Source organism: Nocardia sp. NPDC023852 (assembly GCF_040639505.1).
GTDB lineage: Bacteria > Actinomycetota > Actinomycetes > Mycobacteriales > Mycobacteriaceae > Nocardia.
In genome coordinates, this window is record NZ_JBFAAB010000004.1 from 1 (window position 1) to 56700 (window position 56700).

56 protein-coding genes and 1 pseudogene (1 of these 57 only partly in view) are annotated in these 56700 nt (G+C 64.2%); 31 read left to right on the plus strand and 26 right to left on the minus strand.

Going from position 1 to position 56700, the window contains the following annotated elements:
- The first annotated feature begins 152 nt into the window (after positions 1-152).
- Positions 153-308 (plus strand): hypothetical protein, encoded by a 156-nt coding sequence (locus tag AB0H00_RS09475; protein ID WP_357263497.1) that lies wholly within the window; start codon positions 153-155, stop codon positions 306-308.
- Between the two features lie 19 nt (positions 309-327).
- Here the strand turns inward: AB0H00_RS09475 and AB0H00_RS09480 are convergent, their stop codons facing one another.
- The 3 genes from AB0H00_RS09480 to AB0H00_RS09490 all read right to left on the minus strand — a co-directional run bounded on the left by AB0H00_RS09480 (position 328) and on the right by AB0H00_RS09490 (position 1978).
- Entirely contained in the window at positions 328-744 is a 417-nt protein-coding gene (locus AB0H00_RS09480) for a helicase associated domain-containing protein (RefSeq protein ID WP_357263500.1), read from the minus strand.
- A 31-nt stretch (positions 745-775) separates the two neighbouring features.
- The gene (locus AB0H00_RS09485) at positions 776-1216 is read right to left on the minus strand and encodes a helicase associated domain-containing protein (protein ID WP_357264348.1); all 441 of its coding nucleotides are present in this window, start codon (positions 1214-1216) and stop codon (positions 776-778) included.
- Positions 1217-1468: 252 nt separating this feature from the next.
- Complete coding sequence (locus AB0H00_RS09490) at positions 1469-1978, minus strand: hypothetical protein (RefSeq protein ID WP_357263503.1); 510 nt, start codon at positions 1976-1978, stop codon at positions 1469-1471.
- Positions 1979-2631: 653 nt separating this feature from the next.
- Between AB0H00_RS09490 and AB0H00_RS09495 the strand changes: the two genes are divergently transcribed.
- The 5 genes from AB0H00_RS09495 (at position 2632) to AB0H00_RS09515 (ending at position 10419) form a co-directional block, all read left to right on the plus strand.
- Positions 2632-4017 (plus strand): DUF4041 domain-containing protein, encoded by a 1386-nt coding sequence (locus AB0H00_RS09495; RefSeq protein WP_357263506.1) that lies wholly within the window; start codon positions 2632-2634, stop codon positions 4015-4017.
- 84 nt (positions 4018-4101) lie between these two features.
- Entirely contained in the window at positions 4102-4470 is a 369-nt protein-coding gene (locus tag AB0H00_RS09500; protein WP_357263509.1) for a hypothetical protein, read from the plus strand.
- 44 nt (positions 4471-4514) lie between these two features.
- Positions 4515-8474, plus strand: coding sequence for an AAA domain-containing protein (locus AB0H00_RS09505; RefSeq protein WP_357263512.1), 3960 nt, complete (start codon positions 4515-4517; stop codon positions 8472-8474).
- Positions 8475-8604: 130 nt separating this feature from the next.
- Positions 8605-8901 carry a hypothetical protein gene (locus AB0H00_RS09510; protein ID WP_357263514.1) on the plus strand — a complete coding sequence of 99 codons (297 nt, stop codon included), beginning with the start codon at positions 8605-8607 and terminating at the stop codon, positions 8899-8901.
- Between the two features lie 684 nt (positions 8902-9585).
- Positions 9586-10419: an NAD(P)H-binding protein gene (locus tag AB0H00_RS09515; protein WP_357263517.1), complete on the plus strand. Its 834-nt coding sequence runs from the start codon at positions 9586-9588 to the stop codon at positions 10417-10419.
- A 636-nt stretch (positions 10420-11055) separates the two neighbouring features.
- Here the strand turns inward: AB0H00_RS09515 and AB0H00_RS09520 are convergent.
- Positions 11056-11331 carry a hypothetical protein gene (locus tag AB0H00_RS09520; RefSeq protein WP_357263520.1) on the minus strand — a complete coding sequence of 92 codons (276 nt, stop codon included), beginning with the start codon at positions 11329-11331 and terminating at the stop codon, positions 11056-11058.
- Between the two features lie 218 nt (positions 11332-11549).
- On the opposite strand from AB0H00_RS09520, the gene AB0H00_RS09525 reads away from it, so the two are divergent.
- The 4 genes from AB0H00_RS09525 to AB0H00_RS09540 all read left to right on the plus strand — a co-directional run bounded on the left by AB0H00_RS09525 (position 11550) and on the right by AB0H00_RS09540 (position 14028).
- The gene (locus AB0H00_RS09525) at positions 11550-11897 is read left to right on the plus strand and encodes an NUDIX domain-containing protein (protein ID WP_357263523.1); all 348 of its coding nucleotides are present in this window, start codon (positions 11550-11552) and stop codon (positions 11895-11897) included.
- A 182-nt stretch (positions 11898-12079) separates the two neighbouring features.
- Entirely contained in the window at positions 12080-12382 is a 303-nt protein-coding gene (locus tag AB0H00_RS09530) for a WXG100 family type VII secretion target (RefSeq protein ID WP_357263526.1), read from the plus strand.
- 3 nt (positions 12383-12385) lie between these two features.
- Positions 12386-13690: a hypothetical protein gene (locus AB0H00_RS09535; protein WP_357263529.1), complete on the plus strand. Its 1305-nt coding sequence runs from the start codon at positions 12386-12388 to the stop codon at positions 13688-13690.
- Positions 13687-14028 carry a HEAT repeat domain-containing protein gene (locus tag AB0H00_RS09540; RefSeq protein ID WP_357263532.1) on the plus strand — a complete coding sequence of 114 codons (342 nt, stop codon included), beginning with the start codon at positions 13687-13689 and terminating at the stop codon, positions 14026-14028. The genes AB0H00_RS09535 and AB0H00_RS09540 overlap by 4 nt, the downstream gene beginning before the upstream one ends.
- Before the next feature lie 100 nt (positions 14029-14128).
- Here the strand turns inward: AB0H00_RS09540 and AB0H00_RS09545 are convergent, their stop codons facing one another.
- On the minus strand, positions 14129-14548 hold the full coding sequence (locus tag AB0H00_RS09545; protein WP_357263534.1) for a hypothetical protein: 420 nt from the start codon (positions 14546-14548) through the stop codon (positions 14129-14131).
- A gap of 335 nt (positions 14549-14883) precedes the next feature.
- On the opposite strand from AB0H00_RS09545, the gene AB0H00_RS09550 reads away from it, so the two are divergent.
- The 4 genes from AB0H00_RS09550 (at position 14884) to AB0H00_RS09565 (ending at position 17871) form a co-directional block, all read left to right on the plus strand.
- Positions 14884-15291, plus strand: coding sequence for a hypothetical protein (locus tag AB0H00_RS09550; protein ID WP_357263537.1), 408 nt, complete (start codon positions 14884-14886; stop codon positions 15289-15291).
- 314 nt (positions 15292-15605) lie between these two features.
- Positions 15606-16148: a helix-turn-helix domain-containing protein gene (locus AB0H00_RS09555; protein ID WP_357263540.1), complete on the plus strand. Its 543-nt coding sequence runs from the start codon at positions 15606-15608 to the stop codon at positions 16146-16148.
- 2 nt (positions 16149-16150) lie between these two features.
- Positions 16151-16495, plus strand: coding sequence for a hypothetical protein (locus AB0H00_RS09560; protein ID WP_357263543.1), 345 nt, complete (start codon positions 16151-16153; stop codon positions 16493-16495).
- Positions 16492-17871, plus strand: coding sequence for a DoxX family protein (locus AB0H00_RS09565; RefSeq protein ID WP_357263546.1), 1380 nt, complete (start codon positions 16492-16494; stop codon positions 17869-17871). Before AB0H00_RS09560 ends, AB0H00_RS09565 begins: the two co-directional genes overlap by 4 nt.
- A gap of 201 nt (positions 17872-18072) precedes the next feature.
- Here the strand turns inward: AB0H00_RS09565 and AB0H00_RS09570 are convergent, their stop codons facing one another.
- Entirely contained in the window at positions 18073-18231 is a 159-nt protein-coding gene (locus AB0H00_RS09570) for a hypothetical protein (RefSeq protein WP_357263548.1), read from the minus strand.
- 46 nt (positions 18232-18277) lie between these two features.
- On the opposite strand from AB0H00_RS09570, the gene AB0H00_RS09575 reads away from it, so the two are divergent.
- Genes AB0H00_RS09575 through AB0H00_RS09585 form a run of 3 tightly spaced genes read left to right on the plus strand, consistent with a single transcriptional unit; the run spans position 18278 to position 20228 of the window.
- Positions 18278-18655: a metalloregulator ArsR/SmtB family transcription factor gene (locus AB0H00_RS09575; protein WP_357263550.1), complete on the plus strand. Its 378-nt coding sequence runs from the start codon at positions 18278-18280 to the stop codon at positions 18653-18655.
- Positions 18656-18660: 5 nt separating this feature from the next.
- Complete coding sequence (gene arsB / locus AB0H00_RS09580; RefSeq protein WP_357264350.1) at positions 18661-19761, plus strand: ACR3 family arsenite efflux transporter; 1101 nt, start codon at positions 18661-18663, stop codon at positions 19759-19761.
- Positions 19762-19817: 56 nt separating this feature from the next.
- Entirely contained in the window at positions 19818-20228 is a 411-nt protein-coding gene (locus AB0H00_RS09585; protein WP_357263553.1) for an arsenate reductase ArsC, read from the plus strand.
- Between the two features lie 58 nt (positions 20229-20286).
- On the opposite strand, the gene AB0H00_RS09590 is transcribed toward AB0H00_RS09585, so the two are convergent.
- Positions 20287-20790 carry a hypothetical protein gene (locus tag AB0H00_RS09590; protein WP_357263556.1) on the minus strand — a complete coding sequence of 168 codons (504 nt, stop codon included), beginning with the start codon at positions 20788-20790 and terminating at the stop codon, positions 20287-20289.
- Between the two features lie 387 nt (positions 20791-21177).
- On the opposite strand from AB0H00_RS09590, the gene AB0H00_RS09595 reads away from it, so the two are divergent.
- Together AB0H00_RS09595 and AB0H00_RS09600 are read left to right on the plus strand one after the other, a co-directional pair.
- Complete coding sequence (locus AB0H00_RS09595) at positions 21178-21657, plus strand: nitroreductase family deazaflavin-dependent oxidoreductase (protein ID WP_357264353.1); 480 nt, start codon at positions 21178-21180, stop codon at positions 21655-21657.
- Between the two features lie 15 nt (positions 21658-21672).
- Positions 21673-22098: a DUF4345 domain-containing protein gene (locus AB0H00_RS09600; RefSeq protein WP_357263559.1), complete on the plus strand. Its 426-nt coding sequence runs from the start codon at positions 21673-21675 to the stop codon at positions 22096-22098.
- A 69-nt stretch (positions 22099-22167) separates the two neighbouring features.
- On the opposite strand, the gene AB0H00_RS09605 is transcribed toward AB0H00_RS09600, so the two are convergent.
- Positions 22168-23160 carry an NADP-dependent oxidoreductase gene (locus AB0H00_RS09605; RefSeq protein WP_357263562.1) on the minus strand — a complete coding sequence of 331 codons (993 nt, stop codon included), beginning with the start codon at positions 23158-23160 and terminating at the stop codon, positions 22168-22170.
- Positions 23161-23725: 565 nt separating this feature from the next.
- Between AB0H00_RS09605 and AB0H00_RS09610 the strand changes: the two genes are divergently transcribed.
- On the plus strand, positions 23726-24394 hold the full coding sequence (locus tag AB0H00_RS09610) for a helix-turn-helix domain-containing protein (RefSeq protein WP_357263565.1): 669 nt from the start codon (positions 23726-23728) through the stop codon (positions 24392-24394).
- A gap of 97 nt (positions 24395-24491) precedes the next feature.
- Here the strand turns inward: AB0H00_RS09610 and AB0H00_RS09615 are convergent, their stop codons facing one another.
- Positions 24492-25088, minus strand: a complete 597-nt coding sequence (locus tag AB0H00_RS09615; protein WP_357263568.1) for a helix-turn-helix domain-containing protein — start codon at positions 25086-25088, stop codon at positions 24492-24494.
- A 92-nt stretch (positions 25089-25180) separates the two neighbouring features.
- Between AB0H00_RS09615 and AB0H00_RS09620 the strand changes: the two genes are divergently transcribed.
- The 3 genes from AB0H00_RS09620 to AB0H00_RS09630 all read left to right on the plus strand — a co-directional run bounded on the left by AB0H00_RS09620 (position 25181) and on the right by AB0H00_RS09630 (position 28664).
- A complete protein-coding gene (locus AB0H00_RS09620) occupies positions 25181-26083 on the plus strand; it encodes an alpha/beta hydrolase (RefSeq protein WP_357263571.1) in 903 nt (300 codons plus the stop codon).
- A gap of 288 nt (positions 26084-26371) precedes the next feature.
- The gene (locus AB0H00_RS09625; protein ID WP_357264356.1) at positions 26372-27121 is read left to right on the plus strand and encodes an alpha/beta hydrolase; all 750 of its coding nucleotides are present in this window, start codon (positions 26372-26374) and stop codon (positions 27119-27121) included.
- 964 nt (positions 27122-28085) lie between these two features.
- The gene (locus AB0H00_RS09630) at positions 28086-28664 is read left to right on the plus strand and encodes a TetR/AcrR family transcriptional regulator (RefSeq protein WP_357263574.1); all 579 of its coding nucleotides are present in this window, start codon (positions 28086-28088) and stop codon (positions 28662-28664) included.
- Between the two features lie 35 nt (positions 28665-28699).
- Here the strand turns inward: AB0H00_RS09630 and AB0H00_RS09635 are convergent, their stop codons facing one another.
- The 3 genes from AB0H00_RS09635 to AB0H00_RS09645 are packed head-to-tail and all read right to left on the minus strand — an operon-like array spanning position 28700 to position 32171.
- A complete protein-coding gene (locus AB0H00_RS09635; RefSeq protein WP_357263577.1) occupies positions 28700-30235 on the minus strand; it encodes an AMP-binding protein in 1536 nt (511 codons plus the stop codon).
- Between the two features lie 11 nt (positions 30236-30246).
- On the minus strand, positions 30247-31194 hold the full coding sequence (locus tag AB0H00_RS09640; protein ID WP_357264359.1) for an alpha/beta fold hydrolase: 948 nt from the start codon (positions 31192-31194) through the stop codon (positions 30247-30249).
- 8 nt (positions 31195-31202) lie between these two features.
- Complete coding sequence (locus AB0H00_RS09645; protein ID WP_357263580.1) at positions 31203-32171, minus strand: enoyl-CoA hydratase/isomerase family protein; 969 nt, start codon at positions 32169-32171, stop codon at positions 31203-31205.
- Between the two features lie 166 nt (positions 32172-32337).
- On the opposite strand from AB0H00_RS09645, the gene AB0H00_RS09650 reads away from it, so the two are divergent.
- Complete coding sequence (locus AB0H00_RS09650) at positions 32338-33042, plus strand: WHG domain-containing protein (RefSeq protein WP_357263583.1); 705 nt, start codon at positions 32338-32340, stop codon at positions 33040-33042.
- A 226-nt stretch (positions 33043-33268) separates the two neighbouring features.
- Here the strand turns inward: AB0H00_RS09650 and AB0H00_RS09655 are convergent, their stop codons facing one another.
- Positions 33269-34006 (minus strand): short-chain dehydrogenase/reductase, encoded by a 738-nt coding sequence (locus AB0H00_RS09655; protein WP_357263585.1) that lies wholly within the window; start codon positions 34004-34006, stop codon positions 33269-33271.
- Between the two features lie 420 nt (positions 34007-34426).
- Here AB0H00_RS09655 and AB0H00_RS09660 point away from each other — a divergent pair, with 420 nt between their 5' ends.
- The 3 genes from AB0H00_RS09660 to AB0H00_RS09670 all read left to right on the plus strand — a co-directional run bounded on the left by AB0H00_RS09660 (position 34427) and on the right by AB0H00_RS09670 (position 37671).
- On the plus strand, positions 34427-35515 hold the full coding sequence (locus tag AB0H00_RS09660; protein ID WP_357263588.1) for an alkene reductase: 1089 nt from the start codon (positions 34427-34429) through the stop codon (positions 35513-35515).
- Positions 35516-35586: 71 nt separating this feature from the next.
- Positions 35587-36438: an alpha/beta hydrolase gene (locus tag AB0H00_RS09665; protein ID WP_357263591.1), complete on the plus strand. Its 852-nt coding sequence runs from the start codon at positions 35587-35589 to the stop codon at positions 36436-36438.
- A gap of 366 nt (positions 36439-36804) precedes the next feature.
- Positions 36805-37671, plus strand: coding sequence for an alpha/beta hydrolase (locus AB0H00_RS09670; protein WP_357263594.1), 867 nt, complete (start codon positions 36805-36807; stop codon positions 37669-37671).
- Positions 37672-37773: 102 nt separating this feature from the next.
- Here AB0H00_RS09670 and AB0H00_RS09675 read toward each other — a convergent pair whose 3' ends face one another.
- A complete protein-coding gene (locus AB0H00_RS09675; protein ID WP_357263597.1) occupies positions 37774-38406 on the minus strand; it encodes a glyoxalase in 633 nt (210 codons plus the stop codon).
- Positions 38407-38521: 115 nt separating this feature from the next.
- Positions 38522-40054, minus strand: coding sequence for an FAD-dependent monooxygenase (locus AB0H00_RS09680; protein WP_357263600.1), 1533 nt, complete (start codon positions 40052-40054; stop codon positions 38522-38524).
- 159 nt (positions 40055-40213) lie between these two features.
- Between AB0H00_RS09680 and AB0H00_RS09685 the strand changes: the two are divergent.
- Positions 40214-40450 (plus strand): annotated as a pseudogene (locus AB0H00_RS09685) (IS5/IS1182 family transposase); the annotation flags it as partial.
- 222 nt (positions 40451-40672) lie between these two features.
- A complete protein-coding gene (locus AB0H00_RS09690; RefSeq protein WP_357263603.1) occupies positions 40673-42025 on the plus strand; it encodes a 2OG-Fe(II) oxygenase in 1353 nt (450 codons plus the stop codon).
- A 173-nt stretch (positions 42026-42198) separates the two neighbouring features.
- Here the strand turns inward: AB0H00_RS09690 and AB0H00_RS09695 are convergent, their stop codons facing one another.
- The gene (locus AB0H00_RS09695; RefSeq protein WP_357263606.1) at positions 42199-42384 is read right to left on the minus strand and encodes a hypothetical protein; all 186 of its coding nucleotides are present in this window, start codon (positions 42382-42384) and stop codon (positions 42199-42201) included.
- Between the two features lie 571 nt (positions 42385-42955).
- On the opposite strand from AB0H00_RS09695, the gene AB0H00_RS09700 reads away from it, so the two are divergent.
- Positions 42956-43546 carry a TetR/AcrR family transcriptional regulator gene (locus AB0H00_RS09700; protein ID WP_357263609.1) on the plus strand — a complete coding sequence of 197 codons (591 nt, stop codon included), beginning with the start codon at positions 42956-42958 and terminating at the stop codon, positions 43544-43546.
- A 404-nt stretch (positions 43547-43950) separates the two neighbouring features.
- Here the strand turns inward: AB0H00_RS09700 and AB0H00_RS09705 are convergent, their stop codons facing one another.
- From AB0H00_RS09705 to AB0H00_RS09750, 10 genes are all read right to left on the minus strand, one after another.
- Complete coding sequence (locus tag AB0H00_RS09705; protein WP_357263612.1) at positions 43951-46167, minus strand: hypothetical protein; 2217 nt, start codon at positions 46165-46167, stop codon at positions 43951-43953.
- A 1383-nt stretch (positions 46168-47550) separates the two neighbouring features.
- The gene (locus AB0H00_RS09710; RefSeq protein WP_357263615.1) at positions 47551-48237 is read right to left on the minus strand and encodes an alpha/beta hydrolase; all 687 of its coding nucleotides are present in this window, start codon (positions 48235-48237) and stop codon (positions 47551-47553) included.
- Between the two features lie 433 nt (positions 48238-48670).
- The gene (locus AB0H00_RS09715) at positions 48671-49414 is read right to left on the minus strand and encodes an SDR family oxidoreductase (protein WP_357263618.1); all 744 of its coding nucleotides are present in this window, start codon (positions 49412-49414) and stop codon (positions 48671-48673) included.
- Positions 49401-50759: an FAD-binding oxidoreductase gene (locus AB0H00_RS09720; protein ID WP_357263621.1), complete on the minus strand. Its 1359-nt coding sequence runs from the start codon at positions 50757-50759 to the stop codon at positions 49401-49403. The genes AB0H00_RS09715 and AB0H00_RS09720 overlap by 14 nt, the downstream gene beginning before the upstream one ends.
- Positions 50756-52195 carry a styrene monooxygenase/indole monooxygenase family protein gene (locus tag AB0H00_RS09725; protein ID WP_357263624.1) on the minus strand — a complete coding sequence of 480 codons (1440 nt, stop codon included), beginning with the start codon at positions 52193-52195 and terminating at the stop codon, positions 50756-50758. Before AB0H00_RS09725 ends, AB0H00_RS09720 begins: the two co-directional genes overlap by 4 nt.
- Before the next feature lie 107 nt (positions 52196-52302).
- Positions 52303-53208 (minus strand): aminotransferase class IV, encoded by a 906-nt coding sequence (locus AB0H00_RS09730; RefSeq protein WP_357263627.1) that lies wholly within the window; start codon positions 53206-53208, stop codon positions 52303-52305.
- Positions 53205-54257, minus strand: a complete 1053-nt coding sequence (locus AB0H00_RS09735) for a hypothetical protein (protein ID WP_357263630.1) — start codon at positions 54255-54257, stop codon at positions 53205-53207. The genes AB0H00_RS09730 and AB0H00_RS09735 overlap by 4 nt, the downstream gene beginning before the upstream one ends.
- 4 nt (positions 54258-54261) lie before the next feature.
- Positions 54262-54642, minus strand: coding sequence for a nuclear transport factor 2 family protein (locus AB0H00_RS09740; RefSeq protein ID WP_357263633.1), 381 nt, complete (start codon positions 54640-54642; stop codon positions 54262-54264).
- Complete coding sequence (locus AB0H00_RS09745) at positions 54635-55675, minus strand: cupin domain-containing protein (RefSeq protein WP_357263636.1); 1041 nt, start codon at positions 55673-55675, stop codon at positions 54635-54637. Before AB0H00_RS09745 ends, AB0H00_RS09740 begins: the two co-directional genes overlap by 8 nt.
- A 233-nt stretch (positions 55676-55908) precedes the next feature.
- A complete protein-coding gene (locus AB0H00_RS09750; RefSeq protein ID WP_357263639.1) occupies positions 55909-56055 on the minus strand; it encodes a hypothetical protein in 147 nt (48 codons plus the stop codon).
- Between the two features lie 310 nt (positions 56056-56365).
- On the opposite strand from AB0H00_RS09750, the gene AB0H00_RS09755 reads away from it, so the two are divergent.
- Positions 56366-56700, plus strand: partial view of a benzaldehyde dehydrogenase gene (locus AB0H00_RS09755; protein ID WP_357263642.1) — the 5' end (the start) only. 1144 nt of this gene lie beyond the right edge of the window; the window shows 335 of its 1479 coding nt (coding positions 1-335); it begins with the start codon at positions 56366-56368; its stop codon lies off the right edge, out of view.

The window sequence follows — 56700 nt, forward strand, 5'->3', positions numbered from 1 at the left end:
ACGAACTCAACGGGCGCCCTCGACAAACTCTCGGATTCCGCACACCATCAGAAGCACTCGAAGAGGTGTTGCGTTGACCGCCTGAGCCCGCACCGAATGCAGCGCGAAGTGTGGTGGCAGCCGTGCCTGCTGGCGCCACTGAGTCTGAACTTGTGGGCAACAAGTTCGGCGCGGATGCGATCGGAGTGGAGCTCTACATGAACCGCCACTTCGGCGATTTCTGCGCCGGGATCGCACTGGCCGGTTCATCGGTGGCGGAGACGCATGGCAGCAGAACCTGTGCTGCATGTCTAGCAGATTCCGTCTGACGTGTTCGAGGGTTTGCCTTCAGGCTCGTCTGGCCTTCCACGCCCAACCGGGAAGTTTGAGAAGTCTGTACTGGCGATCTACTTCCAGTTCGTCGCTGGCGTACCTCCTGCGTTGTTTCGTGACCCATCGGCCGAGTGCGTAGCCGTCGTCGGTGACGTGGGTGGAGGGGACGCGGGCGTTGCCATTCTTTTTGATGTAGTCACGGAGGTAGCGGAATCCCTCATCCCATTTGTCGGTCGACGGGTCCCACGTCCAGCCGGGCAGCGCTTCGAGTCGTTCTTTCCTGTCAAGGTCGAGTTTGCCGTCTCGAAATAATCTGCGTTGCCTTTCGACCCATGCCCCGACCTGATAACTATTGATGCGATAAGAGTTCGGGACGCAGGCATGTTGGTGAGTTCGACGAATTCGAGGAGGTGGTTGAATGCTGTTTCCCATTTGTCTACTCGGGCTTCCCATGTCCAGCCGATCACGGTTTCGAGCCGGTCTCGGCGGGGTGCTTTGATTGTTTTATTGGAGTATGTCCGGCCACTGGTCTGCTTTGAGGTGCCAGCTCCAGCCGGGGAGGTTTTGGAGCCTTTGTCGGTAGGGAGATGGCAGGATGCCTTGGGCATGGTTGCTGTGTTGCGCTGGCCCACCAGCCGAGTTGGAAGCCGTCAATGATGCATTGTTGCGGGATGCGGGCGTCGCCGTTGCGATCAACATAGGTGAGTGCAGAACGGAAGCCCTCCTCCCACTGGTCCGTGAACGGGTCGCAGGTCCAGCCGGGAAGGATGTCGAGTCGGCTTTCGCGCTCGGGGTCGAGTTCGCCCTTGCCCAGGGCCCTGCGTTGCGCGACAACCCATCGTCCGAGCTTGTAGTCGTCGATGGTGCATGATGGTGGGACGCGAGCGTGGCCATGTTGATCGATTTACTGCCTCAGCAGCCCGAACCAGAACTCCCACGCTGCTGTTTCCTGTTCGATCAGACGCACGTCGAATAGCGCGGGCGAAATCGCTGTCGACTTGCACGGGCAAGTCGATAATGATCTTGGTGGGGAGGCGCGGAGAGTTTCCGCTGTGGCCTATTTCCTGCCGCAGTGTGTCGAGTGTTTCCGCGAGTTCATCGTCGTGGGCCCGAAGGGCCCGGATGACGTTCCATACTACTTTGAACGCGGAGCTGTCTAGGGCGACGGTGGCGTCTTGGTCCGGGTCGACAAAGATTGGGATGGCAATTGTGCCGAAGGTTTTGTCGTCGGCCCGTCGGATCGCCCGCCGACTGCTTGCACGATATCGATCTCGGCTTGGTGTGGGTCGACGAAGGCGACGCTATCGAGCGCTGGGATGTCGACTCCCTCGGCGAGGCGTCGCGCGTTGGGGAGCAGCGCCCGTTCACGGCAATCGGGTGTGCCCAGGTGTTTCATCAGCGCGTAGCGGCGTCCGGTGGGCATTTCGCCCGATACGTGCCGGGGCCATAAGATGCCTATGAGTCGTTGGACTTTCGGCATCCATGCCACGACATCGGGTAATGAGCGGGCGAACTGTCGTGCACGACGTACTCGGGAGTGGAACGTAATGGTGCGGCGCAAGTTGTAGCGGTGCATGGCTTTGGCGATACCGATTTGTCCGGCCAGGCTGCGTGCATCGGTGATCTCGGTGCCGTCGATCGTGACGATGCGACCGGACCGGGCCATTCTGGGTAGGTGGTGTCGTTCACGCCGATGACGACGGCTCGGTAGTCGGTGAGTAGTTCGCGCTTGATCGCCTCGGCGAATCCGAGGCTGTGGAACACAGGGCCGAACATTGTCGCGTCGTCCATCGAGGCGATTTCGGGGGTGCAAGAGCGTTTAGGACGTGACTATCGCGCATCGGCCGACTTCGAACGCTATGACTTCGTGGTTGAAGCCTTCAGCACCCATGCGGCCTCCGTTACGCGACCGGCCCTACCGCCTCCGGCGGTGAATGCACCGCGCTCGCCCTGAGAAGCACACTCGTGCGGTGGTATTGGCATCTTCGCGTGCGCCGGTGGCGAGCTCGTAGCAGCGGGTGACGGCCAGGATCTGCCCGTCGGGGTCGAATTCGAGGTTGTGGTAACGCCCGCCGGCGATGGGGCTGTGGGGTTCGGCGAGCCAAGCGTGGACGAAGCCGGACTTCAGATCAACCAGCGCGAGGGCGTGGCCCTGGCTGGATTGGTAGGTGCCGGAGGAGATTTACTGAGGTGCTCGGGCCGGTCGCATGTTTGCTTCTGGTGATATCGCGGGCAACTCGGGACCGAGCGTTCTCGTTTAGCCTCCAGCACCCGGCGTGTCCTGGCATCCTCGAAGCAGCGGCTGTGACAAGGGGGATCATGAGTACTGTGCCACCGAACTGGTATCCCGACCCTCAGGACGAGGGTTTTCTGAGGTATTGGAACGGTATGGTCTGGACCGGCGACCGTGTGCCCGTCCCTGCCAGCAATCAGAATCAGCATGGTGTCGCACAGTCGGCGAGGGTCCCGCTGTTCGGAGCCCGTGCGCACGCGAGAAAGCAATCGCAGGACCTGGCCGAGGCGCTCGCTGACAACCAAAGGTTACGAGAACATTTGGAGCAGCTCGGAGGGCTTGAGGTCGCCGAGCTGCAGCACCTGCGTGACCAGCTCGCAGCACAGGTCACCGACCAGCAGGTACTTCTGGACAGCCTGCGCAACGAGGTGATCCACACTCGAGATGAGCAGGTGCTTCAAGAGATTGGCATCTATCAATACCGCCATCCTCTGTCGGATGCGGTTGCTTACCGTGACACGCTCAAACAGCTACAGGGTCTGATCAAGGAGGTGGCGCGCCGGGACGGCGGCGCGATCGAGGCGTCGACAACGTGGACGGTGAACGGGTCTGTCACAGAGGGCCGGAAGATGGTTCGCGAGTACTCGAAGCTGATGCTGCGCGCTTACAACGCGGAGGCCGACAATCTTGTCCGGGCTCTCAAGCCGTACAAGTTGCCCACCGCGCTGGAGCGCCTCAACAAGATCGCTTCCACTATCGAGCGGCTCGGCAAGACGATGCAGATCCGTGTGGCCCCGCCCTATCACGAGCTCCGCTGTCGCGAGTTGACGATGACCGCGGATCATCTCGAGGTGCTCGCCCGCCAGAAGGAATACGAACGCGAGCAGCGTGATCGGCTACGGGAGGAGCGTCGAGCCCATGAGGAGCTTGCTCGTGAACGAGCGAGACTCGAAAAGCAGCAAGAGCAATACCGTGGAGATCTCGCCGCGCTGGAGGCCGCCGGCAAGGACACCTCCGATGTAGCCGACTTGCGGGAGAAGTTGGAGGCGTTGGAGCGTGCCATCGCCAGCGTGGTGAATCGTGCGGACAACATTCGGGCCGGCTACGTGTACGTCATCTCCAATATTGGGGCGTTCGGCGAAGGCGTGGTCATGATCGGTTTGACTCGCCGGTTCGATCCGTGGGATCGGATCCGCGAATTGGGCAACACGTCGGTGCCGTTCAAGTACGACGTGCACGCCATGTTCTTCGACGACGACGCGGTCGGCATCGAGGATGAGATGCATCGGCGACTGGCGGACAAGCGGGTGAACAGGGTCAACAACCGCCGCGAGTTCTTCTACGCCACTCCCGCAGAGGTTCGCGAACACCTGCAGACCCTGACCGGCCGGCTCGTGCAGTTCGACGAGCTCGCTGAGGCCGTTGAGTATCGTCAGAGTCTCGCAGCCGCCCGCGAGGTTAACCCGAAATGATTGCGCGACAAAGACTTTTGTGACAACTTCGATCTCATCAGGTCGCCCCAGGGGTGGTGGACCGGTACGGGAGGAACGGGTGGCATGTTGGAATCTGACGGGCAGTTGACAATTCGCGTGGACGGCGACGCCGACGAGCTCTTCCAGCTTCTGGAGTGGTTCAACGACGATGACGAGCTGCGCGGCCGGGTGAGCCTGCCCTCGAACCAGATTCGCCCCGGGCAGATGGGCGATCTCTACGATGTGCTCGTTGTCGCTGTCGGTGCGGGCGGTATCGCGCCCGCGCTCGCCCGGTCGCTGACCTCCTGGTTCACGGTTCGACGTTCCGACATCAGCATCACGGTCAAGCGTGACGATCAGACCGAGATCACCCTCGACGCCAAACGCATCAAAACACCGGAAGTCACCCAGGCGCTGCAGACGATGCTGGGACAGGCGGACAACGCTCAGTGACCCTAGCGCCGGATCGCAGCGGTTGGCGCGCCGTGTTGATTGGGGTGAGCAGCTACACCCATCCCGATCTTCCTGACATTCCGGCCGCCGCCACCAACGTCGCGGACCTACTCCAACTCCTCCGGGCGCCTGCTGGCGCCGCGCTTGCTGTTGACCACTGCACGCCCCTCGTCAACCCCGGTGAGAGCACGCAGGTGGGAACCGCAGTCCATGGTGCCGCGCAGGACGCGCGCGATGTCATGCTGCTGTACTACACCGGACATGGCGTGCTCGACCGGAAGGGACGACTGCACCTGGCCCTACCCAACAGCGAGCCCAATCAAATAAATTGGAGTTCAATACCTTTCGATAGACTGCGCGAAGAACTCGCCGCCAGCCGCGCCCGTGCTCGGATCCTGATCCTAGACTGCTGCTTCTCGGGGCGGGCTTTCGAATCCATGAGCTCGGCATCCACGCTTGTCGACGGCCAAATCGACATTCACGGCACCTACACCATCACATCCTCCTCCAGGAACGAACCCTCGCTCGCGCCAGGAGGTCACCGCCACACCGCCTTCACCGCGGCACTACTCGAGGCTGCCGCCATACCGGGCCTGACCCTCGATGAGCTCTACCAGAACGTCGAGAGAATCCTGGTGAGTAAAGGCCATCCCGGCCCGCAGCGGCGAAGCGTCAATAGCGCCGGTGTTCTGCGCTTGTTCACCCCATTCGGCGTCCGGCCAGTCCCCAGCGACAATGCGTCGGTCGTGCCGATGGTCGACCCACACGCAACTCCCAACGCCGACACCGAGGCGCTATTCGAGGACGGCCTGCGTTTCGCCGACCAAGGCGATCTCGTCGCTGCGGAAGATTCGTGGCTCCGCGCCGCCATGCAAGGGCACGTCGGCGCGATGAACAACCTTGCCAACCTGCTCCATGAGCGAGGGAAACTCCGCGACGCGCACGGCTGGTACCGGCAGGCCGCCGAGCGAGGCAACGCCGACGCTATGGGCAACCTGGCGAATCTTCTCCACACTGCGCACGACGGCGACGCCCAACGCTGGTGGGTCCAAGCAGCGGAGGCAGGCAACACCGACGCCATGTACAACCTCGCCATCATGCTCGACAAAACCCGCTACTTCGACGCCGCCCTCGCTTGGTACCAGCGCGCTGCTAAAGCTGGCCACGCCGACGCGATGCACAACCTCGCCATCCGGCACCGCGCCCGTGGACAGATCGCCGAAGCCTCCTTCTGGTGGCAGCGAGCCGGACACCAAGGCTCCCAGCGAGCGAACGAGAAGCCCCGCGGCCCGGTCGTACGACGTCAATCGCGCTCCGCCGAGCTCGGGGTCCGTGCCCTCGATGTGCCGCCGACGGAGCTGCCGGGCATCGAAAACGGTGGCGCGCGTGGGCAAGTGCCACCTGCCGGGTGTGAGGACACGTGGAACTGGGTCAAGCAGAAGTCGTTGGCGGGTGTCGAGGCGTTGATCGAGCGTCAACAGCAGATTGTGCCGTTGAAGGCGGTGTCGAACTCGGCGCTGGAACTGCCGTCCAAACCATGGTTGGCCGTCGACACCGTGCCTCAGCCGAGGGCGGGCTGGTCAGAGCAGATGTTCTTCCTCGTGGATGCTGACACTGCGGGCGGTTCGGCCAGACGACGGCACCCGGTATTTCTGAAATACCCACCCAAGGCTCGCCGAGTGGTGGTCAAGGTGACCGCGCGGACACGCGCTGAGCTTGGTTCCGTTCGGCGTGTGCGTCTCCTGTACCTCGATACCCAGGACTTGGGGCTGCTGCGCCAGTTGCAGGCATGCCTAGGCAAAGCGACCCGGGCGCCTCGAGTGGCAGACATGTGGAGCCAACGCACACTAGGATACGTTCCCGCCGTCGACGGATTGAATCCAGAACAGGCACAGGCATTTTCCGCGATGACAGCCGGTGGGGGTTGGTTGGTTTGGGGGCCGCCGGGCACGGGCAAGACGACAGTCATCGTGAAGGCGGTGGAGGAGGCGCTTGCGATGGGCCGGTCGGTTCTGATCGCCTCCCATACCCACGTCGCGGTGGACAACGTTGTCAAAGACCTCACCGGAGTCGTAGACGAGGCGGGGGCTGTCGTACGGGTCGGCAACCACGAGAAGATCGATCCGGAAGTCGTTGCGCACCAGTGGTTGATGCTGGACAAGGCCGCAGCGGCCCTCACCGACCGTGAGGCGCGGCTGAAGGAGATTCTCGAGCAGCAGCAAGTGAACCGGAATCACCAGGCACGCCGTCAGCTGGATTCGGTGATCAACCGCCTCGCCGAGACCGACCTGGAGTTGATCAAAAGGGCCTACGCCGCTCGCGGCCAGGCCATTCAACACAAAGAACTCGAAGTTCAGTACCTGGCACAGAACGTCGAGCTGGTCGAGCGCCAGCAACAGATCCGGGATATCACCGCCATGGCTGCTGAGCATCAGAAGGGCGCAAACAAGTTGCCCGGCCTGCGGATTCAACAGGTCGAGTCCCGAGAAGGTGTCGGGCGGATCGACTCCCGAATCAATGACCAGGAAGCGAAGGTCAGCGAGCTGGTTGGTGTGCGGGATGCGCTCAGGAGCGATCTCGCGAGACTGTCGCGCCAGGTACAGGGATCGAGCGGGGAGCTGGACGAACAGTTCGACAGCACGCTCACCGCTGTGAGCAGGATGGGAAAGCGAATCGTCGACAGCGAAACAGAGCTCGACGAGATTCGCGCCCAACGAGCAGCCGCCCAAAAGGCGGTCGAGGAGTTCAATGAGCCCATCGCGGTCGCCTCTCGTGCCTTACACCAGGCCAATTCGCTGCGGCGACAGGTCGAGGAACTGACTGAACTGCAGAACCAGCTCGAGCAGGCCATGACGCGTCTGGGCGACGAGATGACGCAGGTCAAGGCGTCGGTCGACGCGGTCGGGAACTACGAGGAGGTCATCGCCGAGGCCGAACGGCAGGGCATCGCCGCCTTGGAAAGCGAACGTGACGAACTGAACGACCTGGTCGGGCGTCTCGATGACCAGCTAAAAGAGCTCGATAAGGACAAGAGGCGCCTCGATGACGAGTACGCCGGCACCAAACGTCAGCTACTGGAGTCCGCGCCTGTCATCGCCTGCACGTTGACCGCGCTTACCATCGGTGAGGAACTGGTCAACCGTCGATTCGACACTGTCATCATCGATGAGGCTGCCTCCGCGCAGATCGGGCAACTGATCTACGCCGGATCCAAGGCCGACCGCTGCCTGGCCTATGTCGGCGATTTCCTTCAGAACGCCCCGATTACCGACACCGACGACGCGATCACCGAAGAGCAGCAGCAACTGCTTCCGTGGCAGCGCGCCGACATTTTCGGCCTCCTCGGTATCAGCGACCGAGCCACCGCCGAATCCCACCCTCGATGTATCGCTTTGCGCACCCAGTTCCGGTACCCACCCGTGATCGCCGACATCGTCAACCAGTTCTGCTACGACGGGCTCCTCCTCACCAGCTGGACTGGAAGAGTCGACAATCCCGTCGTCACTTTCATCGACACCTCCGACCATCCCGACCAGGGACTGCGAAGCAACGGCGAATCGTCCTGGCTCCACCCACTCGGCCTCCGCCTGCTCGAGCCGGTCTACCAACGGCGCGGCACCAACACCATCGGGATGGTCTGCCCCTATCGGGCGCACGCCGAGCGCGCTACCGACCTCGCACGTGACCGCGGACTCGACATGTCGTGCGGCACCTCTCACCTCTTCCAAGGACGGCAATTCGACACCGTCATCGTCGACCTCATGCAAGATGCCCATCGTCCCCGCTGGGCAGCACTAGCCGATCTTGCCGGGGACGAACGCCAGGTCTCGGCAGCCAGACTTCTCAACGTCGCCATCACCCGAGCGAAACGCAGGCTGTATCTCATCGGGGACTGGAATTTCGTTCGCCGATCAACCAGCCCCGGCCTGAAGGCAATTGCCGGGCTTGTCGGCCGACCAGAGTTCAATGTGATCCATGCTAACGAAGTTTTGAGCGGAACGTGAAATAACCGCTCCCGACATAATTGGAAACGTGTCGAAAGAACTCGGTGGCGCCGCGACCAGCCGCTACAAGGTGGTAAGCGATCGATTCGGCGGCGTCATCACCATGTATCCGATCCCTTAAGGAGAATCAGTGGGAATTTCGGTATTTATTCAGAACCAAATCCATGAACAAGTTGCGGAAGTTGCCGGATATGCATCACAGACCCTCGATGAGGTGATCTCGCAGGCGTCGATAGGTTCACTGACGCGGGGTATAAACAAACACGCAGATACGATGTTCAACACTACCCAGCTCAATTTCTTTATCGACGAAATTGCGTCCTTGACGCCCGAGAACGACAGCGAGCGCGAACTGTTCACCGTCTTACGCGCCGCCGCCGAATCCGCGATCCGGCAACGCGGGTACCTTTGGTTCAGCGGAGACTGAGCCACGCGGTCCCGATTCCAAGGATCGCGCATCCTCCATGGTTTGTTCGCGCCATGGGGTTGCGGGTCGCGCCGAGTGAGTTCACCGGTCGTCCATGGGATTCCGACGGCCCGAGTGCGTCGAAGGCGCACGCAGGTGGTCGTGATCGAATGCGCGCTCCACGCCTGGGTTCGACCCGGCAGCAATGAAGCTGACATGGGCACAGCAGGTGCTGGAGTGTGTTCAGCCGTCCCGATTCGGGCAATTGCCGGTGTCCGGCCGTGGTCGAGGTCGTCGATGAGGCTAACCAGCTTTGGGGGCGGTCCCGAGCCGATGTAAGCGCGGGCTCCGCCCCCGCATGAAGATGTCGACCGGCCCACAGCGTCAACGGTGAACCCCCGCCGTTCGCACAGCCGCGTGTCCGGACTGGCCTGCAGTTAGTTGCTCCGAATACCGCGTGCAACCTTGCTGCCTCGCCGAAGCAGAAGTATGCGAAACCTGTTGCAGTCGAGCATTTTCAGCGTACAAGGATGGGCAGACCATGCCTGCGAAGTACGACGAAGCGGCCAAGGCCAAGGCTGTCCGGCTGGTCACCGACCACCGTGCCGATCGGTGAATATTCTCGCGAGCGCTCCAGCTCCGTCTCGACGCCGGGCGAACCCGCCACTTGACCTAAATAATGGTTTAGGTATCAAGATGGTGCTCATGATTCTGGTAACTGGTGCAACAGGAAAAGTCGGCGGACAGGTTGTCCGGCAGCTGGTCGATTCGGGAGGGGAAGTACGGGCGCTGGTGCGCGATCCGGAGCGGGCGGCACTGCCGGAGCAGGTCGAGGTGGTCCGCGGCGACCTCGCCGATCCAGGCAGTCTCGACCATGCCCTGACGGGTATCGATTCCGTGTTCCTGGTCTGGCCGACACTGTTCGCCGACGACGCCGCGCCCGCAGTGGTGCGACGACTGGCCACCCGAGCCGGGCATATCGTCTATCTGTCGGCCATGGGCGCCGACGAGTCCGCGGATTCGGTGCTCGGATCGCATGGGCTCCTCGAGCGCCTCATCGTGGAGTCGGGGGTCGATTACACGTTCTTGCGGGCCGGTGGATTCGCGGGCAACGATCTCGGCTGGGCCGAGAGCATCCGCGCGGACGGTGTGGTGCGGGAGCAGTACGAAGCCTGGGCCAGATCGGTGATCCATGAAGCCGATATCGCGGCTGTCGGGGTGCGGACGCTCACCGAGGCCGGGCATCGCGGTGCCTACTATGAGCTGACCGGACCCGAAGTGCTGACCGCGCCGGAACGCGTAGCGATTATCGCCGAGGTGCTCGGGCGGCCCGTGCGTTTCGAGAAGTTGCCGACGGAGCAGGCGCGCGCGCGGCTGCTCGGCTGGCTGCCGCCGGGCGAGGTGGACGCCATGATGGCGGGCATGGATGAGATCACCGCGCGGCCGGAGTCGGTCATCCCGACCGTCACCGCGCTCACGGGTGCGCCGGGCCGCACCTATCGGGACTGGGTGCGTGACCACGCGCCCGAATTCGCCTGACCAGGCGGGGTGACCAGCTCAGAACGCCCGGGTCGCGGAAATACAGGACGTTGGCGGGTGCCCCAGCTCACCACCAGCGCGCCCGTCGGAGGACGGCGGCTCAATACATTGGTGCCGCCGCCCAGCCTCGCCCTACGCCCGGCGATAAGCGATATCCCCAGCCCGGGCACCGGCGATCCGAGAACCGCGGCACCGACTCCGCCCTCTATTTGGTCCGCCGAAATACATGGGCCGAATGGCTGCCCGACAAGGGGGGGCGATTGTTGGTGTCGGTCCCGAACATTGATGCCTCGCCGGCCCGACTAGTCTCATGAACCTCTTTGTGGGGGTCAGGGGTTCGAGTCCCCTTAGCTCCACCAAAAGGGCTTTATCAAAACCCTGGCGTAAAGAAAAACCGCAAGTCAGGGCTTCAGCCAATTTCAGAGACTCGCCACCCTTACGGGTGGCGAGTTCTGTTTCCGGCATATGCCGCGTCAGTACACTTCGCGCGATCGGGGCGGCGACTTCTGGTTCCTCTCCACGCTGGACCGCTGCAACCTCGGCCTGGATCGCATGCAGCTCCGCTACGTGCCGGTTGCAACTCGTGTCCGGTGATTTCCTCATTGAACACGAGGATCCGTTCGAAGATTGCCTGGTTCAGCCGCCTGCGGACCTTGTCGCTCGCTCGTTGTACATCTCGTACGGACCGCGGAGCAGTTCCAGGCAGGCGTTGATGTACTCCGACCCTGCATCCAGACTGTCGATCACCTGACTCAGCTCTGCCTGTAGCTTGTTCCGTTCTCGCTGGATCTCTGTAATCCGAGTCCGGAGCCTCCCGGCTGGCAATGCGCCGTCCTCGGCTAGCTCGACCAGGTTCGTCTCCAGCTGCAGTGCGCCAGACTCAATGTGGATGTGCCGCAGGTCTTCCGTCATCTCCCGGTTCCTTCCCTTGGCGACCGGGCCGCTACGGGCGGTCCCACGGTCAAGCCTGGTCCGGGCTGCCGAACGGTTCTATGCCAGCGGTTGCCCTGCCGGGTATGCGTTCGGCGCATATTCGGCAAGCTGGCCGCGCATTAGGCTCGGGGCGCTTCACGAGCTTCAGCCGCCGTGCGCGGCATCTACGACAACAACTAAGCGAAAGGAAAGCACTTATGAGTAGTTCCGCAACTGAAACCATCCCGCAAGCAAAGCCACAGCGGCACACGGTGACTGGTGACGTCCACCTGGTGCTGCGGCGCGGCAACACCGTGCTCTTTGGGCAGCGCGATAACACCGGGTTCGAAGATGGCGCATGGCACTTGCCCGCCGGCCACCTGGAAGCTGGCGAATCCGTCGTCACCGCGCTCATCCGTGAGGCAGACGAAGAAGTCGGCGTGACGATCAAGACCGAGGACGTGCAGTTCAGCCATTTCATGCACAACTCGTCGTCCGGTGGCCGTATGGCCATCTTCTTCATCGAAGCCAGCTACCATCAACCGGTTCCAGTCGGAACCAGATAATTCGCTCTCCGGCTAAGCGGGGGAACCTCAGGAACGACATCCGCGACGGCGGCGTCCAGATCATCACCGCGCTGGCCGGGTTGGCCGAAAAGCTCGGGGTCACAGCCTCAACGTATGAAAAACCTCGACGGCAGCAACGCGGAAGTGCTCTACATCGCGAGTACGTCGAGCTTGGACCTGCCATGAGTTCAGAGGAGTTCGAGGTCGACCTGGACCACCTGGATGAGGTCGCGATCCGTCTGTCCGCCCTCGCCAGCGTTATCGCCGAACATCTCGATGCGATCGACGTCAAGGTCGCGACCTTGGCGGGAACGGGTTGCGACGGTATTGCCGCGCAGGCATATTCGGACGCTCATCGTGAATGGGCGGCCGGGGCAAGAGAATTCGCCGAAGGTGCCCGCGATATCAGCAAGGTGGCGCGCAAGGCACACACCGGCTACACGACCGCGGTCGAGGAAAACTTGGAGATGCCCCGAGGGGGATGAGCGGTGAAGGTCAACTGGCGGACCTACTATGAGGCCGCCAAACAATGCCACGACCTCGCCAGCGAGCTGCGGCACGCCGATAAACCCGTGCACGACGCGGTCAAAGGCGAGTGCGCAGGTATGGCCGGTGACGCTCCCGGCTGCAAACAGTGGGGCGAGGCGTACGACCGTTACGCCCGGGACACGATGCAGACCTGCACCGACCTGGCCGATGCGCTCACCAATCTCGGCAACATTCTCTACGCCAACGGGTACAAGTACGGGAACGCCGACAACGCCAACCCTGAAAGCCCGCCCCTGCAACAGGTATCCGAGTACAAGGTCACCATCCCGACCTCCGTTCATGACAACGGCGACGGCGTCAAACACAACGGTGGCGTCGAGGAATTCTTCAACGAACTCACCTCGAAGATCGTCGGCACCTTCGAGAAACTTCCCAACGGCGACGTCGACAAGCTGTCGAAGGCCGCCACCACGTGGAAGACCTTCTCCACCCACGCCACCATCACCGGCGCACCCGCGAAGATCGCCACGATCTCCGCGTTGTTCGACAACATGGACGCCACCGAGAACCGCACGATCATCCAGGAACACTTCGGCACGCTGAAATTCAGCGCCGACCTCCTGGTCTCCGCGTCCACCAACGTCGCCGCCCAGGTCGCGGACTATCACAGCTCGACAGTCGAAGTCGGTGACGGCATCAAGACGGCGATGACGACCTTCGCCTGGGCTGTCGGGCTCTTGGTCACCGGCGCCATCGTTGGTGCGATCTTCAGCTTCGGCGGGAGTATCGCTGCCGCCGGCGGTGGTGTCGCACTCGCGGTCGAGGACACGATCGCGACCCTGCGCGGCCTCTACGCGACGAAACGTCTCTTCCAGATCCTCGAGATCACGCTGGCCGCGAGCGTCGCCGTCGGCGTTATCGACGCCTTCGGCAAGGTCCCCGATTTCACCGAGTCCCTCGCCAAGCTCGCGGCGATCATCGCATTGAAGGTCGCAATTGATGGTGAAGAGAAGAAGCTGACCTTCGAGCCTTCTCCGAAACATGGTCCAGAGCAACGAGGTAACGCTGCGCCGGAGCCGACGCATCCGCAGGAGACACTGGACAAGTCTGTACAGATCAAGCCCACCTCCTCCCGCCGCGTAGGCTATGACTCCGAAACTGGGGAGTTCGACGTGTTCGATGAGACGTATCCGGAATCGGGGATCTTCCATGGCCACAAACGTGCATGGGACGAGCTGACACAGGAGATGCAGAACGCCCTGATCAAGGCGGGCGTGGTGAACAGGAAGGGCAAGCCGCTGTGAGTACGTACCAAAGCCTCGAACCGATCGGCCGGAACGAGGCGATCGCGATGCTCGATTCGGGCGACAACCTGGCGGTTTCGCAGGCCATACTGCGGTTGGCTCTTCACGACCCTGATGGCGGATGGGTCACCGACCGCGCGCTCGCCTTGCTCGAGAATCCGGACCCCAATGTTCGCTCCGGTGCGGTGACGGCCCTGGGACACATCGTGCGTATTCACAGGGCCATCGACACCGACCGCGTCGTTCCTGCGCTACGCGAACTCGTCAACGACCCGATCATCGGTGGTCGCGTTGAAGACGCATTGGACGACATCACCGTCTTCGGGGGACGGTCCTAAATCCCCAGCGCTGGCTGACAACAAGCAGGTGACCTGGCTGCCGGAGTGGGGACATAAGCGAGCCAGCGGATATCCGAATTTTGTTCTGCTACCGGCACGGTCACCGGGACCGGCCGTGGCTATCACGCCTTGGGATTCCGCGGCGTTCGAGTGCCGACCGAACGGTGGTGTGGGCGACGTTCAACCGGTCGCTGATGCGGTTCAGCGACTCGCCGTGCTGGTAGCTGGTGACGGCGTGGTCGATTTCGTCTTCGCTGAGTCGCCGTTGCTTCCGGATGTGGGTACCCGCGTCGCGCAGGATGGAGAGGATGCTGGCTTTGGCGAGTTGCCACTGGATGGCGAGCTGTTTGGTGGAGGCTCCGGCATCGTATGCGGCAGCGATCTCGGCGCGCTGGTTGGTGGTGAGGCGTCGTTGGAGTCGGTGGGGCCGGGCTGGACTAGGCCGTTTGGTCGGTGCAGGGGCCGGTCCGTCGGGGTCGGGCAGCGCCGCCAGCAACTGCTCCAGCGCTTCTACCTGCATGTTCGTGTTGTAGTAAGGTCCCCCAAGGTCCACGTAGAACCCTAGGTCAGGCCCGGTCTCGCACCGGGCCTGACCTGTTTCTTTTGACCCTTCCCCACCACTTTCCCCACGGCTTGGTGCCGAAACGGTGTCGACGGTGCTGCCGCCGTGGTGTTGTCGGCGGAATAGTAGGGGGCTGACCTGGGAGGGTGTCGAGGAGACGGGCCGTTGGGGATTCAGTGCCGGTTGGGTGGGTCGGCCGGTGTCTGTAGCACTCCTTCGTATCTACCAAGCGTGGAACGGGTGAGGCGGGATCTTGCCGCGGTCGGGAGGTGAGTATCGAACAGGGGCCAATCATGCATTACCGATATCACGCCCCCGCGACGGCAGGCTTCCACCACGCGCTGAGGGAGGCGAATGCGCTGCGTAGCGAGACGATGCCAGCGGATGCGAAATTCGCAGCGGCATACCGGGATGCGGTGCGCCGCCTCGCAGTCGCCTGGGCGACGGCCGAACGCTCCGCGAAACGGGAAGGCACGAGCTACCTGGATCCGGTGGACCGGCGCAAGCTCGAGCAGGCAGCCAAGCTGCTGCGGCATGCCGAGGGCGCCGCGTCACCAGCGGAACGCGCGGCATATTTACGGCAGGTCAAGTCGATCATGGAGGAGCTGGTCCACAATGGTGCTGTGCGCACCCCACCGAAGATCGTCGAGGCGATCGACACCGTCACGAGTCTGGCGATCGAGGCCGCAGAACAGCGATAACGACGCGCTACCGGTGGTCGGCCAGGCCACCTCGACCGCAGGAACGCGCCGGCGTAGCCGACCCTCGGGCATGGGTTGCGATATCCCGAATCCCAGATGAGTCGGATCGGTGACCAGTGCTCGAGGCATGTGGATGATCCCACGTCGGCGGGTCCGTGCGCCGCGAGGCCGTGTCGCGGTTCGCGGAGACCGTGGTGAGTGGGCGTGACTCAGGTGGCCGTGTACCGGGGTCATTGCCGTTTCGTCCGCGACTGATGGTGCGGTAAGCGAGAGTCGACCTACATTCTCGTTATCGATAATGATAATATAGCGGCATGGGTGCATCCTCGGAACGTTGGGCAGACCTCGCGCTGCATCCGGTGCGTATCCGAATCCTGACCGCTGTATCCGGTACCCGCCGAACGGCCTCCGACCTGGCCGACCTGTTGCCGGACGTGCCGCAGGCCACGCTCTACCGGCATATTTCGACTCTCGCCGGGGCGGGAATGCTGGAGGTGGTCGCCGAGCGCAAGGTCGGCGGCGCGACCGAGCGGGTGTATTCGGTGCCGGAAGGTGGCGTGACACCAACAGCGGAGGCCTTGGCCTCGGCTACTCCGCAGGAGCACGCACGATACTTCACAGCATTCGTCAGCAGTCTGCTGTCGGAGTTCACCCGCTACTTCGCCAGGGAATCCATCGACCTGGTGGCGGACGGTGTCGGCTACCAGCAGGTGGTGCTACACCTGGACGACGCTGAATTCGCGCGCTTTGCCCAGGGCTTCGCCCAGTTGGTGCAACCCATGCTCGCGAACGAACCAGGAGGGGGACGAACGCCGCGGCTGCTGGCGACCATCCTGCTTCCACTGACGGAAGGATGACCGTGGCAACAGTAGATCTCGCCGGTGGCGTGATAACCATCGAGCGCGATTCCTGGAAGTGGTTCTGGACCGGACGTGCCCGGCATTCCGTTCCGCCGCCGGCGATTCGGCGGGCGACTGTCGCTGACGAGCCGCTGCGGGCTCCGCGTGGTGCGCGCCGGGGGCCGACCGTGTCGGGTCGCCGCACGTTCGGCGTGGGGGTACTGCTCAGCGACCGGCAACTGGTCCCGGTCACACGCTCGCAGCTCCTGGATCGCTCCAGTCCCGATGGCCCCTTCGATGAAGTCATCGTCGCGATACCCGCTGCCGATCACCTGGTCCGGGCCATCACGGTGGTGGGCGCGTGAACAGCATCGACCAAACCGTCCCGATCTCCGTACACGCCCGAACACCCACGACGGCAACCCGACCGGCGCTCCGGGAATCGCCTGCTCCTGCACCGCGCCCCTGGAATCCGTTCACCCGTATTCTGTTCCGATTCTGCTTCCTGTACTTCGGCCTGTTCTGCCTGGCCTCACCGGTCATGCTGTTCGAGTTCACCGGATTGCTCGGTACATGGTTGCCCGACGACGCGGTGTTGTGGCAGGTCAGCCTGATGGAACCGGCGTTGTCGTGGGTAGGACACACCATCTTCGACATCGATGTGGCCCTGTACATGAACGGCAGTGGCGATCAGGGTATTTACTGGGTTCAGCTGTTCTGCGTGCTGGTGGTCGCGCTGGTCGGAACCCCCGTGTGGACGCTGCTCGCCCGGCGCGTGGAATATCGGCGTTCGGCCGGGTGGTTGCTGTTGGTGTTGCGACTGTGTGTCGCCGCCCAGTTGGTGCATTACGGTCTGGCCAAGGTGCTACCGGCGCAGATGCCCGAACCCGCCCTCACGACCTTGCTGACGCCGGTCGGCGACCTCACACCGTTCACGCTGCTGTGGAACCAGGTCGGTGCCTCACCTGCCTACGAGATTCTGCTCGGCGCAGCGGAATTGACAGCGGGGATCCTGCTGTTCATCCCGCGAACCGCACTGGTGGGGTCGATCTTGGCCGTAGTCAGCATGGCGCAGGTGTTCATCCTGAACATGACGTTCGGTGTGCCGGTGAAGATCCTGTCCGGCCACCTGCTGCTCATGGGCGTAGTGCTGCTGGCTCCGGAGGCACGCAGGCTCACCGAGGTGCTCGTGCTGAACCGCACGACCGGGCCATCCACCGCGCCCTACCCCTTTGCGACTTCCCGTGCACGCCGAACCGCTACCTGGTGCCAGGTAGCGCTCGCTGTGTGGGTGACAGTATCGATTACGTACTTCACCTGGGATATCTGGCAGGCAGTCGGACCGGACCGCCCGAAGCCACCCCTATATGGCATGTGGTCGGTATCGGACTTCACCCGTGACGGACAACCGGTACCGCCCATGCTGACCGACGAGACCCAATGGCGCACCGTCGTATTCGAACACATTGGCCAAATCTCGTATCGACTGATGGACGGCACACTCGTTACGACACCAGGCACCATCGACCCTGCCACCCACCGCATCGAAGTCCCCGCCGAAGCCGTCGGCGATACATCCTCGGCCGCGCTGACCTTCGACCAGACCACCCCGGACGAGGTTACGCTGACCGGCGAACTCGGCGGACACTCGGTGACCATGACTCTGCACCGCGTAGATCCGGACCAGTTCACCCTGCGTAGCACCACCTTCCGTTGGGTCCAGGATCAACCGGCGCAATGACCTGCGAAGAGAGGACCGAGTCGGCGCCCGGATCGCGGATACCCGGGTGATCACTGGCGCCGGAGGGACGGTTGCCGAGCTGCCGACCGCGGTCGGCGTCGGTGGCGATCGGTGAGGTCGAGTCCTCCTGACCCTCTTCGTGGGGGTCAGGAGTTCGAGCCGGTCGCAAGGTGCCGCAGCACCTTGCGCTGGAACGTCCGATCAGCGGTCGGCGAGCGGCTCGGGCGTGTCGTAACTACTCGGACCGGAGGTGCCCCTGGTCACGGTGATGCCTGCAGTGGATTGCCGAGGATCCATGACGAGGACGGCGAGGCAACCGCGCTGCACGGCGGCGCTGGGGTGTGGTGCGGGGTTGTTCACCGGGTGTTCGTTTGTCTAAGTGATAGATATTCGTCAATATCGATGAATGTCTAAGTCGCAGTTGCCGGTGACCCCGGTCGAGGCATGCAGCCCAGGATCGCGGGTGCGTGAGCCCCTGTCGGTCGAAGCCGCGGCGGAGTTGGCGGCGGTATTCAAGGCCTTGTCGGATCCGGTGCGGTTGCGGTTGCTGAGCTCTATCGCATCCCGGGCCGGGCAGGAAGCATGCGTGTGCGACCTGTCCGAAGGCATCGACTTGACCCAGCCGACGATCTCCCACCACCTGAAGGTGCTGCGTGAGGCCGGGTTGCTGACCAGCGAACGCCGCGCTTCCTGGGTGTACTACCGGGTCGTCCCGCAGGCGCTGCAGCGCCTCTCTGACGCGCTTCTGACGGAAAGCGGCGCGGGAGCCGGGGTGAACGCGTGAGCGCCATCGAAACCACCACCACCATTGGTGGTGGCGAGCAGGGTGTGGTGGCGAAGCTGTCGAGGCTGGACCGGTTCCTGCCTGTGTGGATCGGTGTCGCCATGGCCGCTGGGCTGCTGCTTGGTCGGCTGATCCCCGGGCTCGGCGACACCCTCGCCGCGGTCGAGATCGACGGAATCTCGTTGCCGATCGCGATCGGGCTGCTGATCATGATGTACCCGGTTCTGGCGAAGGTCCGTTATGACCGAATCGACACCGTTACCGGCGACCGTCGGCTGTTGGTCGGGTCGCTGGTGCTGAACTGGCTGTTGGGTCCGGCGCTGATGTTCGCGCTGGCGTGGCTGCTGCTGGCGGACCTGCCCGAATACCGCACCGGGTTGATCATCGTCGGACTGGCCCGCTGCATCGCGATGGTGATCATCTGGAACGACCTTGCCTGCGGTGATCGTGAAGCCGCCGCGGTGCTGGTGGCGTTGAATTCGATCTTCCAGGTGATCATGTTCGCCGTCCTCGGCTGGTTCTACCTCTCGGTCTTGCCCGGTTGGCTGGGCCTGGAACAGACGACGATCGACACCTCGCCGTGGCAGATCGCGAAATCGGTGCTGATCTTTCTCGGGATTCCGCTGCTCGCGGGTTATCTGACCCGCCGCCTGGGTGAACGCGCGAAGGGCCGGGACTGGTATGAGTCCACGCTGATCCCGCGGATCGGGCCCGGGGCGCTGTATGGGCTGTTGTTCACGATCGTGGTGCTGTTCGCCCTGCAGGGCGAACGGATCACGTCCCGGCCGCTGGACGTGGTGCGCATCGCGGTACCGCTGCTGGCCTATTTCGCCATCATGTGGGGCGGCGGCTATTTACTGGGCGCCGTCATGGGTTTGGGGTACGAACGCACGACCACACTGGCGTTCACCGCGGCGGGCAACAACTTCGAACTCGCCATCGCCGTCGCGATCGCCACCTACGGCGCGACCTCCGGACAGGCACTCGCCGGGGTTGTCGGGCCGCTGATCGAGGTCCCAGTTCTGGTGGCGCTGGTGTATGTCTCCCTCGCCCTGCGCAACCGGTTCCGCGACGAAGCTGCCCTGGACGGGGCTTTGCTGCGATGAGCACGCCGACGGTGCGCCGAACTCGACATCCCAGCTTCCTGAAAGGCTGTCCCCGTATGACCAGTAAGCCCAGCGTGTTGTTCGTCTGCGTCCACAACGCCGGCCGCTCCCAGATGGCCGCCGCATTCCTGGCCCACCTCGCCCGAGGCGCGATCGAAGTTCGCTCCGCCGGTAGCGCACCCGCCGAATCGATCAATCCGGCAGCGGTGGCGGCGATGGGTGAGGTCGGGATCGATATCGCCGGCCAGTCGCCGAAGGTGCTGACCTTCGACGCCGTGGAGTCCTCCGATGTGGTCATCACCATGGGATGTGGCGACACCTGCCCGGTGTTCCCCGGCGTCAGCTACCGCGACTGGGACCTCCAGGACCCGGCCGGCAAGGGTGTCGAGGCCGTGCGCCTGATTCGTGACGAGATCCGGGCCCGGGTCGAGGCGCTCATCGCCGAGCTGCTGCCGGCCCACGCCTGAACCGGCCGCCTCTACGCTCCGGCCGAGGCATCCAACACCCCCCGCCGACCACCACCCCTCAGCCGGCAGGCGGTGACGAGGCCAGCGCCTCGGCCGGCACGGCGGGATCGACGTGATGGCCTTGCCCCGGCAACGTTTTACGCGTCGGGCCCGGTATCACGGCGGTGAGCAGGTCCGCGGCCTGCAGGATGTAGTCGGCGCGCTGGTGGTACCGGTGGTCGGCGCGGTGATCGCGGCGTAGCGGTCCACCGTCGGGTCCAGCTCGGCCAGCACCCGCAGGGCGCAGCGAGAGTCGGGGCCTGAGCGACCTTGAACCACCACAACGGATCCGCCGCAGTGCGGCCAGCTTTGCCGATGAGAACCCTCCGGCGGCAGCTGAGGCCTGCAGGAGCAGGTGCTCGTACTCGCCTGGCGCCAAAGCCGCGTCGACGGCGGCGATGTCGGGTGCCGAGTAGGTGATGGGCAGGGGTGGTTCGTAGACGGCGAGTAGTGGGACGCGCTCCGGGGCGGTGAGTGCGGTTTCCAGGGCCAGGACCGCGCCGTAGAAGTACCCGAACAACACCTCGATCGGACCGACCGCGTCGATGACGGCGAAGAGTTCGGCGACGGCGTTATGGCAGTGTTGACTTTGAAATCATATAGTGAATAGTATATATTCCGCACGTGTAGAGGCTGACGACCAGATGCGCCGATCAGGACATGGGCACGCTCTGTCCGACCGCGGACACTCGTGTGGCCCGGTCTCGTCGGCGGGTACACGTTCGGTTCCGCGCGGACGTGCGTGGAACAACTGCATGTGGCAATACTCGGGCGCGCGAGGGTGTCCGCACGATTCGGTCTGCCTCGTTTACGCCAATTGTCAATGACACCAACATCGACGACGAAGGCGAACGCCGCGGCCGGTGACGGCTCGACGCAGCGCGCTGCGTTTCAGGAGGATCTGAGCTACATGACAACGCCGAAACGCCCCAGCTGGTTGGATTCTCCGCTGCTACCGAAGATCACACGGTACGCCAGCAGGGCGCACGTGTGGATCTATCGCCGCACTCGCGGACGGATCGGCGGCCAATGGCGCATCGGCGACGCATTCGGCACGCCCATGCCGACCTTGCTGCTCGAACACCGTGGACGTAAGTCCGGCAAGACCTTCGCGACACCGCTGCTCTACGTCACCGACGGCCCCAACATCATCGTCGTCGCCTCGGCGGCTGGAGCGCCCGGGAACCCGCAGTGGTACTACAACCTGCTGGCCCATCCTGACACCTATATCGAGATCGGCGGCGTTCGCCGCGCGGTGGGCGCGGTCGAAGCCGACCCGCAGGAGCGAGCACGGCTATGGCCACGACTTGTAGCGGCCTACGCCGACTTCGACTCGTACCAGAGCTGGACCGACCGGGAAATCCCCGTACTCATTCTCGAACAGCGCTGATGGAAGGACATTCGAATGAACGACAAGCTAGCGCAGCTCGCGTCGCACCCAGGTGGTAGTCGCAGTCGGCGGAGATTGCAGTGGACATTGGCGGCGATGGGGGCGATACCTGCGGCCAGCGCCTTGAACGAGATCGTTCGCGGTCCTCAGGGAGTGCCGGGCGGATCGCCGGATGTGGTGCCGACAGTGGATAGCGCTCTGCGATATGCCAATGTATTCAAATTCGCGGTGGGGCCGGTGATCTGGTCCCAGCTATCACGTGTCGAGCGATCGCCGGCCCTGACTTTCGCACTCTCGACCGTGTTCATCGGCGGCCTGGCCCGCCTGAGGTCATGGCAACAACGTGGGCGACCGCACCCCATCTCGGTGGCAGCGGTCGTGCTCGAAACCGCCGGAATGACGATCATGCTTGCCTGGCAGAGGCGCATTTCCTCGCGTTGAACGAGATCGGACACGAACGGCTCGTCGGGTACGGTTTCGATACGAGACACTCCCGTTTGCGTGCCTTCCTCATCGCGTGACGACGATCTTGCCGTTGGCGCGGCCCTGCTCGACGTACGCCATGGCCTCGAGTGTCTCATCGAAGGGGAAGGTGCGGTCGAGCACCGGCCGCAGGGTGCCGTTGTCGTATAGCGCGGCCAGTTCGTGGAGTTGTGCGCCGTTGGCCTTCATGAAGAAGAACGTGTACCGCACTCCCTGCTTCTTCGCCTGCTTGCGGACCTTGCGGCTCAACAGCGCCATGACGGGTACGAGGAGCGGTTGACCGACTTGTGTGGCGAAGGCGGGGTCGGGCGGGCCGACTACGCTGATGGCAAGTCCGCCACGTTTGAGCACGGTCAAGGACTTTTCCAGATTGGTGCCGCCGAGCGAGTCCAGCGCGACGTCGTATCCGGTGAGTACCTCGGAGAAGTCCTTCTTGGTGAAGTCGATGACTTCGTCGGCGCCCAAGGTGCGGACCTTCTCGACGTCGTTGGTGCGGGCCGTGGTGGCGACGTAGGCGCCCAGATGCTTGGCGACCTGGATGACGGTCGAGCCGAAACCGCCCGCGCCGGCGTGGACGAGGACCCTCTGGCCTGGTTCGACGTGGGCAAGGTCGACGAGCGCCTGCCAGGCTGCCAGCGCGACGAGAGGTACGGCAGCGGCCTCGTCGAACGACAGGGACTGCGGCTTGAGTGCCACATCGCCCTCGTCGATCGAGATGAACTCGGCGAAGGTGCCGATACGAAGGTCTCGCGGCCTGGCATACACCTCATCGCCGACCTTGAAGGCACGCACCTCCGCGCCGACCTCCGTCACGACACCAGAGACGTCGTGCCCCAGAATGAACGGGCGCTTGTACTTCAGCAGCTGCTTGAACTCGCCGTTGCGAACCATCTTGTCCAGCGGGTTGATGCTGGCCCCCCGGACCTGGACCAGAACGTCACGACGGCCCACGCTGGGCTTGGGAACGTCCGCGGCCCGTAGTCCGTCCTTGCCGTAGGACTCGACAATGAACGCCTTCATGTCACCTGCCTTCTCTTCCCTCGGGTGATTCGTGGTGTGGTGTTCTCGGAGCGAGAGCTCGGCTACTTGCCGACGGCATCGCGCGGAAAGTGTGTCCACCATATGGATTGCGACCTGAAACCAGCACACCTCGGCATGGCCGATGAAACTAGAATAACGAAGTTATGGGAGTCGGTCAATCTACACTGCGCCGGGATCGCCGACTGGCGATATCACGTATTCGGCTGTCGGCTGATTGTCCCTGGTTTCCAGTCGGTGGGTGACCGGAACCGAGGCGCTGTGACGTAGCGGCGGCCTCGCGTTCGATGCGAAGGGTCCTGATACGGGACCGGGCGCGCCTGCGGCAGGGCCAGCTCTCGAAGGGCGTCATGAGCTGTGGGCCGACCGGTGCAGCCCGACCTCGCAGGTCCGGCTCGGTTCCGTGTCCGCACCGACGGAGTCGACGCCATCGGAACCTCCACGGTCGCATCAGCTTCGCGGTGCTGGTCCGATGTCGGGAGTCGTGTCGTCCCCGGATGCGAGATAGGCTGCTATAGGAAATGGTAGTAGCGACTATACTTTGCTCATGAGTGGCTCACGGGTGTACGGGCAGAACTGTGGTTTGGCGCGCGCGCTTGATGTGCTGGGCGAGCGGTGGACGTTGTTGGTGATTCGTGAGCTGAACATGGGTCCACGGCGGTATAAAGACCTGGTCGAGACGTTGCCCGGGATGGGAACGAACTTGTTGGCCGCACGCTTGAAGACACTCGAGGCGGCGAAGGTGATTCGGCCGGTACTACTGCCGCCGCCTGCATCGGTACGGGCGTATGAGCTGACCGAGTTCGGCAAACAGTTACGGCCGATGCTTGCCCAGCTCGCGGTGTGGGGACTCCAACTCGACGTGCCGGACGACGATGACGCCGAGTCGCGCGCTTCGTGGACCCTGCTGCCAATGGTGGCAACGGCCGATCCGGTCAAGATCGGTTCGCTGGATGCGATCGTCGAGCTGAGGGTCGGTGCGGAAGTGATGTGGATCAAGGCCGACAGCAATGGGCTGGATCTCGCCTCGGGCGCTGCGGTGATCACGCCCGACCTTGTCGTCGAAACCGACGTGCCAACATTCATCGCGTTGAGCGAGGGTAGTATTTCGCCTGCTCAGGCCATCAAGGACAATTCCGTGACCGTCCGGGGAGACCGCAAACTGTTGACGCGTTTCTTCCGCGTATTCCGCCTCCCACGGCGTCAGGATGCCTAGTATCAGCTGCCGGACAGAGCCCATTCGCGTCGGCTGACGCGGACTCCCTCCCAGATGGCGACAGCCGATAGGACCGCGTCGAACGAATCAGGTGAGCTCAGCGGTTTGTTGCTTGGCTGATGAGAGCCTCCGCTGCTCTCCTGGCATGTGTCCAGGGTGCCGGATCATCGAGCGAGGTGGACAAGGCGGCTGCGCCCTCGTACAGGACGGCGAGCTGGTCGCCCAGTAGCTGGGGGTCTGCCGCGCCAGCCTGTCGGGCCAACTCGATAAGGCCGGCGATGTAGTTCCGCTTGTGCGCGTGGACGATGTCTTGAACGCCAGGCATCGCCTCGGCTGCCTCGACCGCCGCGTTGTGGAACGGGCAGCCGCGCATCGCCGCGTCGGCGGTATCCGGGCTGTCGAACAAAGCGAGCAGCCGCGAACGCGGATTCGAATCGGACTTCGGCGGCGTGTCCGTGATGTCACCCGCCGCTTGCCGTAGCATGCGCAGATACTCCTCCACCAACGCGGTCTTGCTCGGAAAGTGTTGGTAGAGAGTTCTTTTCGACACGGACGCTGTGGTCGCGATCAGTTCGACACCGGTGGCGTTGATGCCCTCGTTGTAGAACAGTTCGGTGGCTGCCTTCAGGATGCGCTGACGCGCGCCACGCCCTCCCCGGCGGGTGGGTTCCTGGGTATCGGTGAGCGAAGTCATGAAGTAAGTATACCGATCTGTTTACAAGTGGCGGGATGTCGGGTACGGTCGACTTCAAAGGTACACCAATCGGTTTACATCAGGAGGAAGTCATGGCAGAGCGGCGATCCACTCAGCGCGTTCCCGAACGTCATCAGCAGGCGCAGAGCACTCATGCGGGCGGCACGTCGTATAAAGATGTGCCGACGAAATCCGTGCAGGTCGGCGCAACGCGGTTCGCATATCGCGAGCTGGGGCTCGATACCGGCGTACCGGTGGTCTTCTTGAATCACTTGGGTGCGAATCTGGACAACTGGGACCCCAGAGTGGTCGACGGCATCGCGGCGAAGCGCCGCGTGATCACCTTCGACAACCGCGGCGTCGGCGCGTCCGAAGGCCGGACACCGGACTCGGTCGAGGCGATGGCACGAGATGCTGTCGCCTTCATCCGCGCGCTGCGCTTGGACCAGGTCGACATATTGGGATTCTCGCTGGGAGGTTTCGTAGCGCAGGTGATCGCTCGAGAAGAGCCGGAGCTCGTTCGCAAGCTGATCCTGGCGGGGACGGGTCCGGCGGGAGGTGAAGGAATCGTCGACGTGACTTCGGTGACTTACCGCGACACGTTCAAGGCGGTGGCTACTTTCAAGGATCCGAAGGAAAATTTGTTCTTCACCAGAACCGCACACGGCAAGTCGGAGGCTCGTGCGTTCGTGACACGGTTGAAGGAACGCAGCGGGGACCGCGACAAGGCGATTTCACTGCGAGCATTCCGCACTCAGCTCGAGGCTATCCACGCGTGGGGCGCGCAGGAGCCCTCCGACCTGAGCCGTATCCAACACCCGGTTCTCGTAGCCAACGGTGAGGACGATCGGATGGTGCCGACCAGCAATTCCTTCGACTTGCAACGTCGTCTCCCCAACGCGAAGCTCCGCATCTATGTCGACGCGGGGCATGGCGGGATCTTTCAGTATCACGAAAGGTTCGTCGGAGAGGCGCTCGAATTCTTGACGTCATGAGTCTCGGCAGTGTCGGTTTCGCACTTGGTCCGCCAGACCGAAAGGGGAGTCTGCACAATAGGTGTCGCGGGAATGGCCCCCAATAGCGCTACACGCCGACTGTGGTCTCTATATGAACGAAGTTGCCGCAGCGAGTTCGACGTCGAGGAGATCTCACGGATGTTCAGCGAATTCACGACCCACGACGTAGATGTCGACGGCGTCCGTATCCACGCGCGTGTCGGCGGCGAGGGGCCACCGGTGCTGCTGCTCCATGGCTACCCGCAAACCCATGTGATCTGGCGTGAGGTGGCAGCAGCGTTGGCCGAGTCACACACCGTCGTCGTATCCGATCTGCGTGGGTATGGCGACTCGGGCAAGCCCGCCTCGGAAATCGATCATTCGTCGTACGGTAAACGTGCGATGGCCGCGGACCAGGTCGGGTTGATGACTGCCTTGGGACACGACCGTTTCGCGATCGTCGGTCACGACCGCGGTGCTCGAGTCGCCCATCGACTGTGCCTCGACCATGCCGAGCGGGTCGAACGAGCCGCGGTCCTCGACATTGTTCCGACCCGACATGTTTTCGCGAACGTGGACCGCGCTTTGGCAACCTTCTACGACCACTGGTTCTTCCTCGCCGAGGAACCGGATCTGCCCGAAGTTCTGATCGGCGGCGCGCCTGAGTATTTTCTGCGCCGAAAGCTCCAGCAGTGGTCCGGCCCCGGCGCGGAATTCGACGAAGCGGCCATAGCCGAGTATGTGCGGTGCTTCAGTGATCCCGAGGCGATCCGGGCGAGCTGCGAGGACTATCGCGCGGCCGCCTCGATTGATCTCGAACACGACGAGGCCGATGCGGTGGCGGGCCGCCGCGTCACCTGCCCGCTCCTGGTCCTGTGGGGTGCTCGCGGCTTCGTCGGAACCCGCTACGACGTGGTCGAGGTATGGCGTCGGTACGCCGACGACGTTCGCGGCCAAGGCTTGGACTGCGGCCATTTCATCCCGGAAGAAGCCCCACAGCAGACGGTCGACGCCTTGCGCGATTTCCTGTCGACGTAGAGTCAGCACAGCGGCCCAGCGCCGGGGGCGGAACACGCGGGTGTTCCGACGCCAGATGCCGGTGACGATCGCATCTGCCGCCTCCGCGGGTGTGATCCGCTTCCGCAACAGCGCAGGCAGGGTGCCGAGCAACTGCTGCGCAGCCGGATCGGTATCGACGCTCAGCCGGATCATGTCTGTGTCGACGAGCGCGAAGTACACGGTGGTCACAGTCACGTCATGAGAGGCGAGCTCCACTCGCAGTCCGCGACCGAGTTGCTCGATCGCCGCGTTGCTCATGGCATACGGAAGCGTGTGCAACTGGTCGGCGTGCCAGCCGAGGTCGAGTAGTCCGTCGAGGGACTTCAGGTCGGTAACCCTGCCGAGGATGCCGCGCATCCCGGCTCGCACCTGGTGCGCGGCGAGGGTCTCGGTGCGGCCCGAGAGGACATGGTCCGCCGCGTCGGTCGTCGTTGCGGTGGGCCGGCCGATGCCGACGACGTCGCACTCGCCGGAGTCGACGGCCGCGTCCATCGCAGCGCGAGATCTGAAGCCACCAGTGACCGCCAGCGGGACGTTGCCGGCAAGAGTGCGAACCGTGCGGGCGTACTCGAGGAAGTAGGCTTCGCGAGCCCGTGTGCTGTCCGCCGCCGCGCCCATCATTGCCGGCGCCTCGTAGCTTCCACCGTTGGCTCCAAGTCGTGTAGAGCTGTTCGAGGCGACCGTCGGGGGAGTTCCTCTTGGTGCCGAGCCCTTCGCTCGAGGCGGCCTTCATGATCCGATTGGGGAGCACCTGTCCACGCGGCAGTGCCAGTGGGTCGCGCAGGGAGGTCATAGGGATGTGTTCCTTCGCGGGTCACGCGTGGGCTGCCACTGGCCTGGCTATCGTTGGGGCAGGCATTCTCTTGCGTTGAATTACAATCATAATATAATTTAGGCCGGGTGGCCAGGTGCAATGGCCGGTCTGGCGTCGAAGGAGTGTGGGATGCGTTACGGGAGTGAGCACAAGGAAGCAACGAGGCGTCGGATTGTCGAGGCGGCCGGTCGTCGGTTCAAGCAGGACGGCATCGATGGCTCCGGGGTCGCTACCTTGATGAAGGATGCGGGGCTGACGAACGGCGCCTTCTATGCCCACTTCGCGTCCAAGGAAGATCTGGTCGCGAACGCCCTCGCCGACCAGCTGAGTGAGCAGCGTGCCAGAGTCGGTGCCCAGGTGCGAGATCGTGCCGAACTCGAGCAGTTCGTGCGTGAGTATCTCTCGGCGGAGCATCGTGACAGTCGCGAGGAGGGCTGCCCCTCGGCCGCTCTACTCGACGAGATCGGGCGGTGTGCGGATGCGACGAGGCGGGCGTACACCACCGGAGTGTTGGCGATAATCGATGACATAGCTGCCTTACTGCCTCCGGATAATCCGGGATCGGCGCGCATGCGGGTGCTCAGCGTTTTCGCCATGATGGCCGGGACACTGCAGCTCTCGCGTGCACTCGCAGACCGGCAGCTCGCTGACAACGTCTTGGACCAGGGCGTCCGGAATGCGCTGGTGTTATTGGACATCGGGCAGTGAGATCGGACCCGCCGCAGGGCCTGCAGGCGGGTCGGTCACGACCCAGCGGCGGCTGCGGCATGGGCCGTCCGTAGGGAAACCTTGTCGATCTTGCCGACTGCGTTCTTCGGGATGGCGTCCACTACGAAGTACGAGGTCGGGCGCTTGTAGGGGGTGAGATGCCGGGCGCATGCCGCTTTCAGCCAGGCGGGGTCGACAGTCGAGTTCGGTCGTGGTTGCACGTAGGCGACGACGATCTCGCCCCATTTTGCGTCGGGCACGCCGATCACGGCGGCCTCCACGACGGCCGGGTGGCCGACAAGGACGTCCTCGATCTCCTTGGGGTAGAGGTTCTCGCCGCCACGAATGATCATGTCTTTCGATCGCCCGACGAGTGTCAGATAGCCCTGAGCGTCGAGGTGGCCGATGTCACCGGTGTGTAGCCAGCCATCGACGATGACGCGCGCCGTTTCCTCCGGGCGGCCGAGGTAGCCACGCATGACGTTGGGGCCCCGCACGACGACCTCACCGTCGACCCCGGCCGCCACCTCGGAACCGGCTGCGTCGAGGATCCGAATCTCCTGCCCCGGGAAGGGAAGTCCCACTGTGCCGGCGCGTCGTGGGCCTACGAGGGGATTGATGGTGGAGCCGCATGTTCCTTCGGACAGCCCGTAGCCCTCGATGAGCGGGAATCCGTATCGAGCCTCGAATCGAACCAACAGATCGGCCGAGACCGGTGCCGCGCCGCAGATTCCGAAACGCAACGATGATGTGTCGGGCCGAATATTCGCCGGGAGCGCGGCAAGCATGCTGTAGATCGTCGGCACCCCGCTGAAGAAGGTGGGGCGCTCGCTTTCGACGAGGCCGAAGAAGGATCTTGGATCGAACCGGCCTGCGATGACGACACTCGCCCCGGCGAGCAGCGGCGTGAGGATACTGACGACGATGCCGTTGACATGGAAGAGCGGCAGGATCAGCAGGCACCGGTCCGCCGGTGTCAGCTGCAGCGATTCGACTCCCATGGCCACCATGGCGTCGATGTTTGCGTGGTCGAGCATCACGCCTTTCGGTACGCCGGTGGTGCCGCTGGTGTAGATGAGCAGGGCGACCGTGGACGGGTCCACCCGCGGCGGCTGTCGAACCCACTCGACCGCCGCTTGATAAAGGACGTCCAACACGGACGGTTGCGGCTGTGGTTCGAGAACCGAACTCACTGCTTCGGTGTGCAGATCCCCCACGGCGAGCGTGGTGACGCCGCCGACCGGAGTCGCGTCGTCCTCGACCACCAGCAGGCGGGCCCCGGAGTCGCTGAGCTGTCGGACGATCTCGATGTCGGTCAGGTTCGGATTGACCGGCGTGATGGTCGCGTCGAGCCGCCAAGCCGCGAACAGCAGAACCACGAACTCGACACGGTTCCGCAGTCGGAGCGCTACGACATCACCGGGACCGATTTCGAGCTCTCGCAGGTGATGAGTGGCCGCTCGGACACGTTTCAACAGTTGAGCGTTGTCGAGTGACTGAGACCCATCGGAGATCGCAGGCCCATGCGGGTCCAGGGTGGCGCGGCGGTCGGGCAGAGAAGCAAAATTCATCGCGAGCGTACCTATCTCGATGTAGCGCGATCCGGTATAAGAGTCGAGGGGGTGGGTGCCGAGGCGAACTGGCGGGTCAGGAACTCGATCTGGTCGCTGACCAACGCCTCGAAGGCATCGCCGAGGTAGAAGTCGAAGTGGCCGGCGTCGTACCTCTTGATCTCCCCCCGTGGCGCGGTCCGCGCATATCGGAGGGTCTGGGCGAGCGGCGTGACGGTGTCGGTGTTGCTGACGCAGAAGAGGATGGGGATGGTGACTTTTCTCGCCACACGTCCGGGCCGGTAGCCGGCGATGGTCGGAATGACTCGTGCCGCTGCCTTGTTCACGAACGTCGTCCCCGCGGGAATCAGCGCCTGGTACCCGGGAAGGGCATCCGGCGCGTTCATCAGGGCCGGCGAACCGGGAGGTGCGGCAAGGGGAATCGTCACCGGTGCTTTCCCGCGGACCTTGGCCGCCAGGTCCCGGATGAGAAACGGAGCCAACTCGAGCGTGGCGACAGGGCCCAACGCGAGCGCGGAGGCCAAACCGTCGGTGAAGGGGCACTGGGCCACGGCCGCGCGCAGTTCAGGATGGCGCGACGCGACGGTGATGGCATGGCCACCGCCGAAGGAACTGCCCCACACCGCGACGCGTGCGCCGTCGACGTCGCGACGGGCTTTCACGTAGTCGATGGCGGCATCCCAGTCGACCAGCTGCTTTTTGATCGACAGCAGCTGACGGGGTGCACCGCCGCTGTCGCCGAAGTGCCGGTAGGTGAAGGCCAAACAGGCGATGCCGGCCTTGGCGAAGCGCTCGGCGAAAGCGTCCAAACGCATCTCGCGGGTCGCACCGAGGCCGTGCCCGAGGACGACGACGGGCGGCGCGGCGACACCAGTGGGGAGATAGAGCCACGCGGCACAGGTGTTGTCGCCGGAGGAGAAGTAGACATCCTGACGGGTGAAAGGCTGCTCAGCGGCCATGGCCGGACTCACCGCCCGTTCGTAGAGCGACGCCCTGGCACAGTGCCCAGTTCGAGAGCTCGCTTGTAGATGTCCGGGTTGTAAAGGGGGAGTTCCCCGGAGGATTCTGTGCTCTCCATGTAGTCGAGCATCAGTTGCTGACCGTCTTTCGACAGTGCGGTGCCGAGGAACTCGGTGCGTTCGACGTGCAGGCCGTCCGTCAGCGACATCGAGCCGCCGAAGTACACCGCCCTCTTGATCGCCGCGACCGATCCCTTCGTCCGCGAGCCGAAGTGCGCTGCGAGTTCGACCGCCCTCGTGACGACTTCGTCCGGTGGGACCACAGCGTCGACGGCCCCGTCGGCGAGCGCCTGCGCGGGCGTGAACGGTTTACCTTCCAGGATCGCGACCAAGGACTTGTGGGTGCCGATCAGGCGAGTCAGCCGCTGGCTGCCGCCACCGCCGGGCATAATGCCGAGGAGGACCTCCGGTTGGCCGATGAAGAAGTTGCCGTCGGCCATCACCCGAAGATCGTTTGCCCAGGCGAACTCCGCCCCGAGGCCGAGCGCCGAACCGTTGAGAGCGGCGATGAAGATGACGCCGCTGCGGTTCATCCGCAGGAACGTCGCGTGCAGGCGTTCGAGTTCGACCGCGGGACCCAGCGGGGTACGGTTCACCAAGGGCGCCAGGACGCGGGCTCGGTCCACATTCCTGGCCGTGCGCGCGACGACGGAGGCGCCGCGCCGGCCGACTGGAGGCACCGCGGCGCCCCCCTCCTGTAACCAGCGGACATCGGCATGGCTGACGAACCGCTCGGGATGCGCCCCGGTGAAGACGACCGCGTGCACGCTCGGGTCGCGGTCGACGCGGTCCACCAACGCCTCCAGCTGGTTGGCGATCTCGAGGCCGAACACCCCGTGCGGGCCGCCGTCGAGGCGCACGATCAAAACGGAGTCGCGGTCCTCGACATTCAGGTGTCCCTTGCTGTGGTGTCTCATCGATTCTGCTTCCGTGGTGGAAAGTTGATGTGGCCGGCGAGCCGAGCGGGCGCCTGGCCGCGATGACAATAACGAAGTTACAAGTCTAGAATAACGAAGTTACAGTATGCGTGGCAAGAGCCCCGCGGACGCGGAACCGGGGCGTGCTGTGGGGGCAGGTGGAAATATGAGGAACGTGTCAGAGGATTCGATGACGGAAGGCGTGCCGGAGCGGCTCGTCAGGGCAACTATCGGTCTGCTGGCCGAGCAGGGGCCTTCGGCCATCAAGGCGCGGACGGTAGCGTCGGCGACCGGGCTGTCGACGATGGTGGTCTACAGCCACTTCGGTGGGATCCCCGAGCTCGTCCGAGCTGTCGTCGACCAGGGATTCAAGGAACTCGACCGAGCATTCTCCCGTATGCCGGTGACCGCGGATCCGATCGCGGATCTCTTCACGATGGCGTTGACATGTCGGCGGGTCGCCCGGGAGAACCCCCACCTCTATGACTTGATGTTCGGTCTGTCCACGCGCGCGACTTATCGACCGATGGGGGATTCCGACATTCGTTTCAGCGGGCGGTCGCCGGCCTTCCGAGACGCCTACGTGCACATGGTCGACGCGTGCCAACGGCTTGTGGACTCCGGCCGGATCGAGCAGCAGGAACCCGAGGTCGTCGCCGCTCAGTCGTGGAGCTTCGTGCACGGCTACATCACCCTCGAGTTGGCCGAGCACTTCGCCGATTTCAACGACGCGGTGAGGCAGGTGATGCTGCCGATGGGCGTCAACTTCTCGGTCGGACTCGGCGACGAGCGGGAACGGGCCCAGGCCTCGCATGAGGTGGCCCTGCGCTTTGACGACTCGATCAATCCTCGGCCTGCCCATCCTCGGTGAGCAGGGCCATCGGTGTGGCCTCCTTGCTCGCCGGTGGCGGCGAACTCGGCCAGGGCGCTCATGCCGAGCCGGTCGGCCGGTGTTGTGCCGGTCGGTTGTCGGCTCCCGGAGCGAGCTGGTCATGGCGCCCCAGTGCCTCGACCTCCCGCTCCAGGGCCGGAACCATTTCGGCCGCGAACCGCCTCGCCCAAGGCCAGGCCAACGGTGAGTTCACGGCACCCTTCGCTCAGTTGGCCACGGCGACCGCGCGCGGGACGTATACGCGGGCACGTCGCCGCGCGAGTCCATCGATGATCGCGGCCGCTGCCTCGTCGACGCTTGTCGTGACGTTGCCGGGATAGGGCAGTTGTTCGCGGATTCCCTGGAACGACGGCAGGTCCGCTTCCGCGCCTCGGACAAGGTCGGTGTCTATCCAGGAGGGGTGGACCACGCCGACGGTGACACCGAGGTGTGCCACCTCTTGGCGGTAGCCCAGGGTCAGCATTTCGACTCCGGCTTTGCTCGCACCGTAGGAAGCCAATCCGGCCAGGGGCATGAAGGACAGTGCGGACGCGACGACCAGCACGTGACCTCGGGTGCGCTCCAGATGCGGTGTCGCGTGCTCGAGGGTGCGGAAGACGCCGTTGAGGTTGATGTCCACAACGCGATCGAACGACGCCTCATCCATCTGCCGCACGGTCCCGTAGGCCGCGACCCCAGCATTGGCGACAAGGAAGTCGACGCCACCCATGACTTCCGCGCAGTCATCGATCGCCGACCGCAGTGCGCTGCCGTCGCGCACGTCGGCCTCCCGCCAGCATGCTGTAGGACCCAGGTCGGCGGCTAGCGTGCGCAATCTATCGGGCTCGAGTCCGATCAAGGCCACTTGTGCGCCTCGGGCGGCGGCAAGGCGTGCCACCTTTTCCCCGATGCCGCGTGCTGCACCGGTAACTACCAGTCGTCGACCCGCCAAGCTTCGTTGCATCAGCCGAGGATAACTTCGTTATACCTGGAAGGCGAGAGTGTGCGAGGTGATCGCGGGTGAAGTGGGACTGTCGTCGTCGTGGCTATCCGCCTGCATCGAGCCGGCGCTCAGCGAGCGCGATGCGGCGGTCTCGGAAGTATTCGCCGAGCCGGTGGTGTCGCCAACCGATCAGCGGGTTCACCGTCATCGGTGGATTAAGTAAACCGTTCGGTGTATGTTTGGGTGGCTACGCCGGCGGTGCGTTTTTGCCGAGGGCGTCGAACGCGATCGCCTCGGCTCACGCCAGGGTCGGCTGGACGCTGACGACTTGCGCCCTGTGGCATTGCGAAATCTGATATCAGTTACTATATTTTTTTAAAGTGACGATCGGTCGGAGCGCTGTCGTCGTTCGCCATCCCGACCTATCAGGAGGATCACCCCATGTCTGTCGCTTTCAAGCCGGTACGAATCGGACCTTGGGATCTGCCGCAGTCGTTCGTCATGGCGCCATTGACTCGTAGCCGCGCGGGGGAAGGCAATGTGCCCACGGCGATGAACGCCGAGTACTACACCCAGCGCGCCGGAGCGGGGCTGATTGTCACGGAGGGCACTGCACCCAGTGCTGTCGGCCAGGGCTACCCCACCGTGCCCGGGCTCTACACCGACGAGCAGGTCGCCGGGTGGCGCCTCGTCGCCGATGGCGTTCACGGTGCCGGTGGCACGATCGCCGCGCAGTTGATGCATGTGGGCCGGATCGCGCATGCCAGCAACAAGGGGGGCGTGGACACGATCGCACCAAGCGCCGTCCAGGCTCCCGGCCAGATGTTCACCTCGACAGGCATGGTCGATCACGATGTACCGCGGGCGATCGAGACCGGTGAAATCGCGGGAATTGTCGCCGAATTCGTCGAGGCGGCCCGCAACGCGATCAGCGCCGGTCTCGACGGCGTCGAGATCCACGGGGCCAACGGCTATCTGCTGCACCAGTTCCTCGATCCGACTGTCAACCTCCGCGACGACGAGTTCGGTGGCACGCCAGAGAATCGGGCTCGTTTCGTCATCGAGGTGGTCACGGCAGTCGCCGACGCTATCGGGGCTGACCGTGTCGGCTTGCGGCTCTCGCCCGGTAATCAGTTGAACGGTATCGGCGAGGTGCTCGGCACTGACCTCGCCGCCACCTACCGGAATGTCGTAGAGGGGATCACGCCGTTGGGACTGGCATACCTGAGCATTTTGGCCACTCCGTTCGAGTCCCTCGAACCACTCGTCCGAGACCTCCGCATGCGATTCGGCGGCTCGGTGCTCCTGAACATCGGCGCTCCGGTGGCGACGTCGCTGGAGACGGTCGAGGAACTTTTGAACAAGGGCGTGGCCGACGCCGTTGTCGTGGGCCGGGCGTTCCTTGCCAACCCTGATCTCGTGGAGCGTTGGCGCGCCGGCGCGGAGCTGAACGAGGTGGACTTCACCACGCTGTACGGCGGCAGCTCGCACGGGTACACCGACTATCCGCGCCTCTCCGAAGCATCCTGAGCCGCAGAGTTTCACCACCCAGTCGGCGCTCACACCACCGACTACTCGGACCACATCATGAGGAGAACGATATGAATACCTACACACCTGTCAACGCCGCCGAGAACCTGCATATCGATGCGGCGTCGGCTCGTTTCACCTACCGCCGGATGGGCCCTCGCGGTGGAGTTCCGCTCGTGCTGCTGCACCGCTTCCGCGCCACCGTCGACTGGTGGGACCCGGAGTTTCTCGACATCCTTGCCGTCGAGCGTGACGTCATCCTGTTCGACAACATCGGTATCGGATACACCGGCGGTGAAGCCCTCACCACCGTCGAGGGGTTCGCCGCGGGCGCGATCGAATTCATCGAAGCCCTAGGGCTGACCGAGGTCGACCTGCTCGGCTGGTCCTTCGGCGGTGTGGTCGCACAGGCGGTCACGCTCACACGACCCGATCTCGTCCGCAAGTTGATCGTCGCGGGAAGCGGATCGGGTCTCGCCCCCAACATGCCGACCATCAGCGAGCGGGTCCTCGGAATCATGGCCAAGCCGGACGCCGACCTCGAGGACATGCTGTATCTGTTCTATCCCGAAACCGAAGAGGCTCGGAAGCTGGGGCTCGAACACTTCGACAAGGTCGCGGCCGCGATGCCGACAGACGCCCCGGTGGTGAACGAGGCGGCTGCCATGGGTCAGCTCCAAGCGATCACCGCCGCTCTGGCGACCCCATGGGAGCAGGTTGTCGCCGGGCTCGGGACTATTCGGCAACCTGTGCTCTACGTCAACGGCATGCACGATGTCATGATCCATGCATTCGCGTCGTACTCCGCGGTGGAACACCTGCCGTCGGCCAAGTTGGTGCTGTACGGAGATGCCGGCCACGCGTTCCTGTTTCAGCATCTCGAGGAATTCACGGCAGAAGTCAAGTCTTTCCTCGCGCACTGAGCCGCTTTCTGCCGTTGGTCCATGAATAGATTTGTGTGCCAACCAGTTTCGTCAGCGACGGCGGGCCCGCGACATTCAATGAAGGCGACCGCCGCTCCCGTTGGCGCTACCGCGGTCTCCGACCAGCTACGCGAACAGCGCGAGCGGCTCGCCGCGGTCGCTCCCGGCCGCTGGACTCGAGGCCGGCGACGCCGGACACTCCTCCTCGAGGTCCGGCGCACCCGGCCGATGTCGGCCGGCTCATTTCATTCGGTGCGACCACTTGCGCAGCGATAGAATTATGATCATACTTTAATCGCCCGTCTACAACCTGGAGGCGTGGTGCGCAACCAGTCACGCAAATCTCACCCACAGAAGGAAATGGCTATGAACAACAGACAAGAAGCCCGAGACGACGTGGTGACGTCGTACCAGAACGCGCCGACCCGTACCGTCTCCGCCGGTGGCGTGAACTTCGCCTACCGCGAACTCGGCCCGAAGACCGGCGTCCCGGTGGTCCTTCTGACCCACCTGGCCGCGGTCCTCGACAACTGGGACCCTCGGGTCGTGGACGGCATCGCCTCGAAACATCGGGTCATCACCTTCGACAATCGCGGCGTCGGCGCGTCCACCGGCTCGACGCCGAACACCATCCAGGCGATGGCGAAGGATGCCGTCACCTTCATCCGCGCGCTGGGTTTCACCGAGGTCGACCTCCTGGGCTTCTCCATGGGCGGCATGATCGCCCAGGCGATCGCTCAGGACGAACCACAACTCGTTCGCAAGCTGATCATCGCCGGCACGGGACCCGCAGGCGGCGAGGGCATCACGAACGTGACCAGGATTTCGCACCTCGACACGATGCGAGGACTGCTCACGTTGCAGGACCCGAAGCAGTTCCTGTTCTTCACCAGAACTCCCAACGGGCGTCGGGCAGGCAAAGAATTCCTCGCACGCCTGAAGGAACGCACCCACAACCGGGACAAGGCGATCTCACTGAAGTCCTATGGCGCACAGCTCGGGGCAATCCACCGCTGGGGACTCGAGCAGCCGTCCGACCTCTCCGTCATTCGCCAGCCCGTGCTCGTCGTGAACGGCGAGAGCGACAAGATGGTGCCGACGACGAACTCGGTCGACCTGGCTCGCCGCCTGCCCGACAGTGAACTGGTGATCTATCCCGACGCCGGCCACGGCGGCATTTTCCAGTTCCACGGACAGTTCGTCGAAAAGGCCCTCGAATTCCTCGCCCGGTAAAACCGGAGCAAGCACGATGCCCTCGTGCTCGGCCACGGCACCCGTGTCGACCTCCAACATCGCGGCCACTACTTCGCCCGGTCCAGTCGTCCGACCGACCGCTCAGGCCGAGGCTACTTCCCACATGAAACCATCCGGGTCAGCGAAGGGCCCGATATCGCCGCCGATGACGATCCGGTGTGACCCGGTGCCCTCCGGTGGGACGCCGGCGTCCTTGGCGGCGGCGCGGCGCCCGTAGAGCGCCAGCTTCACCGAAGAAGGTGGGGTGTCGAACTCGACGTACTTGCTACCGAAGCTCTTCGCCACGGCCAGGCCGCGGTCGAGGTAGAACTGTTTGGTCGCCTTGACGTTGTCGACGCCGAGGAGCACCACGAAATTATCGACCTCCCGGGTAGCCGGGCCGGTGTCCTTCTTCGACGACGTCGCGATCTTCCAGATCGCCCCGTCCGGAGCCTGGACGACGCCGCCGTAGCCCCAGAAGCTCTTCTTGGCGGGCTTCAGCGTCGTCGCCCCCGCGTCCAGAGCAGTGCCGATGAGGCTGTCGACGGTGCTCGGCTGAGACACCACGAGCGACAGTATGAAGCCACGAAAGCCGGTCGACGGCGCCTCGGAGGCACGCACGCGCACCTTGTCGCCAAGACCGAACGCGGCGGCGTAGAAGGCCGCGGCGGCCGCGGTGTCGGGCACCTCGAGGATGACGGACTCGATAGAGGTCTGATCAGTGGTGATGTTCATGGCAGTAACGCTAATAGCTGCTCGGTGATCATCGCTTCTCGATTCCTGATCGGTCCGCTCATCCATTCGCGATGCGCATCACCGCTCTCGCCACCGCCGTGGCCGACAGCGCCGATCAGGGCTGATCGGGTGCGCCGAACCAGCCGGAGAGCGCTTCTCGCAGTGCGAGCGCGGCGGTGTCGGTGGGTTCGTCGATGGTTGCGGCCCAGGCGATGTGGGCGTCCGGGCGGATCAGTAGGGCGTCTGCTGGTCGGTTATCGGTTTTCGCCGTGCGGATGTCTATCCGGTGCTGCCAGTCTCGGCCGATCTCGCGGAGGTCGGGGCGGTCGGTGAGGTCGAGCAGGATGGGCCGTGCGGTGTGCATGAGTTCCGCGACGCTGGTGACGCCCTGGTCGGTGTGCAGGGTGAGGTCGGGCGCGAAGGTGCCGGCCAAGGCGTGGTGGTCGGAGCCCGGCATCGGATAGCGGATGTCGGCGTGGGCGACGAGGGCACCCATACGGCGCAATGCCGGTTCATCCATGATCAGTTCCTGGAAGACCTGCCGAAGCGCTTCGGCGGCTCGGTCGTGTCCGCGCCTCAACGCCACCTGGGCCCGGGTCTGTAGCAGCGCACGTGCGCCGGCGAAGTGGCGTTCGTGGTGATAGGTGTCCAGCAGGCCGGTCGGCGCCCAGCCGTGGATGTCGGCGCCGAGCTTCCAGGCGAGGTTGACCGCGTCGAGCATGCCGACATTGAGCGCGGTGCCGGTGGCGGGGAGCAGGTGGGCCGCATCGCCTGCCAGCATGACCCGCCTGTCGCGGTATCGTTCGGCCTGCCGATCCTTGAAGGTGTAACGCGACAGCCGAATCGGTTCTCCCATGGGGAGATCCGCGCCGAGCACGCGGCGAGCACTTTCCGCGAGCTCGGTCAGGGTCAGCGGCTCGTCGTCGTCGTATTCGGTGGACTCGTCTTCGGTGGTCTGAAGGGACAGAATCCCGGAGGTGATCGCGAACGCGAACACACCGCGATCTGTTCGTGTGAAACCCGCACGGATCCTGCCCAGCCCGGGGACCTCGATGTCGCCGTTACCGAGCACAGTCACCGAATCGGCCACGGTGACCTGGCCCAGCCGGTTGACCTCCGGATATGTGGTGCCGGGAAACGCGATCTCGGCCATGTCGCGGACCCGGCTGCGCCCGCCGTCGCAGCCCACCAGGTACCGTGCGGTCACCCGGTAGGGCCCGTCCGGCCCGCGCACGTCCGCGGTCACCGCGGCGTCGTCCTGGCTCATCCCGACCACCTCGTGTCCGCGACGGATGTCGGCGCCGAGTTCGCGGGCGCGGTCGTCGAGTAGTCGTTCGATTTCCAGTTGTGGGAGCGGCAATGCCCGCAGTGGGGGATCTGCCAGGTGTGTGAAATCCAGATGCATATTGCCGAACGGAAATCGGGGAGCCACGTTGGGGTCGCTGCTGGCTGCTTCGAATCGGTCCAGAATGCCTCGGTAGCGCAGCAAGTCCAGGATCCGCCCGCCGATACCGCTGGCCTTCGGGGTGTCTCGCGGCTGCGACTGTCGTTCCAGTACCAGCGATCGCACTCCGGCCAGGCGCAGCTCACCGGCCAGCATCAGGCCGCTCGGGCCTGCGCCCACGATGATTACGTCGATATCCGTCACTCGTTACTCCCATTTCCGCAGGTTCTGGCTTCGGCCGACGAGTATGCGGCACGACCCGGGTCTTGCCGCAAGCCCCCCGGTGCGCTATACGTTGAGAGTGGAAAGGGGTAGGTACTCTCCGGTGCAACCCGCGACGAACTCGCCGGACGTGGCTTACGTGGACAGATCGCTCACAAAGGCGAGAAGGCACCCGTCCAAGCCGGCAGTCGCTGGTATGTAGAACGTACGAACTCCTGGCACAACGCGTTCAACCGCCTCCAACGCTGCTACGAGCGCCGCGAGGTCGTCATCGACGCGTTCTTCGATCTCGCCGATGCGATCATCACCGTGCGCAGCCTGATTCGCAAAGCATGGAACCTCTACCGCTGGGACACCCGACCAGCACGCCGCCCATGAAGACCACAATTGGCGCACCTGTAAGTGGGTTCGCGGGCCGGAATTTGCGCACTAACCGGGCCTTAGTAGTGCGGTAGTGGCTTACCTGCGTACGGCATAGACCGGCCCGGGGCCCCGGCCGACTCACAGTTCCCGATGTTCCGAAGGTGCGGCATCGGGGGCTGGATCGTCGGTGGGCCCTGAAAGGATGCCCGCGAACGTTGTCGAACATGGGAGAAGTGCATGACGGACAAGACTTTACGGGTGATCGGCGAGCTCATGGGTTCGGTGCCGGGGGCGGGTTCATTCGCTGCGCGTCGGACGGGCTCGGCGGAGAACCTGGTGATCGAGGTAGATGGGGTGGGGCCGATCCGGTTGCCGGTGACGCCGGCTCAGGCGCGGCGACTGTGCGAGGTCGCGCGGCCGGCGCGGTATGGTCTGCGCGAGCAGACCCTATTGGACGCGAATGTGCGCGACACATGGGAGGTTCCGCGGGACCGGATAACGGTCGACGAGCGGCAGTGGCGCGAGACGTTGCTGCCCATGCTGGACATACTGCGCGCCGAGCTAGGTCTGGTTCCGGACTGCGAGTTGTCGGCGGAGCTGCATTCGATGCTGGTGTACGAGGCGGGACAATTCTTTCAGCGCCATCAGGATTCGGAGAAGGCCGACGGCATGATCGGCACGTTGGTGGTGACTCTGCCTTCGGCGTTCACCGGCGGGGAGCTGGTGATCGAGCAGCAGGGGATGAAGGTCACCGACCAGGGTTCGCCGGAGAAGCTGTCGTTCGTCGCGTTCTATGGCGACTGTGAGCATGAGGTGCTGCCGGTCACCGACGGTTTCCGGATCACGCTGACCTACAACCTGGTGGCGAAGGGGCGTACCGGCCACGACGCCGCCGCTTTCGCCATGCATCCGTCGGTCGCGTTACTGGCCGAGCAGTTACGCGCGCATTTCACCACACCGGTGGAATTGCCGACGTGGCGTCCGCACCGCGAGCCGAAACGCCCACCTCGTCAACTCGTCTACCTGCTCGATCATCAGTATTCCCAGCACGGATTCGGGTGGGATCAGCTCAAGGGCGGCGATGCTGCCCGTGCTGGGATGATGCTCGCGGCGGCCGATATCGCGGGGTACGACACGTCGCTGGCGCTCGCGGAGGTCGAGGACTCCTACGAGGAGGATTACACCTCGTGGATGTTGATCTATCGTCAGCGTTGGGAGCGCGTTGAGGACGGGTGGAAATGCGTCGAGAGCGCTGACATGGAGTTCGATGAAGACGGGGACATGGTGGAGCCTGTGCCCGATGACCCCGCGAGCCTTCCGGTGTGCTCGAGCCTTCCTTTGGTCCCGGGATCGGAAGATCTCGGCGAGCTGCGCTGGTCGACCATCGCATTGACGTGGCTGATCGACCGGTCAGGGGCGGCTGGTGAGCCCGTTGTGCGGCAGGTTTGGGATGAGGAGTTGTGTACGGGCGCATCGAAGTCGACGCTGGAGCCGTTCGCGTCGGAAATCGAGGGTTACACGGGAAATGAAGGAAACACCGCCATTTTCTGGTACAGGCGCGCGGCGATCATCATCCGGCCCCGTCAGTAGAACGGCCCGGCAAGCAATCCCGGCGTCGACCTTCGAGGCGGGACGACCTGTCAGCCACGGGCTGACGAGTCGGCGGGTTGCCTCTGCCGCTGTTCGATCGGGGCGAGTCAGGTCAGAAGTAGCGCTTGTGACGGCCGCAGCGACCGTGGGTGCTCGTATCCGGCCTGTGAGTTTTACGGATGCCACGCAGCGTCTGAACCGGACCGCAAAGTCGCCAGTCGGTGCGCGTGCTCCACGGCGATGCGCCGAAGCACCGGCAACTGGGGCGAATCGGTCACGTCCTGGCCATATGCGTCGACGAACGCATCACGGAATCCATTCTCCCCGACCCCGATGCTGTCCACAGCGACTACAGCCATGCCCAATACGGTGAAACCCGTTCCTGCGCTATCGAGTTCGGCGAGAACGGTCGAACCTTCGGGCGCTATGCGGAGGTTGCCGGTGTGCGGGGCGTCATGCACTACCCCGATCGATCCGAGGACCAGATCCCGATAGGCGCACTCGGTGAGCCATTGAGTCCTCAGCCAATTCAGGTCCGAGCGATCCAGCGAAGGATCGGCGGATTCCAACCTGAGCGAAGCCGCCCGAAATGGATCCCAACAGGGCAGGTCGCCGACATCGCCGGCCAGCGCTATGTGGTGCAGCGTTTCTCGACCATCGGCGACCGTTTCATGCCCTGCTGCACTACTAGAGGACACGCATCCCGCGAAAGCTCGAGTCGGTCTGCAAACCATAGACCGCTGGTGAGCCCCGCCGTCGACACCGACCTCGGCGCGCACTCATGCAGGCCGAGATGCCGACGAGGAAGTGCGGCGCACTGAGGAGGACCGACGAGCATTGCCCGTTCGCGGCCCTCCTCTTTCACGCGTAGATCTACATTTTGTAGCCTACTCTTTGTAGTTGAACTGAAGCGCCGCCGAAGGGAGGGCAATGACGACGACACCGAGTCGGCTGTCCAAGTACGCAAGGCGGGAGCAGTTGCTCGACACCGCCATGGCGGTCGTGCGCGCCCAGGGCACCGACGGGCTGACCCTGGTCACCCTCGCGGAGGCCGCTGGGGTGAGCAGACCCATCGTGTACGACCATTTCGGCACCCGCCCCGGCCTGCTGCTTGCGCTCTACCGGCGACTCGAAGAACGACACCGAACCGCGACGACACAGGCGTTGCGGGATGCCGCACACATTCCGGGCGAGATCGCCCGCGTTATGAGTACCGCATATTTCGCCTGCGCCACCGACATGCCAGAGTTCAACGCCATTTCCGCCGCGCTGAAAGGAAATCCGGAAATGGAGGCAATTCAGTACGAGATGCTCGACAACTACACGGAGGCGATGGCCGCCGCACTACTACCACATTCCAGCCTCACAACCGATGGCCTTAGGCTGCGCTGCATCGGTGTGCTGGGCGCCGCCGAAGCGATTGCCGCAGAGCTGAACCGAGAACGGACAACCATCGCCGACGCGATCACCGCGCTGACCGACCTCATCGCGGGCAGCCTCGACACCGAGCCCGACCGCTAGCCTCGGCCAATCACCCGTAGCATGCAGGTCCAGTATGCATGAACAGGCATTCCAATCTGCTGCCACTATTTGCGATCGGGGATCCTGCGACGAATTGGTGCAGGAACCTTTCTATAGAAACGCTGCTGGTAGCTTGATTGTCAGCCTGACGGACGGGCGCCGAATCAGCCGCCGCAGTTCCGGTGCCGGCGATCACTGCCGCCGCAAACACTGAACCCACGAGAATGATGGCTCGGTGGATAACTTTCATATTCTGCACCTATTCTTCTTTCAAATTTCCGTACAAACTTTACTTCTGTGTCGAAAGCTGTGATCGGCTATGGCGAAACCGGCGCGGCCAACTGCAGCCGTAGCGCTCACACGCGCTGCCGGATCATGCACCAAGCTACTTCCCTTCTGGATCATCAGAACCGTGGTAGCGCCTTCGATGGGGTCAGCTTCACGTTCCCTGTCCAGTATTCGGAATGCGCCATGGTCTGCAATATTTCCGAAGCTGTGTGGAGATCGCCGGCTTCTGCGGCTTGCAGGTATTGCTGGCTGAGATGCGGCATGATGAACCTGTTCATCAACAGGCCACGTTCCTGACTCCAGCCCTCGAACTGGAGGGGCAGCGGGTAATCCTTGTTGGACTGTACAACGTTGCCATGGCGATCTCGAGTGATCTGGCTGCCACTTGCGAGGGCTTCGATGCCTCTGATCTTGTCCCTCGTGGGCTTTTTGAAGTAGTCGTCGAGATAGTCCTGTTCGGCTTTAGTGAGGGCGGAACGGTCCACACGATCGATATAGCGCCGGTTTGCCAACCTGTGCGCGGTGTGCTGGAAGAGAGCCATGTTGGTCGGTGTTTGACCCAATTTGAGGATCGACATCGAGGCGGCGGCCTCACCGATGTACGCGTCGCCATCCCACACGCTGGGACCGAACTGCTCGCGGTAATTGTAGGCCCGCATGGCACCGACCATCATGTCTTTGTCCTTCCAGCCGGCGTCCATCATGGAGGTGACGACGTCGCCCAGGGCTCCACCGCGGTTGATGACGCGGTCCACCGCCGCGGCGGCGCCGCGATGGGTGAAGCCGTATTCCTGGGCAGCTGTTCTGGCGGCTTCGATATACCCCTCCCGGACCCGCGCCGAGTTGAGCGACCAGCCCTTCCCGAGGATCTCCTTATTAGCCTCGAGATTCATCAGGTCGACCTGATGCCTCAGTTTCGAGTCGAGGTCCCACGGGTTGCGCCTGCGGAAGAGCAACGCGGTGATCGGGTTGGCGCCGATGGTGTTGATGGCGCCGAGTCCGGCGAGCGCCCTTCCCGGCAGGGAGTGGCCGGCCCCCGCGTCACCCATTCCCAGAGCGGTGCCTCCGCCACCCCCACCAGAGCCGCCCGCGCCCTGTATCGCGAGGGCGAATCGGTTGGCGACCCAGTCGTTACCTTTGCTCAGACCCTTGCCGAGCTGCCTCAGCTGCAGGATGGCGACGATCTCCACGATGGCACCCAGGACGAGTACCACCCCGACCTGGCCTCCGGCCTGCCGGAACAGGTTGCCCAGGAATAGCACGTAGACACCGAGGAAGACGGTGTAAGCCGCCATTGCTCCCGCCGCGACGAAAGCATCGACGACGTTGCGAACCAGGAGCGTCTGCGTCGGTCCGTAGATGAATCCGCCCGCCGCGAAACCGAAGACGGCCTTGATTCCGTGGAGGATGGAGTCCAACGCCTTCCGGATGATCTTGCCCCCGAGAGACGCCCCGAACGCCAGTTGGATCGCCCCACAGAACAACAGCACCAAGCCGGAGCTGACCTGGCCTAAACTCGGATCGTGGGCCACGGCATACGCCGCCGTGTCGCCACAGGCGCGCATGCCGTTCAATACGCGGGAATCGTCACCCGATTGAACGCCCGCCGACCACGCGGCAGCGCACCGCGGCGACTGATCGACGACATGACCGAAGTTCCACACCTGCAACGGATGGCGTGCGAAGTTGTCGGCCAGATCCCGCTGCATGGTGACGACCAATTGGTCCGGATTCGGGCTCGTGCTGCCGTTGAGCCCGGCCGCCACCGCGATACCCACGTTGCGACCCTGGGCGAGTAGGCCGTGTGAGGACAGGACATCCGCCAACGGCTCCGCCAAGAAGATCGGGCCGAGCACGGCCACCGCCAGCATCGTCACCACCTGCATCGTGGCCTTGGCGACAAAACCGCGCACCACGAACCAGGCGACGAAGAACGCACCGATCCCAGCGGCGACGGTCAATAGGAGGGGTGTGGCGATCTGCCCGGTCAGGTTGTCAACCACCCCGGTCAACGCTCGACCGAACGGATCCAGCCATTGGAAGCTGATCGCGAAACCGATCAACCACACCGCCGCGGTCACGATGACCAGATAGCCGACGAACTCCAAGCTGAGGATCGCCGAAATGATCGTCTCCAACGGATCCAACACGCTGCCGTGACTGGTCGCGAACATATAATCGGTCAGCCGGACACCGTACGAGTCCCTGATATCCATCCACTGCAGCATGGCGATACTGGACCCACCTGAGGCCGTTCCACTCTGGGTCTGCGCCACGGCCACCGCGCCGACAACGCCTGGGAAGACGAAAAGCGCGAGAGTGATCGCCAGCAACCACACCATCCTGCGCCGTCGGCGAGTGGCGTCGACCCAGCATCGAAACCGCTGCGCGACTAACCGAGGCTGCCACCGCGCCGGATCCCGGAACTCGAACTTCCGCGTCACCCAAGACCGCCGAGCCCCTCGTCGCCGCACTTTCCCGCGACATCCCGTTGGCGTGCTGGTCATTCGACCATGGTCAATTCTGTTTGGAGGCAGGAATCACCGGGACTCGATACCGAGATACTTTCAACTCCCCAGCCGCTTTCATCGCCAAGCCGACCGTGCCGGACCTCAGCGGGGATCCACTGGTGTCGTCGAGTGCGGCCCTTTCTGCTTCTGTGCGACGGCACATAGGTCGCCGGTATCCCTATCACTGTCTGTTCAATCGCAGCGGATGGCCGGTTCGTCGGTCGGTATATCTGCTGCACTGCATGACTGCGAGCATGATTGTTTGTCTGCGCCTCCACATCCGTAACCCATAGGTGGGCGGCAAGCAGCTTGCGGCGGCAATGTCAGCCGATCCATCGGAATCGCTATGTCTTCGGTTATGGTCGATACGAGGGCTTGTGCCAGCAGGAGTGGCTGAGATCAGGTGGGAACCTGGTGTATTCGTCCTGCGGCGTCGATGGACCCGGACGCCGGAGCACGCTGACACCGGTTACCGCAGCACCCGCTCCGGACGGGCACCAGCTATAGCCGGTCCGGGTCGAGCCGGGCGATTCGGGGGTGGAGTGTGGCGAGTTCTCTTCTGATCGAAGGAGTTCGGGGGGACTTCCGCGCTAACGCCAGTGTGTCGAGGCCTGGGTACGCGGGCCACAGGGTCAACAGCATGCCGTCATGGTTTCCCACGGCTGGGACCCCCAATCCAGCGTGCCCATCACGCAGGAGCAGTGTGGGTCACCTTCCCGGCGCAGCCGCTCCACCTCAGCGAACACCAGATCACGGCACCAAACCAATCGGTCGGGTAACGGGTATTGCGGCTGCGGACGCCGCTCCCGTTCCTTGGATGTATACACCGTATCGAGGGCCGCGACGCAAGTCGCGACAGCGACTCGTGTCTCCTCCCGCGTACCGCGATGCTATGGCAACCGCCGGTCGAACTCGTTCCGGATGGGCGGCATCCACGGCCCGGTCGGCGGATCGGCCCGCACAAGGATGTTCGAGGTCGCAGGCGCTGGACGTAGGCGTGATCAGAACAGGTCGTACCGAACGGCAGCGGCCGGTAGCCCGTGGGTTGACGCGGCGCCCGGCCCGGCGAACGCAGCGATGCGACCGCAAGCCCGAAATCTCTGTGGGCCAACGGATACCGGGTTCGTGGCAGGGCCCGGCCGGGCAGGCGGCGGCTCGATGGGCGGAATCCGGATGGGCATGCTGCTCGAATCCAGCGGGCAGAGTTCAGGCCCCGGCCGCGAACTGTTGGAGGATTCGCGTCAGCGACGCTGAATCCTGCAGCATCGGCAGGTGCCCGGTCGGGATTTCGCGGTTGAATTTTGGGTTGAGCTCGGCGGCATACTTTCGTTGCGACGCGAGGGGGAACTCCCGGTCGATCGTGGTCATTACGTATCCGCTGCGGGTCGGGAGCGTGCGCGGCGACAGGCCGTCTCGATAGAGGCGCTGCGATTCCGGTTCGAAGTCCGAAACGATGCGTGCGATGTCGGCGTCGTCGAGCCCCGCGCATAGCCCGGAGCGAATCATCTTCTCGGGAGGTCGGGTTCCGGCGAACCGCATGATCAGACCGACGACAAAGCGCTGTGGCGCGGGCAGTGCGCCGAGGAATGACGTCCCGGCGGCGGGCACCGAAGCGGCGACGCCGAGCAGGCCGTCGACGCGCTCGGGTGCGATCGCCGTGATCTCGCTGGCCACGACGCCGCCGATGGAGTGAGCCACGATCGTGAATGGCCCGTCGGGTGCTTGTGCCAGAGCGGTGTCGGCGTAGTCGTGGAGGGTCGCGTTGCCCCGCTTCGGGTAGACAGCGACTACCGATTCGACGGGCAGGGACGCTCGAACATCGTCCCAGATCCAGGCTGGAAGCCCGGCACCACTGAGGAAAAGGATCGGTGTTGTTCGCGGTCTTGTGTTCATCTGCGCTCCTCGGACGGCTCGGCTGCGCTCGCAAGGGTAAGCATTTGGTCCGACACGAATGGCGGATCGCAGGTTGGGGCCTATGGTCAAGTCCATACAGGTGGTGTATCGGGGTGATTGCCGCGTGACCCTGTTCGGTCCGGCGGTCAGTGCTGGGGTGGTGTCCTTCTGTTCGGCGGGGTCGGTGAGGCTGCGGGAGCGGGCCAGCACGTCGAGGCCGAGGTCGCGGCAACTGCGGCCAGGTGGTGATCACGATGGGGGATGCGAGGATGGATCGGCGGCACCTCGCGCCATTCACCGGGTGCCGCCCGATCGAACCTCGCTCGTCGTTAACTGAAGACGGCTCCACAGAGACACAGCCATCCTTCCGGCGGCGCAGCAGCCGCCGCAACCGTAGTCGAACGACCTTTTTGAACTACGGCGACACGGGCGCTCACTGTAGGCCCCCGTCCACGTCGATGACTTGTCCGGTGATCCATCCTGCGTCGTCGGAGGCGAGGAATGCGACGACCGTGGCGATGTCGCGGGGCTGTCCGACCCGGCCGAGCGCGGTGACGGAGACCAGTGCCGCTCGCTCCGACGCGGTGAGGTTGCCGGCCAACTGTGCGGTGTCGACGATTCCGGGCGCGATGGCGTTGACCGTGATCCGGCGTTGGCCGAGTTCGGCTGCTTGACAACGGGCCGCGGCCTCGATGGCGGCCTTGGTGGCGGCGTAGACCGAGCTGGTCGCGGCGATGCGCCTGGCTAGTCCGGAGGAAATGTAGATGATGCGGCCGCCGTCGCTCAGATGTTTCGACGCCGCGACAGTGGTGAGCAGCCCACCGCGGAAATTGATGTCGAGGTGCTCGGCAAGGTAGTCCTCGTCGATGTCTTCGGTGCGCCGTCGGTGGTAGACCCCGGCGTTGTTGACGAGGATGTCCAGCTTGCCTCCGTATGCCACCGCGCTGTCGAGGAGATGTCGGCGCTGCTCGGCTTCCCGTAGATCGGCTTGGACCAGATGCGCGTGGCCGCCGTTGTCTTCGATCGAGGCCGCGACCACTTCGGCCTCGGCCCGGAACTGTTCGTTCTGGTAGTTGAGGATTACGGTCGCGCCGTGGGAGGCCAGTTCCACCGCGGTAGCCGCCCCGATACCACGCGAGGCGCCGGTCACGACCGCCGTCTTGTCATCGAGTTTCATCGTCGGCCTCCGGGGCGACATTGCGGTTGAACCGGAACATGTTGGTCGGGTCGTAGCGCCGCTTCAGCGACCGCAGTTTCGAATAGCCGGCGCCGTACGCTTCGGGTATCCGATGGTCTTCGTCGTAGTCGAGGTAATTGACGTAGGCGCCTTCGGTCGCGTGCGGCGCGACGGCTTCACCGAACGCGCGGGTCCACGCCACTCGTTCGGAATCCTCTGCCGGACTTTTCCACCCGTTGATCACCAAGAACGAAAACCGGCCATGGCGTCCACGAAACGCTGTGGCATCCTTCGGTATTCGGCCGACAGCACCGCCGAGATGCTCCACGAAGACCTGTGTGAAGGGCGCGCTGATGCTTCGACAGTGCGCCAGGATGGCATCGGCGGCGGCATCGCTGAACTCGGACAAATAATGAGCGCGCAGATGGTATCGGGCGCCGAGCGGCGTACTGGCGTCGTGCACCGCCTGAAGCTCGTCGATTCCCATCTCCCGCACCGAGTCGTGCGTCGGGGGCCCGAGAGACTCCAAGGGAGCCAGAGCTGTTGCCGCCGTGGCCGATGGGCCGTTGAAGCACAGGCCGATTCCGACACTGTGTGTTCCGTCCGGGTTGCCGTTGTAGTAGAAGTGCGTGACCAGTTCGTCACCGGCGCCGGCGGTGATCCGCCGATACACGTCGAGCACATCGCGGGCCTTGGCCGCGGGATAGAGCTTTACTCCGGCGACGACCCGATTCACCGGGTAAAGGCGCAGCGTCAGTGAGGTGACGGCTCCGAAATTCGCCCCTGCCCCACGCATGGCCCAGAAGAGGTCGGGATTGCTGCGCGCATTGACGGTCCGCAACTGTCCGTCGGCGGTGACCACGTCCAATGCCTGGATGTTGTCGCAGGCCGTTCCGAAACTACGCATCAGCCAACCGAGTCCGCCGTGCAGCGCGAATCCGGCGACTCCGACGGTCGCCACGGAGGCGCCGGTGGTGGCCAGTCCGTGGCGGGCAGCCGCTGCCACCACGCTGCCCCAGCGAACTCCTGCTTGGACTCGGGCGAGGCGTTGAACAGGATCGATTTCGATGCCGTCCAACGCCAGGGTGGACGCGACCAACGCGCCATCGGGCATGGACCTGGCCGCGATATCGTGGCCTGCTCCCGTGACGGCGAGCGGAATATCCTCGCTCGCAGCGTGTTCGATGATGCGTTGGACGTCCGACACGTCGGCGCACCTGGCGATCAGGGCGGGGCGGCGATCCAGCCCTTTCCATATCTGCCGAGCCTGGTCGTAGCCGGGATGCGTAGGCGCGATGATCTCCCCGCCGAATGAGGCGGGAAGCTGTGCCGGATGAACGGTCATGGCAACTCCGGAGGTGCGGGGGAGCGGTGGTGCACCGCGGCCACCCAGCTGTCGGGCTGATCGCGGCGCCAGAGCGTCGAACAGTGCAGTGAGCCTTGTCGGTAGGTCACCAGCAGCGTGGCCTCGGCCGGTCGCAGCACGGAAAAGCCGGTTGGTGGATCAGGGGTGCAGGTCGGCTCGACAGCTTTCTGCCAGCTGTCTCGGGAGTGAAAGCCGTCCTCGGTGACCAGAATCCCGTCGGACGCGACGAGCGGACGCAGGGCGCGGATGTCATCGCCGGCGAGCGCGTCCAGCAGCAGTCGCTCCCGATCGACGACCGTGTGGTCCGGAGCTTCGGCGACGAGATCCGAAGTGACCCGGCGGATAAAGGCTGTCGCTCGCCGCGGAGTGGCCATGGAATTCCACATCGCTTTCGGAGCGTCGAAGTTGTCCAGGAACGCGTCAGCGAGGTTTTGGCTCTGCTCGGCGGCACGGAACAAGGCGACGACATGGTCCGGCGGCGGGCCGAGCGCGGATGCCGTCCACTCGGTGACATCCGCGGCCAGATTCCACAATGTCGATTCCCATGTGCGGCAGAAACGCTCGTCGAAGACCGGGTCGGCGAGGATGGCTTGTCCGAGTTCCCATGCCGCGGCGGCGGCGAGGTTGCCCCCTTGGCCGGTGACCGGGTCGTTGAGCACCGCTGCGTCGCCGACAGCGACGGCATAGGTGTTCGGGCCCAACCGAGCCCACGGCCTGCGCACGGTGGGGGTGATCGAACCTTGCAGCAGGTCCAGTGGGCGGGTGAGAGCGAACCGGCGAAAATCTATACGGCCGAGGATTTCCGAGTCTATGTCCCGCAGCAGTTCCAGCACGATTCGCGCGCATGCGTCCGGGTCGTCGTAGTACCGGTCGCGCAACCGGGACGCCCACGGTCCGTCCGGGATGGCCTCGAACGTAATGCCCGCTACTCGTCCGGTCACGGAATGGACCGGGGTCTGGAAGATCTCGCCCGCCCCGGGCACGATCTCGAGATGCATTCCCATCGGCTCGGTGTGCGCCACCCCGTGGAACAACCCAGCGAGCAGAATCCGGGCCGGGTGTTCGGCGGAGCGGGACTCGACGCGGGGGAACAGGGCGTCGACGCTGCCGCCGCCTGCGGCCACCACTATCAGGTCGTGGTCGTCCCCGTACCGGGCGACGGCGGTGCCCACGTCCGGCGTCGCGACGACAGCGCCGCCACGGTCCCGGTAGTCGGCCACCAACTGCGGCAGGTAGATCCGGAAGTCGACGAAGCTGGCCTCGTGCGTCAGGTTCCCGCGGAAAGCGATCGGGGGATCGGTGCGCACGCGGACATGCGCGCAGCTCATGCCGAAGTCGGTGAAGTCCCAATGGTCGACGCCGAGCGCACGTTCGCGGGCCCTGGTCCGGCCGAACCGGCATACGTTGTTGGGCAACCGGCCGTTACGGATCTGCTCGGAAGTCTTGTCGGTGTAGAGCGTGGTCCGGATGCCCTGCTGCTGTAAAAACAGTGCCAGATGCAGTGCCGATATCCCGGTACCGACTATGCCGATGGTACGCGTGGCCTCTCCTTTTTCCGGTGGGCGATGACGAGGCGGGAGTATGCGTCCGCCAGGGTCTGGGTGATCGGACGGTCGTCGCGGTACTCGGTGTCCAGGAAACGTCCGACGGGTTGCACGCCGACCGCGGTTCCGGTGAGGAACACTTCGTCGGCCGCGGAGACGTCTTCCAGTGCCAGGCGGCTCACCCGCGTCGGGATACCGGCGTGCCCGGCCAGTTCGAGGACGGTCTGCCGCGTGATGCCGTCCAGGAAAGTGTCTGCCACCGGCGTGGCCAGCTCGCCGGCGCGGACGACGAAAATATTCGCGCCGGTCGCCTCGGCGAGCCTGCCACGATGGTCGAGCAGCACGGCGTCGTCGAAACCCTGCTGCTTCGCCTCGGCCAGCGCCAGCGAGCCGACGAGGTAGTTGGCGGAGGTTTTCGCCCCGACCGGCGCCATGCTCGGGGCAGGCCTGGCCCATCGGGACAAGCCGAGTCGCAGCGGTCGCCCGGACGCCGGCGGGTGCTGTGGCCAGCGCAGCACCGCGATGGCGAGATGAACTGTGGTTCCAGTCGGATCGATGCCGATCACCTCGTCCCCCCGCCAGGCGACCGGCCGGATATAGGCGTCTGAGTAACCGGCGGCGGTCACGGTCTCGTCGATGGCGGCGGCGATCTGTGCCGCGCTCCACGGCAAGGGCATTCCGATCATGGCGGACGAAGCGCACAGCCGATCAACGTGTGCCGCCGCGGCGAACGGCTTGCCGTTGTAGGCCCGGATACCTTCGAACACACACATCGCGTTGTGCAGGCCGAGGCTCAGCACCGGCAGATTCGCCTCGTCGGGTGGCACGTGCCTGCCGTCCAACCACACCGCGCCGACCCGTCCGGCGGTGACGAGCCCACTCATGCGATCACCTTGCCGCGTCCGCGTTCCGCTATTTCGGTGCGTTCCGGCAGCATCACGTTTCCGCCGCCGTCCCGGCGATCGGCGGCCGTCCCCAGCACGACCAGGGCCTTGTCGATCGCCGCGCGCGCGGCGGCCTGCAGCGCGTCGAAATCTCCTGGCCGGGTGTCGTCGACCGGTGCGATGTGATTGCTGACGACATGAAATCGATTCGCGCCCAGGTTGAGCTTCGCCAGTTGGGCGCCGCGGCCGAGGTTGAACCGGTGGATGTCCCGGGCCAGCCCCCACCGGTAGATCCGGTACAGCGCAACGGCATACAGGTTCTGGGACCGGGCCACCGCGGTGTGGTCTATGCCTTGCACCAGCACTTCCAACGTGTTCGACTCCGGATAGTGCATCCCCAGCACGGCCTGCACCGGTGCGCCATCGGATTGTCGGCGGTGCAGGAATACGCACACCCGTTCCCGCAGTGCGGATATCGCGATGTCACGCAGGAGGGAGAGGGAGAAATGATTGCGGGAGTGCCCGTACTTCGCGAGATTCAGCTGGTGCAGTCGGTCGAAGGCCACTAGGGTTTCGTCATCGACCCCGGCTCCGGTCGCCACCTCCCACTCGAAATGCTCGTCGGCGCGGCGGACCAGTCGGCTCAGCTCGCGCCACCGTGCTCCTCCGAGCAACCCTCGCAAGTCACGATCAAGACTGTCGCGCACGACGAACTCGGCCTCCACGAACCAGGGCAACTCCACGAAGCCGCGAGGAGCCGGCATGTCTGCGCCATCGTGCCGCACCACCGGGTACAGCAGCCACTGTGCTCCGCCTACCGCGCCTTCGTGTCGGTGCGCGTCCAGTTCGGCCGCTGTCGGAGCAGCTGAGTGCGGTCGATAGAAGTAGTCGTCGGTGACGAGCACCAGGTCTCGGGCCGTCGAGGTTTCCACGCCGAGTGCGTCGACCACGGCACGCCAGTGCATGATCTTTCCCAGCGGAACGATGGGTACGCGGGTCTCATAGAGTCGACAGAATGCCTGCCGCCAGAAGTGCGTCTCGCTGGGCACGGCGTTACCGGGTCGATCGCGTCGGTGTCTCGTGGTGGAAGATCGCTTGCCAGCCGTCGTCCCCGAGCCGCCATACACTGCTGCAGTACACGACTTCTGGCAGCGGTGTGCCGTTGAAGTCGCCCCATTGCCGCAGCCGGTACGTCAGCGCGGTGACCTTCGGCCCTCCGGGCACCACCCGTATCTCATCGGCCTCGAAACCGGCGTTCTGGTCGAGTGCGTCGATGCCGTCGATGAGTTCACGTTGGCTGACCAAGCCCATCGTGGCATCGAATCCATAACCATCCGGGTGCATCAGCTCAGCCATGGCGGCCTTGTCCCTGCCGAACACCGCGGCCAAAACTCTGCGCTCGCGCTCTTCGAATAGCGCCTGATCGCTAGCCATGGTCCGCGGGTGCGGTCCGTAGCGCGCATTCCGCGATGCGGTCCGACAGCAGGTGCATCATCTTCCAGCCTTTCGCCAGCACCTCTCCCACCTCCGCCGGGGTCCAGTCCCGGCGCTGCGCCAAGGCGCGGTACCCCATCTCGAGATGCTCCGCGTCCGCGCTGTCGTGCAGCTGGAAATACTTGCTTGCCGAGAACGACGACAGCCCTGCGGCATGGAACACCATTCCGCTGCCTTCCAGCACCAGATGTGAGAGGACGGTGCGCTCCACGGTGGACGAGGATGCCATGCGATCCACGAACCAGGATGAGGCGGCGGCGATCACCGGATCCCACTGTGCCGGTCTGTTGTCGCGGATCTCGGCCAACAGCACGTTGTGCCCGAGTTCCTCGGCGAGATGCTCGTCGGCAAGAGGACGCGCGGAACTGTCGTTCTCCCCGACGACCCGCGCGGCGATCACGCGCTGAAATGCGTCCGACCATCCCTGAAGGTGGTCCAACAGCCCGCTGCGTACCTCGGGCGGTTGCGCATCGATGTCGCCGATCAGCCGGACCAGGGCGTTGTTCTGATACTCATGCAGGTACCGGTCGTTTTCCGCGCGGATCGCCGCGACGTCGGGACGGTCGTCGACGAAGGCGACGCGTGGGGTGTCCGGATTCTCGTACAGGCCGTCGCCCTCGAACTGGATCGACAAAGCCCAGAAGCCCGACGGCTCGGCGCCCACGAAGCCATGCTTCGAGCCCGGCGGAACCACGACAATGTCACCGGAGCGGATGTCTCGGGTGATGTCGCCGACGGCTTGCCCGGCCCCTTCCGCGACGATGATCATGCTTTTCGTCGGATGCTCATGCACCGACAGTTCCTCGCCAGGCAAGAGCCGCACCCAGCTCAGCGAGAGCCTTGCCAGCTCGGGCACGAAATCCTTCAGCGTCGGATTCTGATGAAAGTCTTTGAGAAGGCCAATGTTGTGAACAGTCTCATCCACTACCACCGAGGTGATTTCGGTCAACGAATCGCGCTCTATCACTTGCATGGTATTTCCTCAGTTCCGGTACTGCCGTACCGCATCGAAGTGCGGCACGGCACATCGTAAACCGGCTCGCTGCTTTTGTCCGGGTTAGCTCGCTGACCTGCTGATATTCGAGTAGCTGTGGCTCCGGCTCAGGATGCGCTCAGTGCCGCGAGGTGTCATACGGCACAGCGCGATCCGAGTCTGGCCCGTCGCGGTTGCCACACAGTGTGTTTCGTGCCGCGGCGTCGGCGCGGTCAGCGGCCCGAACGAACCCGGCGCGGGCGCAGGCTGTCGAAGGTCATGCCCGTCATCAGAAACACGAGCGGTACGAACACCGACGACACGCGGTCGTCGACGCCCCGCTGAGCCAGCGGCAGCGCGACCTGGAGGACGCCGAGCAACCCGAGTACCAGCCCGCGTCAGCCCGGCACGCGAGCCGGGCGCGCGCCACGACGACGCGACCGTACGCCGCGGCGTTGCAGCTCGGCGGCGCGACGCTACGCGGACCGGCCGAGCTGGACAACATGCGCAGGCGATTCGGCCTAGCATCGCGAATGGGAACGGTGAAGAGTCGCCGCTGCCGCCCTCTTCCTGCTCGGTGACGAAGCGTCTCTCATCGCCGGCGTCGAACTCGCAGTCGACGGCGGATACACCGCTGGTGCCACATTCGCCGCCGCGTGAGCCGGCGACAACAACAGAGAAAGGGAGCTCATGGCACGGCCGGAGCACGCTGGATTGCTTGACGAACTGTTGTGGGAGGGGCGAATCCTGCTCGACGACTGGGTGCGGGGACGAGGCGGGTCGGCACCTGTCATCGAACCGGCCACCGGTTCCACGCTCGGCCGAATCGGCCAGGCGACGGCCGAGGACGTCCGCACGGCCGCCGAGACTGCCGTGCGCGCACAGCGTGACTGGGCTGAGCGGCCATATCAGGAGCGCGCAGCGATTTTGCGCCGAGCCGGGAATCTGTGCCAGCGGCATGCGGACGAAATCTCGCAATGGCTGATCCGGGAATCCGGTTCGGTACCGGCCAAGGCCGAGTTGGA

Excerpts from the sequence above, each read along its gene's own strand:
- AB0H00_RS09480 (WP_357263500.1), bottom strand. The coding sequence starts at position 744 with ATGGGAAACAGCATTCAACCACCTCCTCGAATTCGTCGAACTCACCAA.
- AB0H00_RS09490 (WP_357263503.1), bottom strand. The coding sequence starts at position 1,978 with ATGGCCCGGTCCGGTCGCATCGTCACGATCGACGGCACCGAGATCACC.
- AB0H00_RS09495 (WP_357263506.1), top strand. The coding sequence starts at position 2,632 with ATGAGTACTGTGCCACCGAACTGGTATCCCGACCCTCAGGACGAGGGT.
- AB0H00_RS09500 (WP_357263509.1), top strand. The coding sequence starts at position 4,102 with ATGTTGGAATCTGACGGGCAGTTGACAATTCGCGTGGACGGCGACGCC.
- AB0H00_RS09515 (WP_357263517.1), top strand. The coding sequence starts at position 9,586 with ATGATTCTGGTAACTGGTGCAACAGGAAAAGTCGGCGGACAGGTTGTC.
- AB0H00_RS09520 (WP_357263520.1), bottom strand. The coding sequence starts at position 11,331 with ATGACGGAAGACCTGCGGCACATCCACATTGAGTCTGGCGCACTGCAG.
- AB0H00_RS09525 (WP_357263523.1), top strand. The coding sequence starts at position 11,550 with ATGAGTAGTTCCGCAACTGAAACCATCCCGCAAGCAAAGCCACAGCGG.
- AB0H00_RS09530 (WP_357263526.1), top strand. The coding sequence starts at position 12,080 with ATGAGTTCAGAGGAGTTCGAGGTCGACCTGGACCACCTGGATGAGGTC.
- AB0H00_RS09545 (WP_357263534.1), bottom strand. The coding sequence starts at position 14,548 with ATGCAGGTAGAAGCGCTGGAGCAGTTGCTGGCGGCGCTGCCCGACCCC.
- AB0H00_RS09550 (WP_357263537.1), top strand. The coding sequence starts at position 14,884 with ATGCATTACCGATATCACGCCCCCGCGACGGCAGGCTTCCACCACGCG.
- AB0H00_RS09555 (WP_357263540.1), top strand. The coding sequence starts at position 15,606 with ATGGGTGCATCCTCGGAACGTTGGGCAGACCTCGCGCTGCATCCGGTG.
- AB0H00_RS09575 (WP_357263550.1), top strand. The coding sequence starts at position 18,278 with ATGTCTAAGTCGCAGTTGCCGGTGACCCCGGTCGAGGCATGCAGCCCA.
- AB0H00_RS09585 (WP_357263553.1), top strand. The coding sequence starts at position 19,818 with ATGACCAGTAAGCCCAGCGTGTTGTTCGTCTGCGTCCACAACGCCGGC.
- AB0H00_RS09595 (WP_357264353.1), top strand. The coding sequence starts at position 21,178 with ATGACAACGCCGAAACGCCCCAGCTGGTTGGATTCTCCGCTGCTACCG.
- AB0H00_RS09600 (WP_357263559.1), top strand. The coding sequence starts at position 21,673 with ATGAACGACAAGCTAGCGCAGCTCGCGTCGCACCCAGGTGGTAGTCGC.
- AB0H00_RS09605 (WP_357263562.1), bottom strand. The coding sequence starts at position 23,160 with ATGAAGGCGTTCATTGTCGAGTCCTACGGCAAGGACGGACTACGGGCC.
- AB0H00_RS09610 (WP_357263565.1), top strand. The coding sequence starts at position 23,726 with ATGAGTGGCTCACGGGTGTACGGGCAGAACTGTGGTTTGGCGCGCGCG.
- AB0H00_RS09615 (WP_357263568.1), bottom strand. The coding sequence starts at position 25,088 with ATGACTTCGCTCACCGATACCCAGGAACCCACCCGCCGGGGAGGGCGT.
- AB0H00_RS09620 (WP_357263571.1), top strand. The coding sequence starts at position 25,181 with ATGGCAGAGCGGCGATCCACTCAGCGCGTTCCCGAACGTCATCAGCAG.
- AB0H00_RS09630 (WP_357263574.1), top strand. The coding sequence starts at position 28,086 with ATGCGTTACGGGAGTGAGCACAAGGAAGCAACGAGGCGTCGGATTGTC.
- AB0H00_RS09635 (WP_357263577.1), bottom strand. The coding sequence starts at position 30,235 with ATGAATTTTGCTTCTCTGCCCGACCGCCGCGCCACCCTGGACCCGCAT.
- AB0H00_RS09640 (WP_357264359.1), bottom strand. The coding sequence starts at position 31,194 with ATGGCCGCTGAGCAGCCTTTCACCCGTCAGGATGTCTACTTCTCCTCC.
- AB0H00_RS09645 (WP_357263580.1), bottom strand. The coding sequence starts at position 32,171 with ATGAGACACCACAGCAAGGGACACCTGAATGTCGAGGACCGCGACTCC.
- AB0H00_RS09650 (WP_357263583.1), top strand. The coding sequence starts at position 32,338 with ATGAGGAACGTGTCAGAGGATTCGATGACGGAAGGCGTGCCGGAGCGG.
- AB0H00_RS09655 (WP_357263585.1), bottom strand. The coding sequence starts at position 34,006 with ATGCAACGAAGCTTGGCGGGTCGACGACTGGTAGTTACCGGTGCAGCA.
- AB0H00_RS09660 (WP_357263588.1), top strand. The coding sequence starts at position 34,427 with ATGTCTGTCGCTTTCAAGCCGGTACGAATCGGACCTTGGGATCTGCCG.
- AB0H00_RS09665 (WP_357263591.1), top strand. The coding sequence starts at position 35,587 with ATGAATACCTACACACCTGTCAACGCCGCCGAGAACCTGCATATCGAT.
- AB0H00_RS09670 (WP_357263594.1), top strand. The coding sequence starts at position 36,805 with ATGAACAACAGACAAGAAGCCCGAGACGACGTGGTGACGTCGTACCAG.
- AB0H00_RS09675 (WP_357263597.1), bottom strand. The coding sequence starts at position 38,406 with ATGAACATCACCACTGATCAGACCTCTATCGAGTCCGTCATCCTCGAG.
- AB0H00_RS09690 (WP_357263603.1), top strand. The coding sequence starts at position 40,673 with ATGACGGACAAGACTTTACGGGTGATCGGCGAGCTCATGGGTTCGGTG.
- AB0H00_RS09695 (WP_357263606.1), bottom strand. The coding sequence starts at position 42,384 with ATGGCTGTAGTCGCTGTGGACAGCATCGGGGTCGGGGAGAATGGATTC.
- AB0H00_RS09700 (WP_357263609.1), top strand. The coding sequence starts at position 42,956 with ATGACGACGACACCGAGTCGGCTGTCCAAGTACGCAAGGCGGGAGCAG.
- AB0H00_RS09710 (WP_357263615.1), bottom strand. The coding sequence starts at position 48,237 with ATGAACACAAGACCGCGAACAACACCGATCCTTTTCCTCAGTGGTGCC.
- AB0H00_RS09715 (WP_357263618.1), bottom strand. The coding sequence starts at position 49,414 with ATGAAACTCGATGACAAGACGGCGGTCGTGACCGGCGCCTCGCGTGGT.
- AB0H00_RS09720 (WP_357263621.1), bottom strand. The coding sequence starts at position 50,759 with ATGACCGTTCATCCGGCACAGCTTCCCGCCTCATTCGGCGGGGAGATC.
- AB0H00_RS09730 (WP_357263627.1), bottom strand. The coding sequence starts at position 53,208 with ATGAGTGGGCTCGTCACCGCCGGACGGGTCGGCGCGGTGTGGTTGGAC.
- AB0H00_RS09740 (WP_357263633.1), bottom strand. The coding sequence starts at position 54,642 with ATGGCTAGCGATCAGGCGCTATTCGAAGAGCGCGAGCGCAGAGTTTTG.
- AB0H00_RS09745 (WP_357263636.1), bottom strand. The coding sequence starts at position 55,675 with ATGCAAGTGATAGAGCGCGATTCGTTGACCGAAATCACCTCGGTGGTA.